The sequence below is a fragment of the Thiomicrospira aerophila AL3 genome (genome assembly GCF_000227665.2).
Classification (GTDB): Bacteria; Pseudomonadota; Gammaproteobacteria; order Thiomicrospirales; family Thiomicrospiraceae; genus Thiomicrospira; species Thiomicrospira aerophila.
Genome location: NZ_CP007030.1, coordinates 1,610,941 through 1,668,611 on the forward strand (window position 1 = coordinate 1,610,941; position 57,671 = coordinate 1,668,611).

Sequence of the window (57,671 nt, forward strand, 5' to 3'; positions counted from 1 at the left end):
TCACAAACCTTTCTTGATAGAGATTAACTTTTCAACGTAAGGTTTGGTAGAATCTGAAACAAAATTTATAAAAATAACAACGATAAAAGGATACCCTATGAAGGTTTGGCACTACTTACGTCATCCCCTAACGCTGTTAACGCTCATTCTAGCCCTGATCATTACCGCGTTGCCGTTAAAGGCAAGTGATGACCTGCTTGACCCGGACGATGCGTTCCGCTTACAACCGGTGCAAGTCATTGATGGTCAACTGGCTATTAGCTGGCAAGTTGCACCAGGATACTATCTGTATCAGGATAGACTGGGGGTTGAATCAGCTGATATCCAACTTCAAGCCATTCAGTTTCCGCCCGCCAAAGATAAAAACGATCCCTTTTTTGGCCAGGTCAAAATTTACGATAAAGATTTTACTTTACGCGTTCCCTATCAAGGACAAGCACAACAAGCCACACTGACCATTCGTTATCAAGGTTGTGCAGAAGAATTTGGAGTCTGCTATCCGCCTCAAACTCAACAAGTCGCAGTAAACCTACCTGCCCAAGCAACCGTTTCTAGCACCAGTGCCGCAACCGCCAGTTTACCCAACGAAATCAGTTCACTGCGTGCGCTCAATGACTTTTTAGCGAGTCAAACGGGGTTAACCGATACAGGTCTGCTTGATGTTGACCAAGCTTTTGCATTTTCTTACCGTCAAAATGGCGAAGGCCAACTGCTTGCTAATTGGAATATGGCCGATGGCTATTATTTGTACCGTGACAAAATCAGTGCCACTATCGTGTCAGGTCAAGCTACCATTCAAGGAGTAGTTACGCCGGCTGGCTTAATGAAAGATGATCCGTTATTTGGTCAGGTTGAGGTTTATTATGGTCAAGCTACCGCAGACATTACCATCACTGACTTGCAAGGTCCGGTTGTGGTGGAAATTGGTTACCAAGGGTGCGCTGATGTGGGTGTATGTTACCCCCCTGAAACCAGACAAATTAATTTAGATCCAGCGACATTTGGTACGGCTTCAGCGGCAAGTATTGCAGCGGCCGGTGCAGCGTCTGCAATGCCAAGCACGGTGTCTAGTTTAACTAGCGCGCCGCCTACTGACCCGTCACAAATGTCGGAAGCAGATCGTATTACCAATACACTAATGAACGCCAATCTTTGGATTGTCGTGCTGACCTTCTTTATTTTCGGATTACTGCTGTCTTTCACCCCCTGTGTATTCCCAATGATACCGATTCTATCGAGTATTATTGTTGGCCAGGGCAATCAAAACATTACCGCTCGCAAAGGCTTTATTATCTCGTTAGTGTTTGTATTATCTATGGCACTGGCTTACACCATTGCCGGGGTATTAGCCGGCATATTTGGTGCAAATTTACAAGCTGCATTACAAAACCCATGGGTACTCGGCACCTTTGCGATTATTTTTGTCCTGCTGGCACTGTCTATGTTTGGATTCTATGAAATCCAACTGCCATCGAGCTTGCAAAGTAAAATTACCCAATTGTCTAACAAGCAAAAAGGTGGCTCACTTACCGGTGTTGCCATTATGGGCTTTTTGTCGGCCTTAATTGTTGGGCCATGCGTAGCGCCACCTCTTGCCGGTGCACTGATCTATATTGGTCAAACAGGTGATGCCGTTCTAGGTGGCTTAGCCCTATTTGCGATGAGTTTAGGTATGGGTGTGCCATTATTGCTCCTAGGGGCCTCGGCAGGCAAATTACTCCCACGCGCTGGCGCTTGGATGAATACTGTCAAAGCCGTGTTTGGTGTGCTATTACTGGCTGTGGCGCTATGGTTAGCAGACCGCGTACTACCCGGCTGGATCAGCATGATTGGTTGGGCACTGCTGCTAATTGTTGCTGCTATCTACATGGGGGCACTCGAACCCATTGGCGACAAATCCAACTGGCATAAACTTTGGAAAGGTCTTGGATTATCACTCCTTGTTACCGGCTTTGTGATTATTATTGGTTTAGCAGGCGGATCACGCGACCTGCTCCAACCGCTCAAAGTCTTCCAGGGTGGTGGCACCGCTGCGCAACAACAAGCGGAGCTTAAGTTCGAATATATCAATAGTATTGAAGAGCTCCAGGCACGCGTGGGTCAAGGTCAACCGGTCATGCTCGATTTTTATGCTGACTGGTGTGTAAGCTGTATCGAAATGGAACGTTTCACCTTTAGTGACCCACAAGTTCAAGCCGCGCTAGACGGGGTGGTGCTCTTAAAAGCGGATGTCACCGCCAATACAGCTGACCATCGCGCACTGATGCGTGAACTGGGTATTGTGGGACCACCTGCCATCCTATTTTACAATCCAGCAGGTGTTGAACAGCGAGGTCAACGTGTCGTCGGCTTTAAAAATGCCACTGAGTTTAAAGCGACTATTGATGCCGCACTCGGTCGCTAGTTTGTAACAACCATACCAGCAGGCCTGCTTATAACTTCATATAAGCAGGCTTTTTTGTTTCACTGCCAAAATAACCAGTATGCAGGTAATTTCGCCGCTTTTTACAACAATTCCATCATCTAGCCCTCATATTTGCTCGCGCTTATCCATAGCAATAGCAAAAGAATTAACTTATAATCATGCTCAGTCTTTGCAAAATTTAAACCGCATTCCCAAATTTTTGGAGCCCTAATCCTTATGGCAAGCATTTTGGTCCTCAATGGTCCTAACCTGAATATGCTCGGACGACGCGAACCCCACATCTACGGTCGTCAAACCCTCGCTGATATTATTGAAGAATTAGAAACCATTGCCGATGATTTTGCAGTTAGACTCTGGCATTTTCAAAGCAATGCTGAACACGCCTTAATCGAGCGTATTCATCAAGCCATGGATGATGGCACCGAATTCATTATTATTAACCCTGCCGCTTTCACTCATACTAGTGTCGCCATTCGCGATGCCCTCGCGGCGGTTAATATCCCTTTTATCGAAATACACCTCTCTAATGTGCATAAACGCGAAAGCTTCCGACAGCACTCCTATTTCTCAGACCTAGCCGTTGGCGTCATTGCTGGCCTGGGTGCGGATGGCTATCGCTTTGCATTAGAAGCGGCCATTAAACATTTAGAATAACGACATTAAATAAATCAAAAATTACAAGGAATTACATCATGGATATTCGCTCAATCCGCAAACTTATTGAAATTGTTGAAGAATCAAATATTGCTGAAATAGAAATTCAAGAAGGCGAGCATTCTGTTCGAATCACCCGCAACAAAGAACCTATTTACATGACCGCACCGACTGCAATGCATTATCAAGCAGCCCCTACAGCGGCATCGAATCCCGCACCTGCAGCGCCAACCAGTGCGCCTGCGCCCGTTGCAGCCGCTGAACCGACTGGTACTAAAATCGCCTCACCGATGGTCGGTACCTTTTATGCCGCCCCGTCACCGACTGCGGCGCCTTTTGTAAGTGTAGGTGATAGCATCACGATTGGTGACACCCTGTGCATTATTGAAGCGATGAAAATCATGAACCCTATCGAAGCGGAAGTTTCAGGTGTCGTCAAACAAATTCTGATTCAGAATGGTGAGCCGGTTGAATACGGTCAAACACTGTTTGTTGTTGAATAAGGGTTAGCCATGGAAAAACTACTTATAGCCAACCGGGGCGAAATTGCCCTTCGCGTGTTACGCGCTTGTAAACAACTAGGCATTAAAACCGTGGCTGTTCACTCCACAGCTGATGCTAACCTAAAACACGTGCTAATGGCCGATGAAACCGTGTGTATTGGCCCTGCAGCCTCAGCACAAAGCTACCTACATATTCCAGCCATTATTTCCGCCGCTGAAGTCACCGATGCGGAAGCTATCCACCCAGGCTACGGCTTTTTGTCTGAAAACGCTGATTTTGCCGATCGTGTCGAAGAAAGCGGTTTTATTTTTATCGGCCCTAAAGGTGACACCATCCGCATGATGGGCGATAAAGTTCAAGCTATTCGCGCAATGAAAGCCGCAGGCGTCCCGACTGTTCCCGGTTCTGGTGGCCCACTAGGTGACGATGCTGAAACGAATTTACGTATTGCCAAAGAAATTGGCTATCCAGTGATTATTAAAGCCTCTGGCGGCGGCGGTGGGCGCGGCATGCGCGTAGTGCATACGGAAGGCAGTTTATTAAAGTCGATTCAGCTAACCAAACAAGAAGCCGGTGCCGCCTTTAACAACCCTGAAGTCTATATGGAAAAGTTTCTAGAAAACCCCCGCCATATTGAAATTCAGGTTCTTGCCGATGGCCAAGGCAATGCGATTCATCTAGGTGAACGCGATTGCTCGATGCAGCGCCGTCATCAGAAGGTCGTCGAAGAAGCACCCGCACCAGGCGTAACCGAAGAACAACGCAACCGCATCGGTGCAATTTGTGCCAAAGCCTGTGTTGACATCAATTATCGCGGCGCAGGTACTTTTGAATTTTTATATGAAAATGGTGAGTTTTATTTCATTGAGATGAACACACGTTTGCAAGTTGAACACCCAGTCACTGAGCAAGTGACGGGAATTGACCTGGTTAAAGCACAAATTGAAATTGCCATGGGCCGTCCATTGACCATCAAGCAATCTGATATCAAGCTCACTGGTCATGCGATTGAGTGCCGTATTAATGCCGAAAATCCAGCAAAAAACTTTATGCCCTCGCCAGGCAAAATTGAGCGTTTGCATTTACCCGGCGGCCCAGGCGTGCGCATTGACACGCATATTTATACCGGTTATACCGTCCCCCCTCACTATGACTCCATGATAGCCAAAGTCATTTGCTCTGGTGCCGATCGCGATACGGCGATTGCTCGGATGCGCACTGCCCTGCAGGAAATGGCGATTAAAGGGATTGACTCTAATATAGAGCTACAACGTGAAATTATGAGTGATCAGGGCTTTACTGAAGGTGGCCGCAACATTCATTATCTCGAACATCGGCTTGAGCATTTAGTTTAATGGCTTGGATTCAAATCACCAGCACGGTTGCTGAAGCGCAGGCTGAACCCCTTTCCGATGCACTCATGGAACTGGGTGCGCTGTCTGTGACTTTTGCTGAAACCGGTGAACAAGAAATATTTGAACCTGAGCTTGGCACGACGCCGATTTGGCAACAAACTCGGGTAATGGGATTATTTGATGCACAGGTTAACTCTGCTGAATGCCTACTTGGACTCACTCAACTGATGCCCGAACTCTCACCGAGTCAATTTAAAGTTGAGCTCATTGAAGATAAAGACTGGGTTCGTGAATGGATGGATCAATTCCAACCCATGCAGTTCGGTACAAACCTGTGGATTGTGCCTAGTTGGTTAGCGGCACCCCACCCAGATGCGACAAATTTACTCCTTGATCCAGGTCTGGCGTTTGGCACCGGCACCCATCCAACCACTGCCATGTGCTTAACCTGGTTGGATGCTAATCCGCCCGTTAACAAATCTGTTATTGACTATGGTTGCGGCTCAGGTATTTTAGCGATTGCCGCGGCTAAACTAGGAGCCAACTCGGTTTATGCCACTGATATTGATCCACAGGCCATTACGGCCACACTTGATAATGCCCAGCGCAATCAGGTGACCGTGCAAGCAGGCCTGGTAAATGACATCAAACTACCCCAATCACAGCTGATTCTCGCGAATATCCTAGCGGGGCCATTAGCTGAACTCGCCCCCATTTTAAGCCAATACCTAGTCACCGATGGGCAACTGGTGTTATCAGGCCTGCTTGTTAGCCAGTCCGAACAACTGATCACCTGTTATCGCGAGGTTGGTATTGATCTTCAACTAGCAAACCAGCACGAAGACTGGGCATTACTGGTGGGCGTCAAAGCCACCCCAACGTCATAGCGCATTATGAGCTGGCAACTCGGCCCCTATCAGCTTCCAAATAAATGGGTGCTCGCGCCAATGGCCGGAGTAAGCGATAGTGCTTTACGAAGCATCTGCTATAAACAGGGTGCCGGTTATGCGATTGGGGAAATGCTAAGCGCGCAAACCCACCTATGGGAAACCAAAAAATCTGCGACTCGACAGGTCAATATGGCAGATCCTGAACCGCGCGCCATTCAGTTGTTAGGTATTGACCCTAAAGCCTTGGCTGATGCCGCACAGCGCCAAGTTGCTCAAGGCGCACAAGTGATTGATCTTAATCTAGGCTGTCCGGCTAAAAAAGTCTGTCAACAAGCAGCCGGTTCGGCCTTATTGGCCTACCCTGAGCAGGTTGCCAGTATTTTTAATGCAGTAGTGGCAGCGGTAGATGTCCCCGTGACTGTCAAAATTCGAACTGGTATTAATGCCGAGCATAAAAATGGGCTTGAGATCGCCAAAATCGCCGAAGGCTGTGGCTTAAGCGCTATTACGGTTCATGGTCGAACTCGCGCAGATAAATTTAACGGCCAAGCTGAATATGACACTATCGCGCTGATCAAACAAACCGTATCTATCCCAGTGATTGCCAATGGCGATATTTGTTCTGCCGAAGACGCGCAATTTGTATTAAACTATACGAATGCCGATGCGATTATGTTAGGCCGCGCTGTACTGGGTCGACCTTGGCTTTTTAATCAAATTGACGCATGGGTGAACAACAAAACCCTGTTGCCAGATCCAAGCTTAATGGCAAGACAACATATTATGCGTGATCATTTAGATGCCATTTACCGATTGTACGGCGAAACCCAAGGTGTAAGAATAGCGCGCAAACACTTGGGATGGTACGCCCAGCATTTACCTGCAGGTGATCGTTTACGCCAGATGTTCAATCGACTGGATGTATCGACCAAACAACAAGCCTGCATCGACAAATATTTTGATGCGTTAGACACAAGACTAGAATTAGAATCATGCTAAAACCCTTGCCCCTCGAACATCACTTAATTGATAGCCTCGACTACTACTTTAATACCCTAGAAGGCGAAAAAGTCAGTAATCTTCATGCCATGGTGATTCAACAAGTTGAAAAACCTTTAATTGAATACGTACTGGCCCAAACGGCAGGCAATCAATCTCAAACGGCGGCAATGCTAGGCATCAATCGCAACACCCTTCGAAAAAAGATGCAGCACTACAACCTAATGCCTTCTAATGACTAATCGTTATTCCCTCTATTTTTACTTCTGGAGATATTTATGAAACCCGTCCGTCGTGCCTTAATTAGCGTATCCGACAAAACCGGCATTATTGATTTTGCCAAATCCTTGAGCCAATTCGGTGTCGAAATTTTATCCACCGGCGGCACCTACAAAGCCTTGCGTGATGCAGGCCTGGTGGTGACAGAAGTATCGGAATACACCGGATTTCCAGAAATGATGGATGGCCGCGTCAAAACCCTGCACCCTAAAGTCCATGGTGGCTTATTAGGACGTCGCGGTACCGATGATGCAATTATGGCCGAACATGGCATTAAACCGATTGATATGGTGGTGGTTAATCTTTATCCATTCGAAGCGACGGTCGCTAAAGCCGATTGCTCACTTGAAGACGCGATTGAAAACATCGACATTGGCGGCCCAACTATGTTGCGTTCTGCCGCCAAAAATCATAAAGATGTCGCTGTGGTTACCGACCCTAAAGATTACGCGCGTATTTTAGAAGAAATGCAAGCCAATGCTGGCCAGCTATCGCACGCCACCCGCTTTGACTTAGCGATCAAAACCTTTGAACAAACCGCGCGTTATGACGGCGCAATTGCCAACTATTTCGGCACCCTATTCACTGAAGACAAAACCGACGCCTTCCCGCGTACCTTCAATACGCAATTTGTTAAAAAACAGTCAATGCGTTATGGCGAAAACCCACATCAAAACGCCGCATTTTATGTGGAGCGCAATGCCTCAGAAGCGTCGGTTTCAACTGCTACCCAACTGCAAGGCAAAGAATTATCTTTTAACAACATTGCCGATACCGATGCGGCCTTGGAATTGGTTAAAACCTTTGAACAAACCGCTTGTGTGATTGTAAAACACGCCAACCCTTGCGGCGTTGCCACCGGTGGCAATCTGTTTGAAGCCTATGACCGCGCTTATAAGACCGACCCGACCTCGGCATTCGGCGGCATTATTGCCTTTAACCGCGAATTAGACGCCCAAACCGCGCAAGCGATTGTGGATCGTCAATTTGTGGAAGTCATTATTGCCCCTAGCATTAGCCAAGCAGCACAAGCTATCGTTGAGGCCAAGAAAAACGTGCGCCTACTTGCCTGTGGCGAATTAAACGGCCAACAAGCCGCTTATGATTACAAACGCGTCACTGGCGGTTTATTGGTACAGGATCGCGATTTAGGCATGATTACCGAAGCCGACTTAAAAGTCGTCAGCAAAATCGCACCGACCCCAGAACAAATGCAAGACTTGCTATTTGCGTGGAAAGTGGCGAAATACGTGAAATCCAACGCTATTGTGTATGTGAAAGACGGCATGACCATTGGCGTCGGTGCAGGCCAAATGAGCCGCGTGTATAGCGCCAAAATCGCTGGGATTAAAGCCGCCGATGAAGGTTTGGAAGTGAAAGGTTCGGTGATGGCATCGGATGCGTTTTTCCCATTCCGTGACGGCATTGATGCGGCAGCAGCAGCGGGTATTAAAGCCGTGATTCATCCGGGTGGTTCAATGCGTGACGAAGAAGTTATCGCCGCCGCCAATGAGCATGGGATTGCGATGGTGTTCACTGGGATGCGCCACTTTAAACACTAAAAGGACTCTTTTATGAAAGTATTAATTATTGGTAACGGTGGTCGCGAACATGCTTTGGCATGGAAAACGGCACAAGCCCCTAACACTCAGGTTTTTGTTGCGCCAGGTAATGCCGGCACAGCGCTTGAGCCAAACTTAACTAATGTCAATATCAGTGCAACGGACATACCAGGCCTGGTGAAGTTTGCGCAAGACAATGCGATTGATTTGGCCATCGTTGGCCCAGAAGCACCGCTGGTATTAGGGGTGGTCGATGCCTTCACTGCGGCTGGTTTAAAATGTTTTGGCCCAACAAAAGGTGCGGCGCAACTAGAAGGCTCTAAAGCCTTTAGTAAAGACTTTTTAGCTAAACACGCTATTCCAACCGCTGAATATCAAGTATTTACCGAAGTTGACCCAGCGTTAGCCTATATTGCTCAAAAAGGCACGCCAATTGTAATTAAAGCCGATGGCCTTGCAGCGGGTAAAGGCGTGATTATTGCGCAAAACAGTGCAGAAGCCGAAGCTGCCATAAAAGACATGCTAGCAGGCAATAAATTTGGTGCCGCCGGCTCGCGCGTGGTGGTGGAAGAGTTTTTAGCGGGTGAAGAAGCAAGCTTTATTGTCATGGCTGATGGAGTCAATGCCCTGGCCATGGCGACCTCACAAGATCACAAAGCACGTGATAATGGCGATCTAGGCCCTAACACTGGTGGCATGGGAGCCTACAGCCCTGCGCCCGTTGTTACCCAAGCCATCCATGATCGCGTTATGACCGAGGTCATTTATCCCACCATCCGTGGCATGGCGGCGGATGGCTTACCCTACACTGGCTTTTTATATGCAGGCCTGATGATTGATGCGGCAGGAAATCCCAAAGTATTAGAGTTTAACTGCCGTTTTGGTGATCCAGAAACCCAGCCCATTATGATGCGCCTACAATCGAATCTTGCCGACCTATGCTTAGCCGCGCTAGAGCAAAAGCTTGATAGCGTCAAAGTCGAATGGGACTCTCGTCCCGCGCTCGGTGTCGTCATTGCTGCCGGCGGCTATCCAAACGACTATGCAACCGGTCATGTGATCAGCGGTCTTGAGGCTGCCGCACAAATACCTAATGCGAAAGTATTTCATGCCGGCACCCAACTCAATGCCAATAATGAAGTGACCACCAACGGTGGGCGGGTACTTTGCGCAACCAGTTTGGGTGAAAACGTCGCCGAGGCACAAGCCCATGCTTATGCGGTAGCGGACAAAATATCCTGGCAAGATCATTTTTATCGCACCGATATTGGCTATCGTGCGGTTGCGCGCGAACAGCAGGCTAAATAAACCTCCCTATCTCTTTTCCCTAACCAGGCACAATGATTGGCCAAGTGCCTGGCCTCTCAATAATCTCAACCGGTGTTTGATACACGGCTTCAATCGTCGACTGAGTTAGGACCTGATGAACCGGCCCTTGTTGAACGATTTTGCCTTCCGACAATAACAACGCGCGGTCGGCATAGTGTGATGCCAAGTTTAGGTCATGCAACACCGCCACGACCGCCATCTTGACATCGCGCGCCAAACGGCGCAGTACCTTAAACACCTGCTGCTGGTGGGCTAAGTCCAAGTTGGAGGTGCATTCATCGAGCAACAATAACGGTGGCAAGCCGCCCGTCTGTTCAGCTTGTTTGGCCGCCGTTAATATTTGCGCCAACACCCGTGCCAACTGCACCCGTTGTTGCTCACCACCGGACAAGGTGAGATAGTTGCGCTGAGCAAGATGACTGACATCAAACAACGCCAACGCCTCGTCTACTCGGCGCTTTACTTCCGCTTTGCCGGCATAAGGAATCGCCATACTGACCACTTCTTCCGCCAAAAACGGGAAATCCAAATGCACCGATTGCGGCATGACCGCACGCAACTGCGCCAACTCACGCGGCGCATAACTGGATAACGGACGTTGATGAAATTGTACGGCGGGCTTATAAGCCTCGAACTCACCCGCCAACACCTTGAGTAAACTGGATTTACCCGCACCGTTTGGACCCAAAATCACCAACACTTCACCCGCTTCAATCTCTACTGAAACCTGTTGCAAAATCGCTTTGCCATTCAACGTTAAATTAAAGTCTGCTACTGAAATCATACTCATCCCAAAAAACCGACTTAAAAACCAACTCGGTTACGACGCTGGAGTAACAAAGCAAGGAAGAACGGCCCACCAATCGCCGCCATCACCAGCCCAATAGGTAACTCCGCCGGGGCAACAATTATTCTGGCAATCGAGTCAGATAAAATCACTAAAATCGCGCCCATTAATGCACTACCCGGCAATACCCAACGATGATCAGGCCCTAACAACAAACGCACCAGATGTGGCGCGACCAAGCCGACAAACCCAATCACCCCACTGACTGCGACCGCCGCACCCACACTCAATGCGGTCAACACAATGATCGCGCGCTTGGCAAGCTTGACATTAAAACCGATATGTTCGCTGACTCTTTCTCCCATTAAAAACGCATTCAGGGTTAAGGCAAAATAGGGTAATAAACCTATAGCCAACAAAATCGGAATACCCGATACCAATACATCTGTCCAGGTTGCACTTGCCAAGGAACCCATCGTCCAGAAGGTCAAGCTGCGCAAGGCTTCATCGGTTGAATAATAGGTCAAGACCCCAGTGGCCGCACCGGCAATGGCATTAATCGCAATCCCCGCCAACAGCATCAGCGCGACATCGGTTCGGCCATCTTTGGTGGCGATTTGATAAATCAGCCAAGTAATCGTTAAGCCGCCCAAAAACGCGGCAATCGGCACCGCATAATAGCCGGTCATAGCTGTCCAACCGGCAAGATAAGTTGATCCCAATACAATCACCGACACCGCCGCCAACGCCGCGCCGGTGGACACGCCAACCAGGCCTGGATCGGCTAAAGGGTTGCGAAACAATCCCTGCATCGCCGCACCAGCCACCGCTAAACCGGCACCGACCAGTATCCCCAGAATGACACGCGGCAAACGGATCTCCTGCACCACCCAATTCCACTGCGCATTATCCGATAACCCAAACAACGCCAGCACCACATCTAGCCAGCCAATCTGAATCGCACCTATCGTCATGGACACCACGGCCATCAGTAAAACCACAATCACCAATACCGATAAGCCGCAAGGCGCACATTTAATTAATCTCACTTATTGATTCCCGTTTTTAGCCATAAGGCGTGTTGCGCTTGATTCTTGCTGCCATTGTTGATATACATGGCTGATCATTTGCCCCAATCTAGGACCAAAGCTCAAGGCATCATTCGGCATGATAATTAAACGCTGCTGGTCAAACGCCTGCGTATGCTTCAACACCGGATTATTTAACACGGCTTGCTTACCTCCTGACATACTGACACCCTGTTCCAGCATAAAAATAAAATCTGGATTAATATTAATAGCCGCTTCTGCTGACAACGGCTGGTAATTATAGATCTGCTGCTCCACTGGATTGGTCACGCCAATCATCTTCAGAAGTTCGTTGGCACGACTGCCTTTTCCGGCTACCGACAAATTACCATTGCGCACGGTTAAAACAAAAATCCCTTGCGGTTGACTCGCTCCGCTAGCCTGTTGCTCAGCAATGATCGCGATAGCTTGATCAAATTCCTGCGCTATAACCTGATTAAGATCACGACCTCGCTCCGGCACACCCAACACCGCCGCAATCTGCTCAACCTTATGCATAATACCGTCTAAACTGGGCGTATTATCTATAATCTCAACCCGAATACCCGATGCCTGAAGCCGATCTAGGGTTTTGCTGGGCTTGGCATCACTGGTCGCAATAATTAAATCCGGACTCAGTGACAAGACCCCCTCAACCGTGAGTTGGCGCATATAACCCACATCCGGCAGGTCGTTCACCGCCTCAGGGTAACGACTGGTAATGTCACGCCCTACCACTTTATCGCCTAATCCGAGCGCAAACACAATTTCTGTAACCGAGCCATCAATCGTAACAATCCGCTCCGCAGCCTGCGCTTTATGCCCCAAACCCATTAGTAAAACAAGACCCAAAAACATCAGTATCCAAAAGTGAACAACGCTTGGTTTAATCATGCCACCCTCCTTGCACTATAAGCTAAGTCATTGATTAAATTCCACCATTCCTGATCATCTGCAGGCCGTTCTGTGGCGCATGGGGCGATCGAAATAATTAACCGCTCTTGATGATCAAAACATTCAATGTGTGCAGCAAAGTCATCATCAAACCCTTTGGTTAACAACCAAATACTGGCCACCTCCGTTTCCATCAAATGCATATTAAACGCGGGATCCAATACATTAAACCAAGGCCCAACTGTAACTAATTTATTAACTAATCCACGATGTGTTTGGATAGCACCGGCATTAGCAACAGTAATTTTAACGGCCAAATGCTTATCCCTGACGTGATTGAAAATTTGACCTAGTGCCGATGTGTCTAGCTGAAAAACCCCCTCACTCAATAACGCATAGCCAGCAGGACGCGTAATTTTATACTGTTTGAAAAGTGAACCTATATTGTCACGGTGAGATAGCAATCGCCAATCGAGCAACAACGCCTCCTTATCAATCAATCGGCAGGATTTCACTGACTCATGTTCTTTTAAGCAGGCCTGCAACTTCATAAACAACCAACGCTCAATACCTGCTTCCCGACTTGATCTTGCTGGATCCCCTTCAACCCCCACTTCTCTAGCCCAATCCTGTGGATTCATCAAAAAAGGAGCTATAGCATTCATAAATCCTTGTCGATCAGTCTGATCAACAACAAACAGCTTATGTAAAGCCTCACCTGATGCATCATAAAACTGCAATGAAGGCCGAGAGTCAGCTCCTAACCAAATAGCATAATGCCAACAAGACAAATCAAACTCTGCCAGCCAATCTTGTTGACTCCAACCTACTAAGCCAGATGCATAACATTCATAACATAACTCACCGGTGTGCTCTAAAACAACCGCATCATTGCGCGTTAACGCCATCGCGAATTGACCAGAAAAGGCTTGTAGCAGCGGCTTAAAATCCTGCTTGCGAATAAAATGAATCTTCTGTAAGTCACCCAATAAAACATACATCAGCTCTGAAATACCCATCAATTGCGCCGCGTTTCTAGCGCGTTTTTTCTCATCGATACAACGCTGCTTTGCAACAAGCAAGCTGGGACGATCAAATTCAATTTCCATAAGCCCACCTTAAATATAGTAAAAAATATATTGATAATGATTATTGATAAATATAGTATTACAAAAAGAAAGCAAATGCTAATTGTTTTTAATTAGATTAACTTAACGAACTGGAGTGAACACGATGGAACGCCTACCTATGCAATCAGTCGCGATGGATTTTCAACAATTTTTAACGTCGCAAAACAGCGCTGTCTTGGCTACGCTGGATACCAATCAGCTACCCAATGCCAGTTATGCGCCCTACCTTTGGCATGATGGAAAACTTTACATTTATGTGTCTGAGTTAGCCAAACATACGGGTAATTTATTTGTGCGCCCCGGCCTGAGTGTCATGGTGATTGAAGATGAAAAAACCTGTCAAAACATTTTTGCACGCAAAAGAGCAACACTGATGGCTACCGCTAAACCTATAGATCGCCAACACCCTAACTGGGCGGACCTAATGCATCACTATGTTAGTCACCATGGTGAAACAGCCTTACATCTTCAAAACCTTAAAGACTTTCATTTGTTTGAATTAGAGGTGTTATCAGCCACTTTTGTTAGAGGTTTTGCCCAAGCATATACCCTAAATGGCGATGCCTTAAACGAGGTTAAACATATGAATGATCGTGGCCACGGCCAATCTTCACGTCATCTCACCGACGCACAAGCATCCTAGGGAGCAACCATGTTAAAACTACAGACCACTCACCCTACGCATGGTTTTTGTTTAACCGACCAGTACACAAACGCAATCAAAAACTTAGCCCCAACAGGCATCTGGAAAGCCGTGTTAGTGAATTCGGGATTGCATCACCAAGTGACTGCTCGCTTTTGTAAACTCCATCATCGTGGGTCACGCTTGATTGGCTCGGCTCCATTTGTGAATGCCAATTTATTTACCCACAAGTGGCAAAACTTAGCGGCGTTTTGGCAGCAAGACCAAGCTTATATCGATATTAAAGATAGCCACGGACAGCTAGCCTACTGCTTAAAATCACTCCATGATCCAAACAGCGTTGAGGCAGAGCATTTAAGCGAATGGTTTGATACCTATGCGGGCCTAAGTGCAATCACACCAAAAACAACTCATATAAAGCGATTCAAAACCCATCGCTTCGCTGTTCAACCCATTGATCAAGGACAATTACAGCAAATTTGGTTGAGTTTTAAACACCCGCAACAAGCCAATAGTCTTTTTAAAGCACAGGCTCACCAACTTCCAACCCTCTTCGAAAGCCTTGGTAACCGCTTTGCACGCAGCATGACCTTTGAACAATTGGTTCACCACCTTGAACGCTTAAGATTGAGCCAGGCTTTTATGAGTATCACCGCGCGTAATGAAGCGCTCACCCAAACACACCTTGGGCGCATACGTAAATTGTTTCAAACCGATGACAAATTGCTGTTAACAGATGCCGGCTTTAAATTACAAATATTAAGCAAACATATTAGCCAGGCCTGGTGCTTAAAGATTCCTACTGACACAGCTAGTGCTATTCAAATCAAATTACTGGATAGCCGTAATCAAGAAGTATTAACCATTACTGATCAACAACCCTGCCACTCTAGCCACCAGTGGCAGCAAATTTTTCAACAACTTAACTAATGGAGCGATATTGTGCGCATATATTCTAGAAAGATTGATCAAGCAGGCTTACCCAAACCAAAAATAAAGCCGTTAACATTATTTATAGCCAGTTTAATGGCTGTTTACGCGGGTACGGCTGCTGCCGATAGCACACTTGAAAAAATCACCGTTACACTTGGTGGCATTGAACAAGAACTCTATGACACCGCCAATACAGTGACCGTCATAGATCAAAAAGCACTTGATAAAACCCAAGCGACCGGGATAAAAGACCTATTCCGTTATCAACCAGGTATTGCGATTAAAGCACAACCCATGCGTGCTGGTGCGGCATTAGGCAACACAGGGCGTGGTGGGAATGAAGGCATTAACATTCGCGGTTTAGAAGGTAATCAAGTCACCCTATTATCGGATGGGGTGCCCATTCCTGCGACCTTTAGTTTCGGACCGATGCTGGTCGGACGCGGGGATTACCTAGAACCAGAGGGCTATAAACGCGTTGAAATCCTGCGCGGCCCCAGTTCAAGTTTATATGGCAGTGATGGTTTGGCTGGTGCCGTCAGCTTTCAAACCAAGGATCCTGAAGATCTGTTAACCCTTGGTAACAATCAACAAATCACCATTAGAACCGGCTATGATTCAGCGAACCGAGGGACCTTTATTACCCCCGCTGTTGCATTTAAAAACAATGATCTGGCCGGCCTACTGTTATTCACCCAAAGACGCTACAGCGAATTGGATAATCAAGGCAACCAAGGTGGAACGGGGGCAGCGCGGACACGTCCCAACCCGCAGAATAATCAATCAGATTATTTACTAGGCAAGTTACGTTGGCAGCTTAATGATCAACATCAGCTGCAACTCACCGGTGAATCACTCCATCGTCAACTCAAAACAAATGTTAAAAGTGGCTTAGGGCGCACCCAAATGGGGCTTATGTCCTGGGATACCACCGCACTTACCGCCAAAGATACCATCGAACGTCAAATGCTTAAGCTGGATTACAGCTTTGAAGATTTTTCACAACCTCTGATCCAATCAGCCAGAATCAGTGCCTACCATCAATCTTCTACTAATCGTCAATTTACCGAAGAAAAACGTACCGGGTCTTCGCCGACCTTTAGTGATAGAACACGTAACAATCGCTATGAAGAAGACATTAAAGGAGTAAGAGCACAATTTGAGTCAAACTTTGGTGAACAGGTTCATCACCGTATAAGTTATGGCGCTGACTATAGTTTAAACCGAATTACCCAAATGCGTGATGGTACACCCCGCGGCACCAGCTTTCCAACGAAAGACTTTCCTGATAGTGATTACGTCCAGCTTGGTTTATTTGTCCAAGATGAGATTACCCTAGGCCGGCTGAGCATCATACCAGGCCTACGCTACGATCAATTTAGCTTAACGCCAGCGCGAAGCAATGACCCAATTTACCCGGGGGTGACGCCAATCTCTCTAAACGATAGTGCGCTATCAAAAAAACTAGGATTGGTGTTCAAGCAATCGCCAATGCTAAATTACTACGTGCAATACTCGGAAGGCTTTCGCGCGCCCACACCAACCAATGTTAATAGTGGTTTTACCAACTTAACCGGTGCAAGTCCCTATAAAACCATCTCAAATCCTGACCTCAAGCCGGAAACTAGCCAACTCTATGAAATAGGCTTGCGAGGTCAGAATGAACAACTCAGCTATCAAATCAGCCTATTCCACACCGATTACAAAGACTTTATTGAATTAACCCAAGTCGGTGGCGCAGGGACGCCTGCTGATCCAACACTTAACCAAAGCATTAATCGTGATAGAGCTGAAGTACAAGGGATAGAGGCAGATGTCAGTTGGCGTATCAATAACATTTGGCGCATTATGGCCGGCTTTAATTACAATGAAGGACGCATGATAGCGGATGGTAAACGATCAGATCTTGCCACGGTTGAACCGAGCAAATTAGTGCTGGGCGCGCGTTATAAGCCCGGTGATTATGCGCTTGAATTGATTGCATCCCACGCAGCCGCACGCAACAACCCGGATGACGAGCTGCTTTCCACTCATGCTTACACCACCCTTGATCTGCTTGCAGAATGGGATATTAATAAACATTGGCAACTACAAGGCGGTGTATTCAACCTAACCAATGAAGCCTACCTTCATTGGTCAGACGTAAGAAACCAACCCAAAACCAGCAGCTCGAATGACGCCTTTACCCAACCAGGGAGAAGTCTAAAAGTCAGCCTAACAACACGTTTCTGAGTGCAGCTTACCCTGTAGGTTAGGCTTGATTTTGATTATTATCCATCAAGTCGATGTGTCTCTGGTTAAGTCATCATGAGTGCACCGACTCTTTTTTTGTTATTATCTATGATATGTTTTTTGTCTTTTAATATGGAGTTTAGTTATGAAAAAATCATTGTTTATAGCAGGTGTTTTAAGCTTAAGTATGTGGAGTCTAGGAGCGCAGGCGTCCGATCATAGTGCGCAACATTTTAAAGGCGTGCCTTCTGAAACCTACGAACAGGCGGTGGCGAATTTAGCTGAATATAACCCCAAGCTCGCCGCAATCGTTGCCAAGGAGTCCTTAACCCCAAAAGACATGGCGGACATTCATCAGTTGACCTATACGCTGGAAAATGCCATTGAACGGATTAAAGAACATTTGGAAATGACTGCCGAAACGCTTGAAGATGTGCATCAAGCCAGTGAAAAAGCGCAATACGATATTGCCCGCGATCAAGGCCGCATCTATTTAGACGCCTCTAATTTACTAATAAAATAAGCACATACTTATTTTTAACCGTAAAATATGGAGAACTATCAATAAAAAGCGTAATCTTTGAAGACAATTATTAACAAACAGATTCATTGGATCCTTGTTGCCGGTGTATTTGCGCCGTTACTACTAGCAATAGCGGTAAGTTTATTGTTACCAAGTATCCTTTGGCCCAATCCGGTCTTACATGCTCTAATTGAGGGCGCAGGTGTAATTTTATACCTGAGCCTTGGAGTGTATATCACCACACTGGTCAAAACAGATTCTTTACCTATCCGCTTTTATTGGCCCGTAGCGAGCTTTCTCGCCATGGGAGTTATTGCTATTTTTCATGGTAGCAGTGAACCAGGCAATACGTTTGTCGGTCTTCACAGTATTGGCGTGCTTGTCGGTGGTTTGCTGATGGCCATGATTGCATTACCATCGCGCCTGCAACACAAAACCTTGTTAACATACCTGCCATGGTTTGGTTTAGGCATAGGTTTTTCAATCAGCCTAGCCATGGTGATGATGGATCAACGCTTTCCAAGCATGCTGATTGAAGAAGGCGTGTTTAGTGAAACTGCGATCATCCTAAATACACTTGGCGCTGTTGGCTTTCTTATAGCAACCCTTCATCTCCTTTTCTACAAACATAGCAAGTTTTCCCATTGGGCGCTCGCACTATTAACGCTGCTTTTCTCTGTGTCTGCTGTTTTATTTGAATATTCAAGCCTATGGGATGCCACCTGGTGGCTGTGGCACTTTTTAAGATTTTTGGCATTGAGTTTGTTGTTAGCCTATTTTTTTTATTGGTTTTACAAACAAGCTGAAGAGGCCAAAGACCAAGCCGAAAAACTCGAAACCCTAGCATTCCGTGACAGCCTGACAAAACTGCCAAATCGCGCCTTGTTTTATCAACAGTTTGATTTGGAGCTTAAAAAAGCGGCACGCAACAAACAAACCCTGGCCTTGTTATTTATTGATTTAGATAGATTTAAGCAGGTCAATGACTCGCTCGGTCACGATGTTGGCGATCAACTTTTAGTTCAAGTCGCTCAACGTCTGAATGATTGTTTGCGCCAGGCCGATTTGCTAGCGCGCATGGGCGGTGACGAGTTCACCGTGATTTTGAATGGTGATCAGGATCAACAGCGCGCAGGCAAAGTGGCTGAGCATATTTTGCAAGCCATTACCCCGCCCTACCTGATTCACGAGCACAGGCTGGAAATTGGTGCCAGTATCGGCATCGCCTTTTATCCACAAGACCACACCGACCTGCATGATTTAATGAGACTGGCAGACAGCGCCATGTATCAAGCCAAAGCCGCTGGACGCAATACCTATCGCTTTTATCAAGCTGATTAATTTTTATAAAAAACTATTATATTTCAACAGATTATCATGAGAAAAATTAATAAAAACCCTTGATAACATACGTTTGTACTGATAAAAAATTCCATATTTTTTTGAAGACAACACCTCCAATTAACGAGATTTGACAGCCATGCAAACTTTGTTGATGCGCCATATTTAACCGCTTAAAGTCGAGATGGATGTGATTATTGAAAACGGTCATGGCCAGTTAGTAGGGATTAGTTAGCTTGCATCCCTCAGTGCATCGACTCTTTTTTGTTGTAAGCTATAAAATGTTTTCTTGTCATTTAATGTGGAGTCTTGTTATGAAAAGATCATTGTTAGCAGCGGGGGTTTTAAGCTTAGGTTTGTGGAACCTCGAAGCGCAGGCTTCCGATCACGGTCCGCAACATTTTAAAGGTGTGCCTTCTGAAACCTATGAACAGGCGGTGGCGAATTTAGCTGAATATAACCCCAAATTGGCCGCAATCGTCGCCAAGGAATCCTTAACTCCAAAAGACATGGCGGATATTCATCAGTTGACCTATACGCTGGAAAATGCCATAGAACGGATTAAAGAACATTTGGAAATGACCGCCGAAACGCTTGAAGATGTGCATCAAGCCAGTGAAAAAGCGCAATACGATATTGCCCGCGATCAAGGCCGCATCTATCTTGAGCAATCTAGGGTTTTTGTAAAATAAAAATCTACCAGGCCTGCTGCTGACCTGATAGGTTCTATTAAACAAAGGATTTACGGATTAAGACGTAATTAAGCCGTTTTTTGTTTGTCGACAAATTGCGCTCGAAGCTGTTGTGCGGCTTTGACCATATTCGCCAGTGCCGGTTCGGTTTCCGCCCAGCCGCGGGTTTTTAAACCGCAATCCGGGTTGACCCATAGCCGTTCAGCCGGAATCAATTGGGCGGCTTTTTCAGTCAAACGCACCATCTGCTCGACCGTCGGAATATTCGGCGAATGGATGTCATACACCCCCGGGCCGATTTCATTCGGATAGGCAAAATCGACAAACGCATCCAGCAGTTTCATATTGGATTTCGAGGTTTCAATCGTAATCACATCGGCATCCATCGCTGCCACCGCTTCGATAATGTCATTAAACTCCGAATAACACATGTGGGTATGAATCTGCGTATCATTCTGCACACCAGACGTGGTAACGCGGAAACTGTTGACCGCCCAGCGTAAATAGTCCGCCCAATCCGACTTTTTCAACGGCAAACCTTCGCGTAAGGCCGCTTCATCAATCTGAATCATATGAATACCGGCGACTTCCAAATCCAGCACCTCATCACGCAAAGCCAAAGCAATTTGGTTACAGGTGGTTTCACGCGGCTGATCATTGCGCACAAACGACCATTGCAACATGGTCACCGCGCCGGTCAACATGCCTTTCATAATCTGATCAGTTTGGCTTTGCGCATACTGCGACCAGCTCACCGTCATCGCTTGCGGACGCGACACATCGCCAAAAATAATCGGTGGTTTCACACAACGCGAACCGTAAGACTGCACCCAACCGAACTGAGTAAAGGCATAGCCATCCAACTGCTCACCAAAGTATTCCACCATGTCATTGCGTTCAGGTTCGCCATGCACCAAGACATCAATGCCAATGCGTTCTTGACGTTCACAGACATCACGAATCTCCGCTTGCATCGCCGCGATATACTGCGCTTCGGTCAGCGTGCCGTTTTTAAACTGACGACGTGCTTGACGGATTTCAGCCGTTTGTGGAAACGAGCCAATGGTGGTGGTCGGGAACAGCGGCAAATTAAACTTAGCTTTTTGCAGTCGCGCGCGCTCGCTGTAAGGCGCAGCACGATCAAGCGGTAAGTTAGCCAACTGCGCCAAACGCGCTTGCACCTGCGCATTATGAATCAGCTCAGATTGCTGTTTGTCTGCCATCAGCTTGGCGTTCGCTTGCAACGCAGCTTGATCAGCTTGACCGTTTAGCGCATCGGCAATCAGCTTTACCTCGGCGAGTTTTTGTTTGGCAAACGCCAGATAGCTTTTCAGTTCAGGATTGAGTTTATCCTCCACCTCCAGATTCAGCGGCACATGCAATAACGAACAGCTCGGCGCAATCCACAAATGATCAGCAAACTTATCTTTGGCGGCTTGCAGGCTGGCAAGCGCCGCATTCAAATCGGTTTTCCAAATATTACGACCATCAACCAAACCAAGCGACAACACCTTATCCGCCGGATACTGCGCAATCAGCGCATTTAACTGCTTTTCGCCGCGCAAGCCATCATAATGCAGGCCTGCTACCGGTAGATTGCACACTAAATCCAAGTGCGCGCCCAAGGTTTCAAAATAGCTCGCCAACAGAATTTTCACCGGCGTTTGGCTCAATTCAGCATAAGCGAAATCAAACGCCTGCTGCCATTCTGCGCTCAGTTCCAAGCCCAAAATCGGCTCATCAATTTGCACCCAGTGAATCCCCTGCTCGGCCAGTTTTTGCAGAATTTGTTGATAGATTTTTAGTAACGCTGGCAAACGACTCAGCTTAGGAATCGCATGGCCGACATTTTCCGCCAAATACAAATAAGTCACCGGCCCGACCAACACCGGTTTAAAGTCAATATTCTGCCCATCGCCCTTGAGTGCTAAAGCTTCCGCCACTTCCGCAAACAAGCGCGTATCGGTAATCGCAAATTCAGTGTCGTCATACAGCTCCGGCACAATGTAATGGTAATTGGTATCAAACCATTTTTTCATCGCCCCCGCATAACCCGCTTTAGATGGATTGGCTTGATGCCCGTGCCCGGCACAGCAGGCCTGGTCGTCGGACGGCGCACGCCCCCGCGCCATCCGAAACGCCACATCCAACTCATAATTTTCCTGACGGAAACGCTTGGGAATCACGCCCAGCAAAGTGCTCATATTTAATACTTGGTCGTAATAGGCAAAGTCATTCAGTGGAATCAGCTCAATGCCCGCGGCGATTTGCGTTTGAATGTTTTGATAGCGAATCTCCGCCGCCACCGCATCGAGTTCGGCTTGGGTTTTATCGCCCTTCCAATAGGCCTCCAGCGCAAATTTCAATTCACGAAAATCGCCAATGCGCGGATAACCGAGGTTATGCGTTTTAATCGTCATGTTTGTTTCCTTGTCTTATTTAAACCAACGAAAGTGTAATCGCCGATTATGGTAAGACGCCACCAACATGAAAACAAACGAATAAAATTCAAATTAACTTGAATTAAATTGATAGTGATAGAAAGGGGCTAGCTAATCGAGAATTTAGCGCGGCTTAAAATTCTACTTTTAACTTCGGTTATAAATGGGGGGATTACACTTCTAGTTCTTTTTCGTCCATGACTATTCCTCGTGTGCTCTAACGCCCTGCTCAGCGGGCAATTGAAGCGCAGCGTAAATTGTCCACTGCAGCAGTTTGTTATGCATTGAACAGTCCCCGCCTGAACACTCCAAGTTCTTCCGCCCACTGTTTTGAAACTTTATGAAGAATATGAGCAAGCTCTCTACAACACTCAGGAGTAAAAAAAGCATTATCCTCGCCCAAATCGGCATTTATGTATTCAAGAATATTGCCATGGCAAAGGTTGTGGCGAATACGCACCACCTCAGTATTGACCAGGTTAGGTTTCTTACTTTTTAGCTTTTCTAGAAAATCACTCTCTTCTGGAAAAGCCAAATATTCTACTGGCAATCCTGCATCTTGAGCAGATTTTAGAAGCCTGTTGCTCAACGTCTTAATAGGATCAAGCTCTTCCACTCGAGCTGGATTCTCTACTTGAGATATTGTAACTCTTAGGGAGGCTTCGATACCGTTAAGGAAACTTGTACATGCTGGTAGATAGAGTTCGCTTTTCAGCGCTTGAACTGCCTGCGTAAAGAACCAATGGACTTCAGCGCCAAGACCTCGCTCAGCGAAGAAGACTTTCTCTTGATACTCCCTTTGTCCGACCTCTATGAACTTTTGAATTTCTTCATTCATGCACTACCCTCAAGATGCATAACGCCCTAATTAATCGCCGCTTTAGCGGTCGATTGCATTAAATTGTTAGGCTCTTCATTGCCAATAGCAACAAGCCAATCGAACATGTTTTCATAGTTTGGATATGGAGAAAATATATCTGCTTTAAGAACCGAAATTATTGTGCGAGCCATCAAAACCATATCTTGTCTTGAAAAAGTCCAAAAATCATTGTCTCTATCATGCTGAACTGAGTGTATATGGACACGATTGCGGAGCTTTCTAAGATGGTTAAGTTTTGAATAGACTTCAGACTCAAAGCCTAATATTTTTGTTTTTTCTGCACGCTTACACATATCGATGAATTTCATCTCCACATCGACGGGGTTCTCTAGTTTTCGATAATGTGTCACTTCAAACTTATAATCTGAACCACTATCTGTGAATTTATTCGTTTCTCGTTTTTGAATCTCTTCCCACTCTAACTGCTTGTTTAGATTATTGCCTTTTAATAGCATCCATAGAATGGACTCAATCACACTGCTTCCAGTGATTACAAATGTTTTTATCAGCTGGCTTTCTATCACTGCATGAGTAGGTAGGCTTGTCATGATATAACTGATATATTCCATGTACTGCAACGAGTATGAAATGTTTCGAATATACGCTCGCCGGTACTTTACAAAAACTTTTCCCGGCAACGCTCGTTGCAGGTAGTCATGATAGTGCTGAACACGTTTTGGCATAAATTCTTCGTTTTTTTCTAATGCCATGATCTATCCTGTGTAGCCTAACGCCCGCCATCACCGGTGACAAAACCGGCGCGAAGCAGAGGTTTTGACGTCCGGTGCATGGCTTGGTTAGGCGCTGTATACATGTGGCACCTATAGTCGATTCTTTGCGACGAGTCGCCTGTAATGCTCTCCTAAAGCTGTAAGCCTACAGCCTTTACTTTCCATTGCCGCATTCCACATATGAGGAGCGTCATCGGGAACGAGGAGGTTTAGGCGATTGTATCTCTGCAAAATAGCAAACTTCCGATTGTTCTCTGGATCTGGCGGGGGCATACCATCGTCTCGACCCTTCATTTCTGGCTCAAATGTTGGATCAAGCTTGAAAATCGCTCCTGGAGACGGGAAGAACTCGGTTATCCTGCGCAAGTCCTCGATGGCGATGGCAGGCGTGGATTTTCTAAGCGACACAAACTGCCTGACATTTGTTTTGAATACGGGCCTTTGCTCCCAAGCCCCTAGCGATTGATCAATGTGCGCATACACGCTACCAGGAGTGATATCTCCTGTTAGGTTTGCCGCACTACCGTTTAATGCATCCACAAAAAGAGTGGTAAAAACTCCTCTGCCATTCTCTTCTGTAGCATATTGGTCCTTGGTGGATGCTGTGAGCACAGTTAAACCTTCAGAAAGAGTTGCGAGCTGCCCAGCCTCTGGGGGAGTACCTGCGATTCCAGAATGACAACTATCAAGAACGATCACTTTGTTTTTAGCTGGTGAAGCGTTGGCCAATGTTAGTATCTCGGAAAGTGATACTCCTTCGTCACCTCTGCTTGAGTCAGAAGCCAAAAGATATCCGCCGGCAGTTTCGATATGCCCATGCCCAGCGAAGTAGAACAATGCAATGTCCGCATCAGTTCTGAAAAGCTGCTCGATTTGATCTTTAAGATCTCCGCGCTTAACTTTGTTATCGGGTCCGGTTCCGGTCAGCAAGCGGCAATCAAAGTTTACAGCTCCGCCATCATGACGCTCCAAAACAGCTTTGACTGAGTGGGCATCATTGACGCATCCATGCAGCGATCCACCATGATCGTAATGATTGATGCCCACAACTAAGGCAATTCGCATCTTCTTCTCCTTCCATCACAGGCTATCGATGAAATCTTCGATAGCTTTCCACGTCCATACCACGGTTAGGACGCCTTGGACATTTGTCCTGTCATCTGTATAGGCCCAAATTCCAAGGACTTTCTTGCCTTCTTCCTTGGCACATGCGATTTCCCACTTTTGCCCGCTGGAGGTCAGAGAGTTCTTACTTATCAAAGCTATGACGCCATCCGACCTTTTTATTCTTGTTCGGACCCTATCTTTCCAATTCGTGTCATATGGTTCTTTGACTGACATGTCTATGTATTCAAACGGTGACTTGGTATTTAGAGACTGACCTTTAAGAAAGTCGCGTTGCCTCTCGTCCTCAATAGCAAAAGCTACAAATATGGTTTTTTTACTAGCCATTTTTCTTCTCCTAAGTGTGTAGAGCCACCGGCTCGCCTAACGCCAAAGCTCACCGGCGGCGATGGAGCGCAGCGGAATTGCCGTCCGAGTGCAGCGCCTTGTTAGCTGCTTTTTTCATGCGGCCCCAGAAAACGGTCACCATTGAAATGAATCATGTGGTCTGGATTGTCTGCTATCCAGACTTCAGTTTCCCAGGCAATATCAGCCGCATTTTTTCGGAATTCTGCTCGGTCTGGAAAGGCGGTGACGTAAACCAAACCAACTTTGCAATCTTTGAAAGCTTGTTCAAGCTCAATCCAGCGTTTAGGTGATACCGGCCCATGACTGGTAACTGCTTCGATTAAGAACAACCATTCCCGCTTTTCATCGTACACAACAACGTCCGGTAGTTTGTCGTGTGACATAGGTGGAACACCCAAGCCTTCCAAATAGTCAGATTCCAAATACATGAGTTTTCCGCCTTCCTTGCGACTACTGGCGGTGTCTCCAATATACAGAAGGCGCCCACCCTCTCCAATAAAACGCGAACAAAAGTCATGCACAATGTCTGCATGAAGCTGATTGTGTTTTCCGGGTGACAGCTTGATTACATCGCCATTAGGTAACGTGATTGGGATTTGGTGTTTTTGCAGACTGCGCTCATACAATGCTTGAAGCTCAGGAACGGCTTTTTTGAATACTTTAATTTTTTGCCTCCAATCACCGTTAGGGTAAGCCTTCAATATGTCGATGATTGGCTGATTCAAAGAGTAATTATTGTCTTTGCTATTGGTGGGGCGTGTTGGATCGTCGCGGTTGCGGTCAATGATTCGCGCCTGTTCAAACTGGTGAAGGGTTTGCCTTCTAATCGTTTCGCGGCTATTGGGTTTGTAGTCTTTGCCGTAATGGTTACGGATGAAGTCCATAATCACATACGTTGGCAGCAATGGAGCGGTAGCCACCGCCCACCTTTCATTAGGCTTTACATTCGCAAGTGCCAAAAACACCCATGCTGAGCGGTCGTTGTATTGTGCGGGTGGTAGCCCCAGTTGTTGAAGTATCTCTTTTGCCTGTTCAAGCTTGATTTGTTGTTCTTCTGTGAATTCCAAGGCTCTATTCCTTACACGGTTTCTTTGATCTTTAAAACTCTGTTTACAATAATATTGTTCTGGTCTGCATCAAAGACATTGAGCTTCAATACCTCTTCGCCAATATCTTTAACTTGGTCACGTGTTGGAAACCTCATAACCCTTATTTCAGTTGCGTTTACTTGGGTGTTGCCAGATATACATCTAAAGTAACGGTCAAAGAATGAACCATTGAAAATAGCGCACAAACCATAAGCTTCTTTTTTAGTCAGTTCGCCGGATCTCACACCGATGTAATTGACCTTGTTTCCAAACCCAATGAATTCAAGGTCATCAAAATACTTTGATAGATACACACCGGACACTAGGCGGCGCTTTTCATCTTTGGAGGAAAACCGCTTTAGAAGCACATAGTTTTTATTGTTTAATGTGTGCTTTTCGTGTTGTGCCTGTAGTTCAAAGCGAACATCTTTTTTATTCTCACCAGTCCACAGCGCGGCATAGGGCGTAACATTGTGCGGTCTATACAGTGGTATGGTGTTGTTTTGACTGTCTGCTGAAACTATGAAGTTCCGTGTTCTATGCTCAACTACTGGACCGGTTGAAATGAAGTAGCCTGAATCTGTGAATGTTGATTCTAGTTGTTCAGCCTGTTTTAAAAGGTTGGCTTCTGTGAGTGATTCAGGAATTCTTATCAATCTTTGATCGTTGGATGGGTCAACGATCAAATCAACTGGATAGTTTTGAATTGTTGCACTTGTCAGATTTGAATCACAGTCACTAGCTCGAACTTCAACAGCTTCATAATTCGCGGCTTTCACGAATTTGCAAATAATATTTTCTTGTAAAACCTTATCAGCATCATTTTTAAAAACGCGGTCACGATGTTTGAAAATATGGATTGATTCAATTGCAGTGACATTTAACAGGTAATCTCTGAAGCTTTTGAAGTAAAGACCATTGGTAAAGCTACGGGGTGTAATTGCTACCATTTGACCGCCTTCATTTAGGCTGGAAGCAACAATAGCCATGAATGAAGCGTATATATTCGGATCACCACTATACAAGTCACTAACGGCTTTTGCATAAGGTGAGGTTTTAACGTTGTATTTGAAGTAAGGCGGATTGATTACCGATACATCAAAGGATTCTTTCTTGTCCGGCCGATCAAGCACAAAATCACTATTTCTTATCTCGAAAGTGAATTTAACACTCTTGGACTGGTAAAAGTGTTCAATGTCCTTCATTGTCTGGTTTAGATGCGCGATAACTAAAGAATCGAGTTCATACAAAACCGCATGAACAGCTTTGCAACCTAGTCCTAAGAGTTGCACGGAAGTAGCAGCAGTCAAAACACCGGTTCCTGCACCAGCATCAAGAATACTTATTATCTTTCCTTTGGGCTTGTGTAGCATTGAAGCCATATAGTCGGCGACAACTGGACTAGTGAAAAATTGCCCTAATGTTTTTCGATCTTGCGCAGATTTGCTGCGTAAAAACGCACTCTGAAGACTAATCATGTCATCTTTGGGCTCAATTAATGACTGTTGATACAAATTTATTACCTCCAGACCAGATATATCCTCTATTTTACAGTGTTCATGCCAGACACTGAACAGCGCTTCCTTTTGCAGCTAACTATTATTAGACATCCTAAACCAAACACATTAAGCATGCCAATAAATTATAAAACTACTATTTTATATCGGTAATTTCGTAGATTGAATTAACATAACACCATGTTATTATTAATTTTGATTTCAATCCTTAGCGTTTTATGAGTCATAACTTATGGCGACTAAACCACGCTTTTTAGACATGGTGTGAACGCATCCAAACTAAGCATTATTCTATACGCACTGAGCAGTCTTAGGTTAAAAATGTGACACGGGCGAAAACACAGTTTTTGCCTGTATTTTAACAAGAACTGAAGCCAGTCAATTACTTGAAAATATTCCACTTTTTTATCAGCTTCACACCAGGCCTGGTTTCACTAAGCACTGCTGTTATTGGGTTAAAACCTATATCCCCGATATTAAAAAATCGATTACCGCCATGTCTTGCGTCATCAGGGTATAAGACTCGCCTTCAATCAATACGACCGGGTTCAGCTTGGATAACCGAAAAGCTTGCCGTATAATCAAACTAAACCAAACTTAGCTAAGGATAAAATTATGCACGCGGTCAATATGTTTGAAGCCAAATCTCAGCTTTCTAGACTGATTGAAGCGATTGAAAGCCATCAAGAAAAAGAGATTATTATTGCGCGCCACGGCCGTCCGGTTGCCAAGCTGGTGCCACTTGATACCACGCCTGATACCACGCTCAGAATTGGCGTTGCAAAACATCTAATCATTCCCGATGATATTGATGCTCATAACGACCAGGTCGCCAAGCTGTTTTTAGGACAAGACGCATGAATATTTTGCTCGACACCCATATCGCGCTTTGGGCGATTGCCGACAGCCCCCGCCTCAATGCTCAAGCTAAACAGGCCATTTTAAACCCCAAAAATACCCTTTGGGTTAGCACCGTCAGTTTGTGGGAAATTGCAATCAAACACAGCCTTGGCAAGGGCGACATGCCTGTCGATGCCAAACAAGCACTGAACTATTTTCAAGCCGCAGGCTATCAAATATTGCCCATCTATGCCGAACACACCCTTGCGATTGCCGAATTACCCTACCACCATCAAGATCCATTTGATCGACTGCTGATTGCACAGGCGATGACCGAGCCGATGCGACTCATGACTCATGACACGCAAATTGAAAAATACGGCAGTATGGTCTTAATGGTTTAGTTAGGGATTTAAAAGAAACCGCAAACCCAGACCATCACAACCAGGCCTGGTTATTTTTAATATAGGCTAACGAACAGGTAAATCAATTGGGTTTGCCCCTATCGAGGCTAATAAACTTCGTCATGAGAGCCAATATCAATTGGAATAATTTCATTGTCTTTAAGCAGAAAATCTATAACAACACGGTATTTCATATTAATGGAAACACTGTAGTATTCACCTAACTGGCCTTGAAGCTTGTGTAATCTCAATGAAGGATGAAACGGGTCAACTTCAAGTATTTCGATTGTTTTTATGTATCGCGGTAAGATGTCAGGGTGTTTTTTGATAAATTTTTTCAGCTTTCTAAAGTACTCGTCGGTTCGAATAATTTTATAAAGCATTCGTTAACTCTTCGATATGCTCTTTTGCCGTTTGGGATTGATAGCGTCCCTCTTTAATATCGCGCATGGCCAGTAAGTGCGCAAGATCTAACTCTTGTTGCCGAAAGGCCTGAAAACGCTCAATGTCCAACACCACATATTTGTTTTTTCCACGAACATTGATAATAAGCTCATCTGTCTTTTCGAGCATACTACCTAAAAAAGACACACCTTTGGTTTTTACATCATTTGCGGTAACAATCATTAGCATACTCCCAATCGTACTTTTAATCGCATTTTAGCATAAAGGGCGCTTCAGTTGCACTACTCGTAACAAACAAATATGAAACCACCGACACCCGAAACATAAACGACAACCTGATTTAATTAAAGTAAACTTGCTACAAAAAGCAATTTGCTATAAATTATGTTTTATACAAAAACTAAAAAGGCATAAAACATGATTCATAGCGTTGTTCGCCAGACTTCGCAGTTTATCCTGCAGCGTAGTCAGCCCAGTTATCAGCGGTTCTTGCTCAGCAAGATTGATTTCAATGACCGTTTGATTGGCATTAAAGGCGCCCGCGGCAGTGGTAAAACCACCCTGCTGTTGCAATATGCCAAACAATGCGGGTTGCCTTTGAGCAAAGTGCTGTATGTATCGTGCGATCACCCGGCGATGGTGGATGCCGACCTGTTTGAACTGGCGATGACGTTTTATCAAGAAGGTGGCAAGCTTTTGTTGCTCGATGAAAGTCACAAAGCCAAACAACTCGGTGCGTCACTCAAGGCCATTTACGACACCTTTGATTTAAAAGTCATTTTTTCCGGCTCTTCGGCGATTCAAATGACGCATCAATCGGCAGACTTATCCCGCCGTGCGGTGATTTTTCATTTACCCGCCTTGTCATTCCGTGAGTTTTTAGAAATTGAAACCGGCATTCAAATTAAGGCGTTCAGCCTTGCCGAATTGTTGAAAAACCATCAAGACATTGCGCTGGATTTGACCGCACAATTTAGACCGATTGAGCATTTTCGCGCTTACACGCAACACGGTGCCTATCCGTTCTATCAAGAATCCCTTAACAATTACCCATTAAAACTGCTCGAAGTCATTAACCACACCATTGACTCCGACCTCACCAGTATTTTCCATATCGACTCCAGCAAACTCGATAAATTGAAAAAGATGCTCTATTTGCTCTGCGCGACACCGCCACTGGAACTGAATAAAGCCAAAATAAGCGCCGCGCTTGAAGCCTCGTGGCCGACGATCGATAAATACATTCAACTCATGGCTTCGGCTGATTTAATTCATCACCTGCGCGGTGGCAGCGGCATGCGCGCAGTCAATAAACCGAATAAATTGCTGCTGGCTAATCCGAATCTGTTTTATGTGTTATGTGCTGAACCCAACAGCGGCAGTGTGCGCGAAAGCTTTTTTGTATCGCAACTGAGCCATCAGCATCAGGTGCATTATCACCACCAAGCCGACTTTATTATTGATGAACAGGCTATCTTTGAAATAGGCGGCGCAGGCAAAACCAAAAAACAGCTTCAATCGCTCGACAATAGCTACCTAGCGCTTGACGATATCGAAGTCGGTGATCACAACACCATCCCGCTATGGATGTTCGGATTGTTGTATTAAACGATGCTGACTGAGCGGCCTTTAGCTTGCGCTAACAGCTCGCTTTATTACAGGGAAGTTGAAGCGCTCCGCCCCCATTAGGTTTATTTTATGATACTTATTTTGCCATTTTTAGTATAATGGATTAAACCAATAGGATTTCAAAATGAAAGACATCATCGCCAATGCCAAGCGCTTATACCGGTTAAAACTGAATCAAACCCTACCTGAGTATAAGCGTTATCTTTTCAATCCATTACAAACTTCGCCCGCTAAACTGACCGCCATTTATGGCAGTCGTGGGATCGGCAAAACCACACTGCTAATGCAATTGTTGCAGGCTTCGCCCTTGCCTAAAGAATCGACACTCTATATTTCGTGTGACCACCCGATGTTTCAAGACGTTTCCTTGTTTGATTTTGTTGAGGCTTTTAGCCAGCTCGGCGGTGCGCTGATCTGTATAGACGAAGTCCACGAAGCGAAAGATTTTGAACAGGCGCTCAAATCGATTTACGATTTTTTAGATATTAAGGTGTACTTTACCGGATCATCGGCGATTCAATTGGTGAATCCGGATTTATCGCGCCGCTATTCCATGCACCACCTCGCCCCGCTAAGTTTTCGTGAAATGTTAGAAATCACCCAGCAGGTTGCTTTACCGGTTTACCCATTAGACGCGCTATTTGAGCAACATGAACAGATTGCGCATGAGGTAATTGACCGCTTAACAGACAAGAAAATTTTGAAACATTTTCAGCAGTTTTTAAGTGTCGGCGCTTATCCGTTTTATTTCGAAGATCCGAGTAAGTACGTTGATCGCATTAACGAAACGATTAACCTCGTGCTGCATCAAGACTTGGCGAAAATCTTTCAGATTCAACCGGATAAAATCGACAATCTGAAAAAGCTATTGCTGACCCTGTGCGTCACCAAACCGCTTGAGTTGAGCATGGACAAATTGGCCTCCACCGTCGGCATTACCAAAGCGACCCTTTATAAATACATCCGCTATCTTGATGATGCCGAGTTGATTCGGCACATCACCCACGAAGGCAAACGATTTGCAGCAATGCGTAAATCCGACAAGCTGTACCTTGCGCACCCCAACCTGTTTGAAGCCCTATGCCTGAATCAGAATGTTGGCACCTTGCGCGAAACGTTTTTTGTCAGTGCGTTACTCCCCAGCTATCGTTTGCATTATGTTGATCAGGGTGATTTTTTAGTCAACGAAACCTATCAGGTTGAAATCGGCGGCAAAAACAAAGGATTTGAACAACTTAATAGCATTGAAAACAGTTACGTCGTTTCTGATGACATTGAGGTGGGATTTGACCGCCGCATTCCCTTGTGGCTATTCGGTTTTTTGCGCTAACAAAGCTGATTAAAAGAAAACGAATTAAAATCACGTAAACTTGAAGATAATTAATAATTAAGCCTGAAAAACCCATGCTCGAAATCAAACACCTTAAAACTCTTGATGCGCTGGCGAAACATGGCAATCTGGTGAAAACTGCCGATGCCTTGTTTATGACGCAATCGGCGCTGTCGCACCAGATTAAACAGCTTGAAGACAGTGTTGAACTCAAATTGTTTGAGCGCAAAAGCCAACCCTTGCAATTCACGCCTGCGGGCAAACTGCTGTTGCAACTGGCGCAACAGGTTTTGCCGCAAATCCACCACACCGAAAACCAACTCAAACGCCTCGCCGCCGGTGAACAAGGTCGGTTGAAAATTGGCGTGGAATGCCATACCTGTTTTGAATGGTTATTGCCGCTGCTGCGCCCTTATCAAGCGCAATGGCCGAATGTTGATGTCGATATTGCCGGACGCTTGAGCAATCTCGCGCTGCCCAGCTTGCTGAAACATGAATTGGATTTGGTGATTACGTCCGACCCGCTTGAAAGCGAAGACTTGAAGTTTGAACCGTTATTTAGCTATGAGATTCAATTGGTATTGCCACCGAATCATCCGCTCAACACCGCGACCCATAACCAGGCCTGGTTGCAACCGCAAGACTTGCAACACGAAACCCTGATTTGCTATCCGGTGAATGAAGACAAACTCGATATTTTCCGCCAGTTTCTGACCCCGCATAACCTGCGGCCCAAAGCCACCGAACACACCGACATGACGCTGATGATGCTGCATCGTGTTGAAAGCGGACGCGGTGTGTGCGCCCTGCCAAAATGGTTGCTCGATACCCAAGACGACTTTAAACACCTGCCGCGCAAACGCCTCGGCCAACACGGCCTCTGGTCTACCCTCTACGCCGCCACCCACAGTGCAGACAATGCCCAACACGCCCCCTATATCCATGATTTTATCGACCGCATCAAACAAACCATGGGGAATTAAGCCGCGCACCAGGCCTGGTGGTTACAAATTTAGGTGTTATTTTCAAACCGCCAAAAATACGTTTATAATCAAACTTAAATCTACAAACTACTTGGAGGCTACCATGCAATCAGAAGTGTTATTTAAAGAAGCGCTTCAGCTTTCACCACTTGATAAAGCAAAACTCATGGAGTTACTTTTTGATAGCTTTAACGCGAAAACAGATCACATCGTGCATGAGCAACAATGGGCAACCCATGCTGAAGAAGTGTGCGACCTAATTGATCAAAATAAAATGCCGCTACACTCTGTAGAAAGCGTTTTAGAAGCGCTTAATCAGTGAACATTGTTATAGCCGACAGTGCTCGTCTAACACTGCTTGAAACGAAAGCTTATTACAATCAAGAACAACCTGGCCTTGGCTATGATTTTGTTCAAGAATTCATTAATGCGCTGGGACGAATTCAAACGCAACCAGAAGCGTGGACACCGCTATCAAAACGTACACGCCGGTGTTTAATGAAACGCTTCCCATATTCAATTATTTTCCGCATTCAAAAGACACACAACCAAATTCAGATCATCGACCTGATGCACCAAAAACGCCAACCAAAAACATACTAAAAACCGACTACTAGGCCTAGTGGTTTCATCAATCACAGAGATAAAAAGTTAAATAAGACTAAGACAGAAAATACTTGACCGAACGGCCTTTGCCTTGGGTTTGCAAAACGTCCAACTCAACCAATTCGGTTAAATCACGCGCGGCGGTGGCGTCGGATGTGACGACCAGATTTTTATATTTTCGCCGTGCAATGCCGTCATCAAAATCATCGGTTTCCAACAAACGCACCAATAATTTCCGTTGACGTTCGTTAAAGGCTTTCGAACGATATTGATCCCAAAACTGCGTGACATAACGCACTTTCTCCAATCGCTGCAAGCTGGTTTGCGCCGCCGCTCGCACACAATTTAAGAACCAAACCATCCATTCAGTTAAATCGCCATCACCTTTTTGCGTTTTTTCCAGCACTTGATAATAATCGGATTTTTGACGCGCCATTTCGCTGGAAATCGAATACAAGCGAATATCGGTATGATCGGCGCGCGCCAAACAGCGTTCGGCCAAAATACGTGACAAGCGTCCGTTGCCGTCGTCAAAAGGGTGAATGGTTACAAACCAAAACTTCGCAATCGCCGCCTTCAAATAATCGTACACCGGATAATCCACCATCGACTCATCTTGATTGAACCAGTCAATAAATTCATCCATATAAGTTTCAACGCAGGCGCGTTGCTCACAGGGTGCTTGAAAATGCACCACTTCCTTGCGCCCAAAATGCCCGGACACCACCGCCATCGATTCATCTCGATAATCGCCCAGTGTGATCTCTTTGAGCCTTGGCGTTTCAATAAACAATTGCGCTTGCCAATGTTTTAGTTGCGCATGATCAAGTGGCTGATCGGCATGACGAACGGCCTCCAAGAAAACTTGCGTAAAGGCTTCATAGCGTTTGTCTGTCGGTTTCGCATCAGGCAAACCTAAATGACGAGCAATACTCGAACGCACCGATTCGCGGTCAAGTACCTGCTGTTCAATAAGGGAGGTGGACAAGGTTTCATCCAACAACACCTGACTCTCAAACGCCAAACGTTTTTCTGGTGAAAGTTGATTGGCTAGGGTAATTAAAGGCGCAACCGCTCTGACCGCGCTCAATAAACACAGCATGACCTGCGCCTGATCAAAAGACCAGTTCGGCCAGTTTGCCTGCTGCCATACCCATTGTTGCGCCATATTTAGACCCGCGTGAGACGATTAGTTGACTTAATTGTATCAGTTTATGAGTCGATTAGAACGGGAAATCATCTCAAACGGCTATTGATGGTTGCTGTGACTTTAAAGCTTGGCTCTTCTAGGCTAAGAAAAGCTATAGATGTATAATCACCTTTAGAGTTAGCCTCCCAAAAAGAGTATGCGATGCAACCAGAGTATGCGCAACGTGAGCTACATGACTTCTTTTTATTTTTGAAGCAAAAGTACGCCAATAACCAAGACGCAATAGAAACTCGCGCCTTCTCAAACCACAGTGCAGAATGTGTAGAAGATTGGCTTGATGCTGAGGAAAATAAGGTATGGACGTAAAACAAGGCGATGTTGTTTTGTGTGAATTTTATTTTAGTAACGCACAAAAAGCCAAAAATCGTCCGATTTTAGTTTTAAAAGACACTTTTTAACAAATTGTCACCCATGAATAAGAAAACGCTCATTAAACAGCTTATTGCTTATTTTCATTCCGCCCCAATTCGTTCACTGGTGACGCAGGATATTGCGTTGCCGTAAGGCATCGAAAAAATTGTGGTGGTCATGGGAATACTCCGTGCAGGCAAAGCATCTTTACTGTTAAATGCAATTCAAGCCCTTCGCTAGTAACTGTCGGTAAAAAAATGGATTTATCTAGCTTTGCAGATGAATGAATTTGGCGATTATTTGCTAATCCGATTTTTGTCGCGTTAATTCACGGCGCACACTCAGCCACAACAACACGGCGATGCTAAATAACGCCGATGGCCTCAAGTATGCCGATGAGCGCCACGACCACAATTAACAACAACGGATGTACCGGTTTTTTCATCATGGGATTGGTAACTGACGATCATTATATCCAAACCCTCCCTCTAAAAACCGTCTCAATCGCACTTTAGCCACAGCTTAGCCTTACGTCAATAAACCTGTGCTTTACACGCTCAACTAGAATCCTATTTTTTCAATAGCTTATGTTATAATTCGCGCACTTGTTTACTCGTTAACAACCTTGCCAAGGGGTGGCTTCGGCCTGAGATTGCGTATGCAAAACCCTTTGAACCTGATCTGGATCATACCAGCGTAGGGACAGGCGCCAAACTGCAAAATTTGCACTGCACTCCTGTCCTTTTTACAACCCATTAATAATTAAATTGGCTTGAAAAAGGAAACACCATGTCTTACCCATCATCACGCTTTAGAATTAAACCGCTGCACCTGGCGCTACTTGGCAGTCTACCAGGCCTGCTGCTTACCCCTATAGCTAACGCAGCAGACACGCCATCTACCCTCGCGCCGATTACGGTTAATGCCGACCTTCGCCAAGTCGATCAGCAACAGCTAACCGCCAGTGCGACCATTGTTGATGACATGGAACTCCAAGACCGCGGTGCCACCCATTTTGGCGATCTACTCTTACAAACACCAAACGTCAATTTTTCGGGGCAGTCATCGCGTCCGCGCCATCTACAAATTCGCGGCATGGGTGAGCGAGATGAATATACGGGCGCACCCAATCCCAGTGTTGGCTTTGCCATTGATAGCATTGATTTAAGCGGTATTGGCATGGCGGGCAGTTTGTTTGATGTGAAACAGGTTGAAATTTTGCGTGGCCCACAAAGCACCCGCTACGGGGCGAGCGCCATAGCAGGCCTGGTGAACATCCAGTCCAACGAACCGACGGCGGAAGGTGAAACCTTATTAGAAACCACCTTCGGCAGCGATCAGCTAAGAGAAATCGGTTTGGCCAATAGTGGTGCTTTAAGCGCGATTGACCGAGGTGAGTTGACCCCGCTTTATCGCTTTAGTCTGTTTAAACATGACAGCGATGGCTTTCGGACCAATAAAACCCTGAATCGAACCGACACCAATGGCCGTGATGAAACCCAAGCGCGTGGTGCTTTGCGCTGGTGGGCAAATAGCGATACCCAATTTGATTTAAACTTGCTCTATGCCAATTTAAACAATGGCTATGATGCCTTCTCACGCGACAATAGTTTCACCACGCGCTCTGACGAACCAGGTCGCGACACGCAAAAAACCCTGGCCGGTGCGTTTAAAGTGACTTGGACAGGCAACCCGAATTATCAGTTGACCAGCATTACTAGCTATGCCGATAGTAATGCTAATTATGATTATGACGTTGACTGGCAAGCGTTTGATATTGAAAAAACCAACGGCACTTATCAGAGCAACCAGCAACGGCAAAATTTTAATCAAGATTTTCGCTGGCAATCGACGGAGGCCAGTCAATTATTCAACAACTCCACTGCGTGGTTAGTTGGACTCAATCTGGCTTATTTAGAAGAGGATAATAAACGTCAAGAACGCTCCAAAACCTGCTACGGTTTTCAATGCCCAACCGAGGGGCCTGACATTTTCAATGCCGATACCACAAGTCAATTTACCAACCAAAAACTAGGGCTTTATGGACAACTAGACCAATCGATCACGGCAAATAAAACCCTAACCTATGCGCTGCGAGTTGAACAAAATCGTAAAAATTTCCGCCAGACTAAACGTGAATTTGGTGCTGCATTTGAATACGATAATAATGGCGATCCCGTTTCTTATGAGCCTTATGACTTTGACGTCAATGACAGATTCTCCCCTACTGAAACTCTTTGGGGTGGTTCGATCACCTATACCCATCGCTACAGTGAGCGTCATACCGCATTTGCCGGCGTAACACGTGGCTTTAAAGCGGGCGGCTTCAATACTGGCCTGGATGACAATGAAAACACGCAATTTGATGCCGAAACCCTTTATAACTATGAGATCGGCTTGCGCTCAAACTACGGTAGCCTTCAAACGGCCACGACCTTGTTTTATATGGATCGCCAAAACCCCCAGTTTGATGGCTATACTTTTAACGCATTCGATCGAAACGAATATATTTTCTTTACCGAAAACTTTGATTCAGCACAACACTACGGCTTAGAAACCCAGCTCGATTGGCAAGCCCACCCCAAGCTAGATTTATTTGCGCACCTAGGCCTGCTAAAAACCGAAATTAAAGGCACGCCAATTAATACTGATTTAATCGTTGCTGGCCGCGAAGCGGCGCACGCCCCCAACTATCAATATCTCGTGGGCGGACAATATCGTCATGGTAATGGTTGGTTTGCGCGCCTAGAAGTGCAAGGCATGGATGCGTTTTATTTTGATAACGTCCATAACGAACGTTCAGGCGCCTATACCCTAGTAAATAGCCGCGTTGGTTATGAAACAGGTGACTTCGAAGTCTATGTTTGGGCCAAAAACCTGACCGATGAACGCTATGCTACCCGTGGTTATTTTTTTGACCACTTTGATGGCGACGGTGAGCGCCAATATGTTCGCCTCGGTGACCCGAGACAACTGGGCATCACCACGCGACTGCGTTTTTAATGACAACGTGTGTCAAAGTTTAAAAAGATATTGCAGGTTTAACCCTATGCCCTGACTCCTTCGGCTTTTTTCTCCCAAAAAAGAGGCGTCACTGCGGCATAGGGCCACCCCTGCTAGCTAAACATTCACCCAAATCCAAGCCGACCAAAAGGATCATTATGCAAGTTTCACTCGATATCAGCCTTTACCCCCTTAACGCTGACTATGCTCAAGCTATCCTGAGCTTTATCAGCCAAATCGAATCCGAACCCGGCATTGAAGTTGTGCGCAACACTCTCAGTACCCAAGTCTTTGGTGACTTCCACCAGATTATGCAACTGATGACTAAGGAAATTGCCCAGGTATTTAGTGAACAACCTGAATCGGTATTTGTATTAAAATTAGTTGGACAAAATCGTGCACCGGTATAAATCTTGTTTAAACTGATACCGATCATTCACCGACTCAACGCAAAGGATACCCTCCATGGACGGACAATTGGCCGAACTGTTTAACCTACAACTACAGCATTTTTCAATCTGGGAAGCTATCGCAGTGGCACTGGGTTTAGCCTATGTACTGATGGCCGCTAAGGAAATTGTTTGGGCTTGGCCAGCGGCATTTGTCAGTACCGCTATCTATATGATTATATTTTGGGAAGGCAACTTGCCGATGCAATCGGCGCTTAATCTCTTCTATATGGGCATGGCCGCCTATGGTTGGTGGTTGTGGCAAGTACAGCCCAGTCGCGAAGCCGCTGCAAATAATACCGATGTGCAGCCGCTGGCTATTCATACCTGGGGCATAGGGCGCCATGCCTTATGGATTGGCCTGGGCATCCTACTCACCTTCAGCTTTGGCGGCCTCCTCACGCTGTTTGAAGCCAGCCAAATGCCTTATTTGGATGCGGGCGTCATGGTCTTTTCGATGATGACCACCTTTTTAATGGCTCGCAAAGTTTTAGAAAGCTGGTTTTACTGGATTGTCATTAACACCTTCGCAGTCGCACTCTATTGGCAAACCGGTTATCCACTTACCGCAATGATGTTTGTCGCCTATATGGGCTTAGCTTGGTATGGCATGATTAAATGGCAATTGCGCTTTCGAGCACAAACGCGCACAGCAACAGCCGCTTAAGTGAGTATTGTTAGCGCTGAAATAACGGGGGCGCGTTTAACCAGGCCTGCAGGTCTGACGCGCCCTGCCAGTTCATCGCATACAACAATAGTCTGTAAGCATCACGCCAAGCATTAAGCTGAGCTTGATCCACATTTAAATCCCGCACCCAGCCGGCCATGTCAGCAGTAGATTGTCCTGCTAATAGGTATTCCAACATCACCCAATTAAGCGTATCGGGCGCCCAAACCCAGGCATCTAAATCAATAATGGTGTCCGGCAGGCCCTGTTGCCAAGTTAACTGATCCCAACGCCAATCCAACATAAGTGGCACGCAGGCTGCTTCCGGATAATCAACTGCTTTGACTAACGCAGCGCTGACTAAATGAATCGGCAAGTTGGTGGCCTCTAAACAGTTTCTCAAACGCCCATACCACTGATCGATGGCAAAAACAGGATCCACCAAACTGCCAAACTGGCTTCGTGTTAACCCTTGCATACCTTGGTAATGCGCGCGTAGTTTGGCTAATGCCTGCTCAGATAAATTTTCAGGTGCCCCTTCATTGGCTAGCGCAGGCGTGAGCAGATAACGCCTTGCGGTTGATGAAGCGATTGAACGAGTGACTGGACTGGCATCTAGCGGCTCTATCCAATGCAATGGCGTCACACTGGCAAGCTGTGACCAAATAGCTTGGGACGAGGCCGTTGTTTGATAATTCGTGTGCAAATCCAGTGCTAACCAGGCCTGGCTCATCCGCCAAAAAACCTGATGCTTAACCTGTTTTTTTGGCCATTTTAAATAGTACGCGGCATGAGCAGTTTGTAAATAGAGCAATTGGTGACTGGCATCGGGGTAGGCAGACATAAGCCAAGATACCTGCTCAATGGGTTCAGTAATAGCAGGATGAGGAAGGGGAAACGCCAACGCCTTAGCCAATTTTGACCAACGCGCTGACGATACCGGGATTAATGTCCTTTGCGCGACGGGTCCCAATCTTTTAACACATATTCCGTGCCGCAGTAAGGGCACTTGGCAAAACCGGTTTCTTCAATCGGCAAAAATACTTTTGGATGTGCATCCCAAGCCGTTTCACCCGGCATAGGACAATAAAGCGGCAAATCATCATAGGTAACTTCTACTTGTCGCTGTGCACAAGACTGTTGCTGACTCATAACATTTCCTTCAACTGATTAATGGGCAACGCGACTTAACCAGGCCTGGTGTGCCGCTGAACGACCATGCACCACATCAAAGTAAAGCGCTTGAATTTTTTCGGTTATCGGCCCACGTGTACCACTACCAATTGGACGGTTATCGAGTTCACGAATCGGCGTGACTTCCGCAGCCGTACCGGTAAAGAAGGCTTCATCAGCGATATAAACTTCATCGCGAGTGATGCGTTTTTCGATCACTTGGTAACCTAATTCCTTAGCTAGTTGGAACACGGTTTTGCGGGTAATGCCGTCTAACGCAGCCGATAAATCGGGCGTATAAATCACGCCATCCTTGATCATGAAGAAGTTTTCGCCACTGCCTTCAGCCACAAAACCATGGCTATCTAACAATAACGCTTCATGACAACCATGCGCAATTGCTTCCTGTAAAGCTAACATGGAGTTCATGTAGGCGCCGTTGGCCTTCGCTTTGGTCATAGTGATATTTGGATGATGACGAGTGTAAGACGAAGTCGCAACCTTAATACCTTTGGTCAAGTTTTCTTCACCCATGTAGGCGCCCCACTCCCAGGCCGCAATAATCACATGGGTTTTAAGGTTATCGGCACGTAACCCCATACCCTCTGAACCGTAATACACCATAGGACGAATGTAGGCCGACTTTAACCCGTTTTCACGCACCGCTGCACGCTGCGCTGCATTCAAGGTTTCTTTATCGAATGGCATCGGCATATTCATAATTTTGGCCGAATTGAATAAACGATCAGTATGAGCTTCTAGCCGAAAAATCGCCGTGCCACCCTCGGCGTCATAGGCGCGCACCCCTTCAAATACGCCCATACCGTAGTGCAACGTATGGGTTAGTACATGGGTATTGGCTTCACGCCAAGGGACCATTTCGCCATCTTTCCAGATTAGGCCATCGCGATCAGACATGGTTCGCATGCAACTAGGCTCCTACTTATCAATCAGTTCATTAGTAAAAAAAGAAATTTATTCTAGCGCAAGCCGTGGGCAAATCCTAGCTTCGCTCGGCAACTTATTTTATACTAAAGAGCTCAATTACTTGAATTTTCGCGCAATTCAGCTAGAATTATTTTCGGATTTTGGTAAAAGAGCAATCCCTCGTGGTTGCTCTTTTTTGTTTCAGCCGTGTGCTAGGCTTATCCAAGTTTGGTGTGCGCCTTGGCGTTTCGATAGATCGTAACCTGTGAGGGGTTTTACATGAGCAGCTTAATGAATACTTATGGGCGTTTGCCAGTGACATTCCATTATGGTGAAGGCGCGCTGCTGTTTGATGAACATGATCAAGCCTATCTGGATGCAGTCAGTGGTATTGCGGTATGCAGCTTAGGCCACGCTCATCCGGCCATTGCGCAAGCCCTATGCGAACAAAGTAAAACGCTGATCCACACCTCAAATTTATATCATGTTGCTAAACAGCAGCAACTGGGCGACAAGCTGGTGGCGATTAGTGGCATGGACAAGGTCTTTTTTGGCAATTCAGGCGCTGAAGCCAATGAAGCCGCTATCAAAATGGCGCGTAAATTTGGCCATAGTAAAGGCATCACCCACGCGCAAATTATTGTCATGGAAAACAGTTTCCATGGCCGTACTATGGCCACTTTAAGCGCCACCGGTAACCCCAAGGTACATGATGGCTTTTATCCATTAGTGGAAGGCTTCGTTCGTGTGCCATTCGATAATGTCGAAGCGGTTGAACAAGCGATTGCGGCCCACCCTAATGTCGTCGCCATTTTGGTTGAACCTGTACAGGGTGAAGGCGGCGTCCATGTACCCAAGCCTGGCTATTTAAAAGCCTTGCGCGCCTTGTGTGACCAGCACGACCTGCTGTTGATGATCGATGAAATTCAAGCAGGTATGGGGCGCACCGGCAAATGGTTTGCTTTCCAGCATGAAGACATTTTGCCGGATGTGCTTAGCCTTGCAAAAGCGCTAGGCAACGGCGTACCTATTGGTGCTAGCTTAGCACGTGGCAAAGCGGCTGAACTATTTGCCCCTGGTAACCATGGCACCACTTTTGGCGGTAACCCACTGGCCTGTGCAGCAGGCCTGGCCGTCATTGAAACACTTGAATACCATAACTATATAAACTTGGTGGCTAAACAAGGCGCTGAATTATTAGCGGCGTTTAAAACCGCCCTGGCTGATACAACCGGCGTCGTCGATATTCGCGGCAAAGGCTATATGATTGGCATTCAACTAGATCGCCCTTGTGGTGATTTGGTGAAAATGGCACTCGCTGAAAAATTGCTTATTAATGTCACACGGGGTGACACCGTACGCTTGCTACCCACTTTTGTGATGACGCATGCGCAATCCGAACAACTTGTAAACGGCCTGAGCAAACTGATCAAGGCTTTTTTAACTCAATAAACTTTTATGACCATTCAACATTTCTTAACGCTAAAAAGCTTCAATGCCGAACAACTTCATGCTTTGTTATTGCGCGGCATTGAGCTTAAAGCCATGCAACAAGCGGGCGAAATCCACGAGCCGCTGAAAAACAAAACCCTCGCGATGATTTTTGAGAAAGCGTCCACTCGGACGCGTATCTCATTTGAAGTCGGTATGACTCAATTAGGCGGCCACGCCTTGTTTTTATCGCCACGCGATACGCAACTGGGTCGTGGTGAACCTATCGAAGACAGCGCACGGGTGATTTCAAGTATGGTCGATGGCATTATGGTCAGAACCTTTGAACACAGCATTGTCGAAACCATGGCTGAATACTCTACAGTGCCCGTGATTAATGCACTCACCGATGACTTTCACCCTTGTCAGTTACTTGCCGACATGCAAACTTTTTATGAAGCGCGCGGCTCCATTCAGGGCAAAACCGTGGTATGGATTGGTGATGGTAATAATATGTGCCAGTCTTATATCAATGCCGCACAACTCTATGATTTTAAATTGCGCGTCTCCTGTCCAAAAGGCTTTGAGCCCCGTGCTGATTTATTAGACATGGCCAAGGATCGCGTTGAAATTATTCGCGATCCGATGGATGCAGCCGAAAATGCTGACTTAATTGTGACAGACGTGTGGGCCAGCATGGGGCAAGAAGATGAGCAGCGCTTGCGCAAACAGGCACTATCGCGCTATCGCGTGACACAAGCGATTATGGAGCGTGCTGATAGCTACGCTTTGTTTATGCATTGTTTGCCAGCGCATCGTGGCGAAGAAGTGACCGCAGAAGTCATTGATGGGCCACAAAGCATCGTTTGGCAGGAAGCTGAAAACCGCCTGCATGCTCAAAAAGCCTTGCTTGAAACCTTAATGTCACACAAAGCCTAAACTCAATTAGCTGTCTACAGGTTTGCGGCCACTAAATGCAAATGATAGGGTCGCACTATCCACATATTCTAACTCGCCCCCCATTGGCAAGCCTTGCGCTAATCGACTCACCGCAACACCTTGCTGCGCAGCCAATTGGGCGATGTAATCAGCAGTCGTGCGCCCCTCTAGAGTAGGATTAGTGGCCAAAATTAGCTCAGTGACCTCCCCTTGTGCTAAACGCGCAGAAAGCTGCTCCAAGCCTAATTCTTTAGGACCAATGCCATCAATGGGCGAAAGATGTCCCATCAATACAAAATAAAGACCTTGATAGACCCCCGTTTGTTCAATCGACAATAAATCACTAGGTGATTCCACCACACATAATTGATGACGCAAACGACGCTCTGAACGGCACAACTGACAAATCGGCTCTTCGGTCAAAGTACGACAGGATTGACAGCGCCCTACTTTTTCACGCGCCTGCTGCAAACTCAACTCTAAACTCTGTGCCGCGTCAGGATTACGCTCTAACAAATACAGCGCCATCCGCTGGGCCGACTTCGGCCCCACACCCGGCAAACCGCGCAGACTGTCAATTAGGTTTTGGATTAGCGGTGAATAATGCACACTAAACCAGCTTAGAAAGGTAGCTTCATGCCGCCGGGCAGATTAAGACCCTGGGTTAGCCCGCCCATTTTTTCTTGCGTAGTTTCTTCGACCCGACGTACTGCAGAGTTTACCGCCGCGGCCACTAAGTCCTCTAGCATTTCACGGTCATCCATCAGCGACTCATCAATATTCACCGCGACTAGTTCATGCTTGCCGGTCATCGTCACCTTCACTAGACCACCACCGGCCTCACCGACGACTTCCATTTGGGCAATTTCAGCCTGCGCTTTTTCCATGTTTTTTTGCATCTCTTGCGCTTGCTTCATCAAGTTTCCTAAACCGGCTTTACCACCAAACATAGTCTTTTCCTTTTTTACGTTGATAAATAATTGACTTTAATACTACTGGGCAATCGTGTCATGCCCAGTGTTGTTTCAAATGCTTGCACCACCGAGGACGTTGCGAGCGCCTCGGTCCATTGTGACTCTTGTTGTTGTTTGTGATCTTGTAACACTTGTGCAGGCGTTAAGCCTTGCCAAGGTTCATTGACCTTATGCAAGCTAATGTCTGGACTAATTTTTTCATGCACCCGTTTTTGTAGGTTCTGCCAAGCCACTTCGTTATTAGCCTGCAACTGCACCTGGGCTAAGGCTATCCACCAGGCCTGGTCAGTACGTTGCGTCCAGCAGGCCTGCTGCGCCAACGCCAGCGTCATACCGGTAAGTTGCAACTGCTCAATCATCGCGACCCAACTCGCTAAGTCAGCGGTGTGTTCCATCGCCGGCGCAACAGGCTCACTAACCGGCATCATCGGTTTTGTATCAACTGGCGCGAGTGTTGGCGCAGGTGCTGGCACTGAAGCGACCAAATTAATCGTCTCTCGTTGCTCAGCTGGAACGGGAGCCGCTAGAGGTTCTTCAGCCATGACTTGACGCTGTTGCGCCCGCGCAACCCGCGCTTTCAGCGCTGGAAACGCATCTAGGTCTGTCGATGGTCTGGACGGCATAGACGGTCTGGACTGTTCTAACCCCACAACTTGCATTGCAGTTGGCGGTGAAGCTGGCTTAGAGGCTTGATCTTGAGGCGAATGCGTCAACGCTTTACTTGCCCGATGATGCCCCCTCCCGCTCTGCGCAACCGATTCAGATACCGGCGCACTGGTCGGCGTGACAGTAACGTCACTAGGTTTAAACGCAAACATCCGCAACAGCATCATTTCAAAGCCCATGCGTAGATCCGGCGCTAAACGAATATCCTGTTGCGCACGCAGTCCAATTTGATACCAAACTTGTAGCTTGGCCGGATCAATTTGTGCCGCCCAGTCCTGCAACTGCGTAGTGGTTAAATCGCCACTATCCAAAGCTTCACCTAAAAACTGGGTTTGCGCCAACTGATGAAAACTGGCTAACAATTGATTTAACAAAGCTAAATAGTCCACACCCATCGCGGCTAAGTTAACCAACAGCGTTTTCAGGGCACCAGCCTCACCGGTTTGAAGTACATTAAGCACCTCCTGCACCTGCTGTGGACTGACCAACCCCAACATCGCCTGCACGGCTTGCTGAGATAACTGACCCGCACAATAGGCAATCGCCTGATCTAACAAACTCAGCGCATCACGCGCGGACCCATCGGCGGCTTTGGCAATCAGGGCTAGAGCGCCTGACTCAAACTCGATTTGCTCTGCGCCTAAAATCATGGCCAAATGCTGTTCAAGCTGTACCGTTGTAAGACGCAATAAATTAAATTGTAAACAGCGGGATAACACGGTGATCGGCAGCTTATGCGGTTCGGTTGTCGCTAATAAAAATTTAACGTGAGGTGGCGGTTCTTCGAGCGTTTTTAGCAAGGCGTTAAAACTGCTCTTTGAGAGCATGTGTACTTCGTCAATCAAATATACCTTAAACCGGCCTTGAGTCGGCGCATATTGGACATTATCCAAAATCTCACGGGTATCTTCAACCTTGGTACGCGAGGCGGCATCCACTTCAATTAAATCCACAAAGCGGCCTTGATCAATCGCCACACACGCCGAGCATTGACCACAAGGATGCGCGGTTGGACCCTGCTCGCAATTGAGTGCCTTGGCAAAAATACGGGCAATGGTGGTCTTGCCGACGCCGCGCGTACCGGTAAAAAGATAAGCATGATGCACCCGTTGCTGTTCAAGCGCATTGCTTAAGGCTTGCATTACATGCGTTTGTCCAACGAGTTCGCTAAAGTTTTTAGGCCGCCACTTTCGGGCGAGGACTTGATATGACATGCCAGACTCTGAGTTTTAAACGTGAATAGAATTTTAGCACGCTAGACTGAGCACAAAGCAGAAGAAGACAAGAAATTAATGCAGAATATCATATAGAAAATTAAAGGTGGCAGCACTACCCGCCTGACCTCGGCACCCGCAGCCACTGGTACCGTTGCTTCCTTCCGGACCTGGCGGGGTTCCCAGCTTAGCGTCGCGAGGGGACGAATAGCACTACCATATTGAAATACGCCAAGGCGCAAAGCTAGTTGCCTAACTTGGGCGTCATTGTAGCAGAAGTTAACACCTTGTCCAAGGCTATCGCATCCAGCACTAATCCACTTTAACCGGCGTTAAATGCCAAATATCGTCGTTATACTGCTGCATGGTGCGGTCAGTAGAGAACATGCCACTGCGCGCAGAATTGACGATACTCATTTTCACCCAAGCCTGCTGATCTTGATACGCCTGTGCCACGCGCGCTTGCGCATCGACATAGCTACGGAAATCCGCCAACGTCATCCAAGGATCATGCGCTGCCATGAAACTGCCTATTAGCCCATCAAACAAACCTGGCTCGAGTGGATTAAAATGACCTGACCGCAAGAGTTCAACCACGCCAGCTAAATCGGCATCTGTATCGATGTAATGTTGTGGATAATACTCGCCCAACTTGGTCTGGACTTCATGCGCACGTAAACCGAACAAGAAGAAATTATCATCCCCCACAGCTTCACGGATTTCAACGTTCGCACCATCTAAGGTACCAATGGTAATCGCGCCATTCATCATAAACTTCATGTTACCAGTACCTGACGCTTCTTTACCGGCCGTTGAAATCTGCTCCGACAAATCCGCTGCCGGACAAATCACTTCCATCGTCGATACGCGGTAGTTGGGAATAAACACCACTTTTAATTTATCGCCAATATCAGGATCGTTATTGACCATCATGGCAATATTGTTGATTAATTTAATGATTGTTTTCGCCATCGCATAACCGGGGGCAGCCTTACCACCAAAGATAATTACCCGGTTGGTCCAGTTTTGAGTAGCGCCCATTTTTAACTGGCGATATAAATGAATCGCATGCAGCGCATTTAGCAACTGACGCTTGTATTCATGGATACGTTTTACTTGGACATCAAATAACGCGTTAGTACTCACATTAACGCCGACTTCTTTGGCAATCAAGTCCGCTAAACGCTGTTTATTGGCCTGTTTGGTCTCAAACCAGGCCTGCTGAAATGCGGGATTATCAACCTGTTGTTCAAGTGCGGACAACTGATTTAAATCCGTAATCCAGTCTTCATTACCCAAGGTTTCAGTAATTAAACCACGTAAGCCAGGATTACAGGCTGCCAACCAACGACGCTGCGTTACCCCATTAGTTTTGTTATTAAACTTGTGCGGCCAGAGCTGATAAAAATCATTAAACAGACCTTCTTTGAGCAATTCAGAATGCAAGGCGGCCACGCCATTGACTGAGAAACTACCGACTATGGCTAGATAAGCCATACGCACCATGCCATGCTCATCGAATAGGGACAACTCACGAATTTTGTCAGCACACCCTGGCCATTTACTCGCCACTTCGATTAAAAAGCGACGATTGATTTCTTCAATGATTTGTAGCGGACGTGGCAATAACCGCGCCATTAAATGTCGCGACCATTTTTCCAGCGCTTCTGGTAATAGGGTATGGTTGGTGTACGCCATGGTTTGCGTGGTAATGGACCAGGCCTGCTCCCAAGACAAATGATGCTCATCTACCAATAACCGCATTAACTCGGCCACCGCCAAACTTGGATGGGTATCATTAAGCTGAAATACATTAAATTTGGCGAAATCAGTAAAATCATCGCCATGTGAATAAGTCCATTGAGCAACCACATCTTGCAACGAGGCTGAAACTAAGAAATATTGCTGGCGTAAACGCAACTCCTTACCATTCTCGCTCGAATCATTTGGATAAAGCACCATCGTCAGGTTTTCGGCAGCCTGCTTTTCGGCCACGGCCTCAAAATACGAACCGGCATTAAATGCACTAAGCTTAAACGCATCCGGGGCTTCGGCATGCCACAAACGCAAAGAGTTCACAACATGGTTTTTGTAGCCTGGTACCGGCACATCAAAAGGAACCGCTAAAATCTCTTCGGCATGTTCCCAATGAACTCTCAGCTCACCCGATTCAAGCTCATGGATATGACAATAACCTCCAAATTTAATCGTTCGAGCATATTCACGACGTTGCGATTCCCACGGATAATCACCATGCCCCAACCAATGATCAGGCGCTTCAATTTGGAAACCCTGCTCAATCAATTGACGGAACATGCCATATTCGTAACGCAGACCATAGCCCATTACTGGCAGGCCTAAGGTCGCACAACTATCGACAAAACAAGCGGCTAATCGCCCCAAGCCGCCATTACCTAAGCCAGCATCAATTTCCTGCTGTTCAATGTTTTCATAGGCAAGGCTCAGCTCTGTTAATGCTTCTTTTACCGACCCTTCCAAACCAAGATTGAGCAGGTTATTTCTTAGCGACCGGCCCATCAAAAACTCCATCGACAAGTAATAGGCGCGCTTGGTTGGGTTTTCGTTATAGGTTTGCCAGGTTTTTTTCCAGTTTTGCATCAATCTGTCACGCACAACATAAGATAAAGCAGCTAACTGGTATTCTGGACTGGATGGTAGATCACGACCTAAGTTATTTTCTAAATAGTGTAAAAATGCGTGTTCTAAACCCACCTTATCATTAGGCAAAGCGGGTTGTTTAACAGCCGACTTTTTTGCTTTGGACGGGGCTTTTGTTGTCTTAATGACCATGGTCTAACTCCTGAAGATATAAGTTTAAATAAGCCTGCGCACTGGTTTGCCAACCAGACGCACGATTCATCCCCGTTTTTTGAATTTGCTGCCAAGTTTTTGGCTTATTATAAAGTTCAATCGCATGCTCAACCGCAGCCGTTAATGCATAAGGGTTGGGATCATAAAACACAAAACCATTTGCTGTTTTATCAGCAATATGGGCTGCGGTTGCATTCACCACGGTATCGGCCAAGCCACCGGTATGATGCACTATCGGCGGCGTACCATAAGCCAAGCTATACATTTGGTTTAGACCACAGGGCTCAAAGCGCGAGGGCATTAAAAACATATCCGCGCCCGCTTCGACCTGATGAGCCAAGGTTTCTGAATAACCCAGATGTACAAACAAACGATCAGGAAAGCGATAGGACAAGTTCAACAATGCTTGCTCATAATGCGTCATGCCAGTGCCCACCACTACCATATTGAGATTGTGCTTCTCAAGCCAATAAGGCAGTTGGTCAAGCACTAAATCAATCCCCTTCTGATCAACCAACCGGCCTACTAAACCGATAAGTGGTACCTGCGCCATAGCTTCAGGAGCAGGATGACCCAAAAGTGTGAGTAACAAGGTCTTATTTTTTGTCTTCTCGCTCACTCGACCCTTTTCTGCCGAATAGTTATAGGAGATATATTTATCGGTAGCCGGATTCCACTCATGATCATCAATGCCATTTAAAATACCCACTAATCGACCCTGAGCGCTACGCTGTTGGAGCACCCCTTCTAACCCATAGGCAAACTCGGGATAACACATTTCTTTCGCATAGGTTGGGCTGACAGTCGTCACCCAATCGGCATAACGAATCCCGGCTTTAAGCATTGACATATAGCCATAGAATTCAATGCCATCGGGTTGCCACCAATCCCAGGGTAACCACATCGCATCAAAAAAACTTTTCGGAAACAGCCCAGCATAAGCCATATTGTGAACCGTAAAGACTGAACGAGGCGCCGCCGTTTCAAGGGTTAGCAACGCTGGCACCAGGCCAGTTTGCCAATCGTTGGCATGCACCACATCCGCCTGCCAATTCAAGCCAGCGCGATTCATGGCTACTTCAATCACGGCTTTAGAAAACACGCCGAACCGCTCACCGTTATCCCACCAATCGCGACCATCTGCCGCTAAATAAGGATTACCAGGACGGTTAAATAATTCGGGAATATCAATCAACCAAACAGGGGCCTCTAAGCCACTAACCTTGGCTTGTAACACCCTAACTCGTAATGTTCGACCACAACCACCTACATCAAATTGACTTAATACACTGACCTTATTAAGGTTATTCATGACCTGCTGATAGGCAGGCATAATAACTTTAACATCATGGCCTAATGCAACTAATGCAGAGGGCAACCCACCTGACACATCTGCTAAACCACCCGTTTTAATGAGAGGATAAACCTCAGAACTTGCAAATAAAATACGTTGTTTCTTGGCCAACTTCACTATTCCTGTTGTAAGACAATAAACCCTAAAGGAGGGAGTAAAATTTCTGCAGAGGCTGAACGCCCCATCCAAGGCTGGTTATCACTGACCACTTGACCCAAATTACCCTGATTACTGCCACCAAATAAGCTTGAATCCGAATTAAGGATTTCTCGATAGACACCCTGGTGCGCCAAGCCAATACGATAATGCTCCCGCACCACGGGCGTAAAATTAAAAATAATCACCAGCGACCCCTGGTCACTATGACGCTCAAAACTGATCACCGATTGTTGGTAATCATGGCAATCAAGCCAGGCAAAGCCCTGTTGTTCAAAATCGCGTTGATGCAACGCGCCACTCTGTTGGTAGAGTTCATTCAAGGACTTAAGTAACAGCTGCACACCACGGTGTGCGGGTTGATGCTCCAAATGCCAGGGTAAGCTGGTTGTTTCGGTCCACTCAGTCCATGGCGCGAACTCACACCCCATAAATAATAGTTTTTTACCCGGCTGCAACCACTGATAACCTAATAATAAACGTAAATTCGCGAACTTTTGCCAGCTGTCGCCAGGCATTTTGGTTAACAAGGAGCCTTTTAAATGCACGACTTCATCATGTGAAATGGGCAAAATAAAATTTTCAGTATAGGCATAGACTTGACTAAAGGTCAGTTGATTATGGTGATAAGGACGATAAATAGGATCCTTGGCAAAATAATCGAGGGTATCGTTCATCCAGCCCATATTCCATTTCATCGAAAAACCCAAGCCACCCATCCAAGTTGGACGTGACACCATCGGCCAAGACGTTGATTCTTCTGCCATCACCACGGTACCAGGATGCTGAGCATGAACTTCAGCATTAAGCTGTTGCATAAAGGCAATCGCCGCTAAATTCTCTCGGCCGCCATGTTCATTAGGAATCCACTCGCCTTCATTGCGCGAGTAATCCAAATACAACATCGACGCAACAGCATCGACCCGTAATCCATCTAAATGAAACTCATCCAACCAGTAGAGAGCGTTAGCTATCAAAAAATTACGCACTTCGTTGCGGCTGTAATTAAAAATATAGGTGCCCCAATCACGATGCTCACCTAAACGCGGGTCTTCATGCTCATAGAGTGCCGTGCCATCAAAGCGCGCCAAGGCAAAACTGTCTTTTGGAAAATGCGCAGGGACCCAATCTAAATACACACCAATATTATGTTGATGACAATAATCAACAAAATAACGGAAATCGTCCGGGCTACCAAAACGACTAGTTGGCGCATAATAACCTGATGTTTGATAGCCCCAAGATCCATCAAATGGATGTTCGGTAATTGGCAAGAGTTCGATATGACTAAAGCCTAACCACTGCAAATAGGGCACTAAGCGGTGTGCAAGCTCTCGATAATTTAAAAACTGTCCCTGCTCATCCTGCTGCCAGGATCCCAAATGCACTTCATAAATACTAATCGGCTTAGACGCCCATTGATCCTGTTGACGTTCAGTTAGCCAGGCCTGGTCGTGCCATTGATAATCACTCTGATAAACCAGGGATGCAGTAGCCGGACGTAACTCCATCGCCCGTGCATAGGGATCGGTTTTGGTAAACACCGCGCCAGTTTGAGTATTGCGAATTTCATACTTGTAGCAGTCTTGAGCTGCCAGACCAGGGATAAATAACTCCCACAAACCACTCGAACCACGACAGCGCATCGGGTGACGCAAACCATGCCAGCCGTTAAAATCGCCGACCACCGATACCCGCTCGGCCGCTGGCGCCCACACCGCAAAGCGCACGCCCTGAATGCCATCGACCTCTGTTAGATGCGCACCGAGATGATCGTAAATTCGCCAATGCTGTCCCTGCGCAAATAAATGCAAATCCAGCTCGCCAAGAAGTGGGGCAAAGGTATAGGGCAAAACAGCCTGATGCACTCGCCCATCCGCTTCTTGCCATTCCACCATCGGATGCGCGGCTTGTTTAAGTTGCTGCTGGTATTGCTGCTTTGAATAGGTTAACGCGAACAAGCCAGAGTGCTGACCACCTAAAGGCTCACATAGCTGCTTACCTATCCGAACCTCAAGCGCGGTAGGCAGCCAGATCCGCAGCTGCCAACTATCACCCATTTCATTCAAAGGATGCCAACCTAGCAACTCGAAAGGATCATGTAAACGACCTTCATGCAGCTTCACCAGGCCTGCGTGTATCGCGGGATTCAACTCTGTCACATTCATATCCTTATCTAAATTCGACCCTGCGCAGCCACTAAACCACGAATTCGGCTCGCTAAATCAGCAGGCAAATCGGCCCAATCAAAACGCCATCGCCAATTATGTTCGGTCGTGCCCGGTGTATTCATGCGGGCATCACTGTTAAGGCCTAAAAAATCCTGCATCGGTATCATGACCCGCTCAGCCGGTGATGCCATAGCGCCGGCAATCAATGGCCAGGGCATAGCCCCATCCGCCGGCAACTGGCTCAACACCCAGTGTTGGGTGTCAGGTGCCAAATTATTAAACCACCCCAAACTGGTATCATTATCGTGGGTGCCAGTATAAACGACCGATTTGGCGATTAGGCTTGATGGTGAATGAGGGTTATCCGGCAGACCACTAAATCCAAACTGCAGTACTGCCATACCGGGCAAATTAAACGCGTTTTTAAGGGCCACCACTTCTGGCGTGATAATCCCTAAATCCTCCGCCACCAATAAAGCCTCAGGAAAGGCTTGGGTAATTTGCATTAATAGTGCCTCACCTGGAACGGTACGCCACTCACCATTAATAGCTGTAGGTTCAGTGGCCGGAATATACCAGCTTGCCTCCAAACCGCGAAAATGATCAATACGCACCAGATCAAATAGCTTAAAGCTTTCGCCCATTCGCTCTAACCACCACTTAAACCCTTGCTGCTGCATAGCGGACCAGTTGTAATGCGGATTTCCCCAGCGTTGACCCGTTTCTGAAAAGTAATCTGGTGGCACCCCAGTTACATAAGTAGGCTGCAACTGCTCATCGAGCAAAAACTCCTGCGGATTCGCCCATACATCGGCGCTGTCATAGGCTACAAATATTGGCATGTCACCAAATAATTGAATATGCCGCGCTTGCGCATAAGACTTAATGACTTGCCAACGCTGTTGCAAAGCAAACTGCTGGCGTTTAATGCTAATGATTGCTTGATGATGTCGCTGCGAAAAGCCTTCAAGTGCCGCTGCATCTCGGTACTTAAAAGGATCTGGCCAATCCGACCAGCAGGCCTGCTGGTGCTGAGCTTTTAACACGCAAAATAATGCAAAATCATGTAGCCAACTAGGGGGCGACTCAAGGTAAGCCGTAAAGTCTTGCTCATCGACTTGCTCTGCCCAGTTGCAAGGTAGCAAAGCCGGACTCAATGCAAAAGCAGATAAACTTTGATAGGGCGATAAATCGCCATGTGGCGGGGTTAGAGGCAACATCTGCCAGACCTTTAAACCTGCTTGCGCCATCCAATCTAACAATCGCTCTACATCTGCATCTAGCACACCGCTAGGTAGCGATGTTGGATGCAACAATAATCCTGCAGTTGATATCATTCACGGCCTCACTTTAGGCTTTAGCCAAGTTAACGAATCTTGCGCTACTAAATATTGCGTCGCATCGTTCCAGAATTTTCAGCATTACCCCCACCCTTGGATAAAGGAATCTCTAATTCTTCAGGCGGCACCAGATGCAATAACTGATACAAACGGGTCAAATGACGACGATAAAGCTGATCAAAATCACTCACGCTATCTGCTGGATTATAGTCGCCAAACCACCAGAACCAATCCGATCCCTCACATACGGCTAATTGCTGAGTAGCCAAATAAACCTGCTCGGTGGTTAAAACATTATTCGCAATCTGCTGGTCGTAGGCTCGCTTAGCGGCTACCAATAAATCCCAACCCCGGTTTTTATCAGGGTCGCCCATCCAGGTAGAAAACGAACCATATACCCAACTGCCCGCTTTTAATCTTGTTAGATGTCTGGCTTTAGCGCCATTTTCAATGGCATCACCAAAGGTAGTCATTTCAACTTGAGGATGCTCGGCCAATTCCTTGTAAAGCGCTGTTAAAAACGCCTGTGCATTATTTGGATAGTATTCCCAGGCATTTTCACCATCTAAAATAATACTCACCACACTTTCTTCGGCGCGCTCACCGAGAAAATTGGCGATATTACCCATATGCTGTGCAAAATCTTTCGCAGCATGATCAGCCTGCCAATCCTTATACTGAAAGCCGATAAAGTCAGATAAGCCATCATCGCGAAAAAAGACTTTGCAGTTTTTTGAACCCTGTTGCATCGGCTGATAGAGCGCTTTTTTACAAGCCAAGTCATGCGGATTAATCTGTGAGCGCTCACAAGAATGTCGCCAAACCCCTTCACCGGAAGCCGTCCAAGCAAAGTCCATTTCATCTAACAAACCGACCGCGGCCTCACTGACAGCCCCTTCCGACAACCAAACACCTTTAGGTTGATGACCAAAATGCGATTCAAACACTTTTAAACCATATTCAAGATGCCATTGAGCCCGTGCATATCCGTCTGGATAATGACTAGCTTGTGGTTTAGGCGCATCAGGCATCGCTTCCTCAAGACTTTTAAAATCAATCAACAAAGGCACAATAGGATGACCATAAGGAGTCATGGATAACTCAATTTGACCACGTTGCCATAGCGCTTTATAACGTGGAATAATATCTGCAATTGCATCATAGATAATATCAACAAGACAGTCTTGATCAGCGTGGTCGTAGCCCCGTTCCTTGGCTAACAGCGCTTTTACTCTTGAATCATTGTCTCGAAGACTCGCGCCCATCCAGGCCAAGTGATACCAAACTAACAAATCACGAAAATAACCATCATTAAGATACGCCATCTTCTCACGGTAAATCGGTGAATGTTCATTAAAACCATCAAGCAGATCAAGTAGGCGACTGAAGGCTGGAAAAGGTTTAATCATAGTCGGCGCATAGGCACGGCGACAGGCTCTAACCAGCTCCATACGACCTTGCACACTTGATGGGATGGATTTTGCACCCGCCAATAAATTAAGGAGATTATCTTGCATCAGATGCTTTTCTTCGCGCCAGAGTTTTAGCTGCTGAGAATAATCATCAAGTTGCTCTAATAATACCGGCGCAAAATTAACGACCACGCGCGCCGCTGGATTCTGTTCCAACAACGCCGCCATATCCGTGTAGTCTTTAATGGCATGTAAATAGACCCAAGGCAAACGATATTGTCCATTAAGACCATCACGATAATGTGGTTGATGCATGTGCCAACACAACACAACCTTTACTTTTGGCAGTGCACTCACCTTTTAACCCCTTTATTCCTGCACTAACGGGTGAAATGCAGGGTTTGTCCTAACATTTTTGGTGTCACCAACACCAAACCTTTTTCATCTACATAAAAGCGTTTTGCATCTTCAATTGGATCTTCACCGATTACCGTACCTTCAGGTATATGACAACCCTTATCGATAATGGCATTTTGAATGCGACAATTACGACCTACTTCAACGCGTGGCAATAACACCGAATCTTTGATCATCGTAAAACTATGCAAAAAACAACCACTTGAAATGATAGAACGCTTTACCTTGGCACCGGATAAAATACAGCCCGCCGAAATCATCGAATCAATCGCTTGTCCCCTACGACCTTCATCATCGAACGCAAACTTAGCCGGCGGCATTTGCGCTTGATAGGTCCAAATTGGCCAATCACGATTGTACAGGTTTAATTCCGGCGTAATCGAACATAAGTCTAAACTCGCTTGCCAATACGACTCCAA

General features: G+C 46.4%; 53 protein-coding genes, 1 other RNA gene and 1 riboswitch (1 of these 55 running past the window's edge). Of the genes, 28 read left to right on the forward strand and 26 right to left on the reverse strand.

What is annotated here, in order from left to right; genetic code table 11:
• The first annotated feature begins 97 nt into the window (after positions 1–97).
• The 9 genes from dsbD (at position 98) to purD (ending at position 9,976) form a co-directional block, all read left to right on the forward strand.
• The gene (dsbD, locus tag THIAE_RS07925) at positions 98–2,404 is read left to right on the forward strand and encodes a protein-disulfide reductase DsbD (protein ID WP_006460704.1); all 2,307 of its coding nucleotides are present in this window, start codon (positions 98–100) and stop codon (positions 2,402–2,404) included.
• 237 nt (positions 2,405–2,641) lie between these two features.
• The gene (gene aroQ, locus THIAE_RS07930; RefSeq protein WP_006460705.1) at positions 2,642–3,079 is read left to right on the forward strand and encodes a type II 3-dehydroquinate dehydratase; all 438 of its coding nucleotides are present in this window, start codon (positions 2,642–2,644) and stop codon (positions 3,077–3,079) included.
• Positions 3,080–3,117: 38 nt separating this feature from the next.
• Complete coding sequence (accB, locus tag THIAE_RS07935; protein WP_006460706.1) at positions 3,118–3,582, forward strand: acetyl-CoA carboxylase biotin carboxyl carrier protein; 465 nt, start codon at positions 3,118–3,120, stop codon at positions 3,580–3,582.
• A 9-nt stretch (positions 3,583–3,591) separates the two neighbouring features.
• Entirely contained in the window at positions 3,592–4,938 is a 1,347-nt protein-coding gene (gene accC, locus THIAE_RS07940) for an acetyl-CoA carboxylase biotin carboxylase subunit (protein WP_006460707.1), read from the forward strand.
• Positions 4,938–5,825, forward strand: coding sequence for a 50S ribosomal protein L11 methyltransferase (gene prmA, locus THIAE_RS07945; protein WP_006460708.1), 888 nt, complete (start codon positions 4,938–4,940; stop codon positions 5,823–5,825). Before accC ends, prmA begins: the two co-directional genes overlap by 1 nt.
• A 6-nt stretch (positions 5,826–5,831) precedes the next feature.
• Positions 5,832–6,827 carry a tRNA dihydrouridine synthase DusB gene (dusB, locus tag THIAE_RS07950; RefSeq protein WP_006460709.1) on the forward strand — a complete coding sequence of 332 codons (996 nt, stop codon included), beginning with the start codon at positions 5,832–5,834 and terminating at the stop codon, positions 6,825–6,827.
• Positions 6,821–7,069, forward strand: a complete 249-nt coding sequence (locus THIAE_RS07955) for a helix-turn-helix domain-containing protein (RefSeq protein ID WP_006460710.1) — start codon at positions 6,821–6,823, stop codon at positions 7,067–7,069. The genes dusB and THIAE_RS07955 overlap by 7 nt, the downstream gene beginning before the upstream one ends.
• A 36-nt stretch (positions 7,070–7,105) precedes the next feature.
• Positions 7,106–8,668, forward strand: a complete 1,563-nt coding sequence (purH, locus tag THIAE_RS07960; protein ID WP_006460711.1) for a bifunctional phosphoribosylaminoimidazolecarboxamide formyltransferase/IMP cyclohydrolase — start codon at positions 7,106–7,108, stop codon at positions 8,666–8,668.
• 12 nt (positions 8,669–8,680) lie between these two features.
• A complete protein-coding gene (gene purD / locus THIAE_RS07965) occupies positions 8,681–9,976 on the forward strand; it encodes a phosphoribosylamine--glycine ligase (protein ID WP_006460712.1) in 1,296 nt (431 codons plus the stop codon).
• Positions 9,977–9,995: 19 nt separating this feature from the next.
• Here purD and THIAE_RS07970 read toward each other — a convergent pair whose 3' ends face one another.
• The 4 genes from THIAE_RS07970 to THIAE_RS07985 are packed head-to-tail and all read right to left on the reverse strand — an operon-like array spanning position 9,996 to position 13,854.
• Positions 9,996–10,787 (reverse strand): heme ABC transporter ATP-binding protein, encoded by a 792-nt coding sequence (locus THIAE_RS07970; protein ID WP_041483059.1) that lies wholly within the window; start codon positions 10,785–10,787, stop codon positions 9,996–9,998.
• Positions 10,788–10,801: 14 nt separating this feature from the next.
• The gene (locus THIAE_RS07975; protein ID WP_006460714.1) at positions 10,802–11,833 is read right to left on the reverse strand and encodes a FecCD family ABC transporter permease; all 1,032 of its coding nucleotides are present in this window, start codon (positions 11,831–11,833) and stop codon (positions 10,802–10,804) included.
• On the reverse strand, positions 11,834–12,745 hold the full coding sequence (locus THIAE_RS07980; protein ID WP_006460715.1) for a heme/hemin ABC transporter substrate-binding protein: 912 nt from the start codon (positions 12,743–12,745) through the stop codon (positions 11,834–11,836).
• Positions 12,742–13,854 (reverse strand): ChuX/HutX family heme-like substrate-binding protein, encoded by a 1,113-nt coding sequence (locus tag THIAE_RS07985; protein ID WP_006460716.1) that lies wholly within the window; start codon positions 13,852–13,854, stop codon positions 12,742–12,744. Before THIAE_RS07985 ends, THIAE_RS07980 begins: the two co-directional genes overlap by 4 nt.
• Positions 13,855–13,978: 124 nt before the next feature.
• Between THIAE_RS07985 and THIAE_RS07990 the strand changes: the two genes are divergently transcribed.
• The 6 genes from THIAE_RS07990 (at position 13,979) to THIAE_RS08015 (ending at position 20,239) form a co-directional block, all read left to right on the forward strand.
• Entirely contained in the window at positions 13,979–14,518 is a 540-nt protein-coding gene (locus THIAE_RS07990; protein WP_006460717.1) for a HugZ family pyridoxamine 5'-phosphate oxidase, read from the forward strand.
• 9 nt (positions 14,519–14,527) lie between these two features.
• The gene (locus tag THIAE_RS07995; RefSeq protein WP_006460718.1) at positions 14,528–15,448 is read left to right on the forward strand and encodes a hypothetical protein; all 921 of its coding nucleotides are present in this window, start codon (positions 14,528–14,530) and stop codon (positions 15,446–15,448) included.
• Between the two features lie 12 nt (positions 15,449–15,460).
• Positions 15,461–17,683 (forward strand): TonB-dependent hemoglobin/transferrin/lactoferrin family receptor, encoded by a 2,223-nt coding sequence (locus THIAE_RS08000; protein ID WP_006460719.1) that lies wholly within the window; start codon positions 15,461–15,463, stop codon positions 17,681–17,683.
• A 145-nt stretch (positions 17,684–17,828) separates the two neighbouring features.
• A complete protein-coding gene (locus THIAE_RS08005) occupies positions 17,829–18,206 on the forward strand; it encodes a DUF6746 family protein (RefSeq protein WP_006460720.1) in 378 nt (125 codons plus the stop codon).
• Positions 18,207–18,263: 57 nt separating this feature from the next.
• The gene (locus THIAE_RS08010; RefSeq protein WP_006460721.1) at positions 18,264–19,547 is read left to right on the forward strand and encodes a GGDEF domain-containing protein; all 1,284 of its coding nucleotides are present in this window, start codon (positions 18,264–18,266) and stop codon (positions 19,545–19,547) included.
• 314 nt (positions 19,548–19,861) lie between these two features.
• Positions 19,862–20,239, forward strand: a complete 378-nt coding sequence (locus THIAE_RS08015; protein WP_006460722.1) for a DUF6746 family protein — start codon at positions 19,862–19,864, stop codon at positions 20,237–20,239.
• 68 nt (positions 20,240–20,307) lie between these two features.
• Here THIAE_RS08015 and metE read toward each other — a convergent pair whose 3' ends face one another.
• The 7 genes from metE to THIAE_RS08050 all read right to left on the reverse strand — a co-directional run bounded on the left by metE (position 20,308) and on the right by THIAE_RS08050 (position 28,366).
• Positions 20,308–22,659, reverse strand: coding sequence for a 5-methyltetrahydropteroyltriglutamate--homocysteine S-methyltransferase (gene metE / locus THIAE_RS08020; RefSeq protein WP_006460723.1), 2,352 nt, complete (start codon positions 22,657–22,659; stop codon positions 20,308–20,310).
• A 298-nt stretch (positions 22,660–22,957) separates the two neighbouring features.
• Positions 22,958–23,518 carry a hypothetical protein gene (locus THIAE_RS08025; RefSeq protein WP_006460724.1) on the reverse strand — a complete coding sequence of 187 codons (561 nt, stop codon included), beginning with the start codon at positions 23,516–23,518 and terminating at the stop codon, positions 22,958–22,960.
• Positions 23,519–23,544: 26 nt separating this feature from the next.
• On the reverse strand, positions 23,545–24,270 hold the full coding sequence (locus tag THIAE_RS08030) for a hypothetical protein (RefSeq protein ID WP_006460725.1): 726 nt from the start codon (positions 24,268–24,270) through the stop codon (positions 23,545–23,547).
• Between the two features lie 111 nt (positions 24,271–24,381).
• Entirely contained in the window at positions 24,382–25,356 is a 975-nt protein-coding gene (locus THIAE_RS08035; protein WP_006460726.1) for a caspase family protein, read from the reverse strand.
• Positions 25,357–25,371: 15 nt separating this feature from the next.
• Positions 25,372–25,743 carry a TIR domain-containing protein gene (locus tag THIAE_RS08040; RefSeq protein WP_006460727.1) on the reverse strand — a complete coding sequence of 124 codons (372 nt, stop codon included), beginning with the start codon at positions 25,741–25,743 and terminating at the stop codon, positions 25,372–25,374.
• Positions 25,744–25,844: 101 nt separating this feature from the next.
• Complete coding sequence (locus THIAE_RS08045; protein WP_006460728.1) at positions 25,845–26,831, reverse strand: BsuBI/PstI family type II restriction endonuclease; 987 nt, start codon at positions 26,829–26,831, stop codon at positions 25,845–25,847.
• A gap of 11 nt (positions 26,832–26,842) precedes the next feature.
• On the reverse strand, positions 26,843–28,366 hold the full coding sequence (locus THIAE_RS08050) for an Eco57I restriction-modification methylase domain-containing protein (RefSeq protein ID WP_006460729.1): 1,524 nt from the start codon (positions 28,364–28,366) through the stop codon (positions 26,843–26,845).
• A 618-nt stretch (positions 28,367–28,984) separates the two neighbouring features.
• Here THIAE_RS08050 and THIAE_RS08055 point away from each other — a divergent pair.
• Both THIAE_RS08055 and THIAE_RS08060 read left to right on the forward strand, forming a co-directional pair.
• Positions 28,985–29,230 carry a type II toxin-antitoxin system Phd/YefM family antitoxin gene (locus THIAE_RS08055; RefSeq protein ID WP_006460730.1) on the forward strand — a complete coding sequence of 82 codons (246 nt, stop codon included), beginning with the start codon at positions 28,985–28,987 and terminating at the stop codon, positions 29,228–29,230.
• Positions 29,227–29,613, forward strand: coding sequence for a type II toxin-antitoxin system VapC family toxin (locus tag THIAE_RS08060; RefSeq protein WP_006460731.1), 387 nt, complete (start codon positions 29,227–29,229; stop codon positions 29,611–29,613). Before THIAE_RS08055 ends, THIAE_RS08060 begins: the two co-directional genes overlap by 4 nt.
• A gap of 372 nt (positions 29,614–29,985) precedes the next feature.
• Here THIAE_RS08060 and THIAE_RS08070 read toward each other — a convergent pair whose 3' ends face one another.
• Positions 29,986–30,240, reverse strand: a complete 255-nt coding sequence (locus THIAE_RS08070; protein ID WP_006460733.1) for a hypothetical protein — start codon at positions 30,238–30,240, stop codon at positions 29,986–29,988.
• A 195-nt stretch (positions 30,241–30,435) separates the two neighbouring features.
• Between THIAE_RS08070 and THIAE_RS08075 the strand changes: the two genes are divergently transcribed.
• From THIAE_RS08075 to THIAE_RS08095, 5 genes are all read left to right on the forward strand, one after another.
• Positions 30,436–31,626, forward strand: a complete 1,191-nt coding sequence (locus tag THIAE_RS08075; protein ID WP_006460734.1) for an ATP-binding protein — start codon at positions 30,436–30,438, stop codon at positions 31,624–31,626.
• Between the two features lie 145 nt (positions 31,627–31,771).
• Entirely contained in the window at positions 31,772–32,977 is a 1,206-nt protein-coding gene (locus THIAE_RS08080) for an ATP-binding protein (protein ID WP_006460735.1), read from the forward strand.
• A gap of 74 nt (positions 32,978–33,051) precedes the next feature.
• The gene (locus tag THIAE_RS08085) at positions 33,052–33,960 is read left to right on the forward strand and encodes a LysR family transcriptional regulator (RefSeq protein WP_006460736.1); all 909 of its coding nucleotides are present in this window, start codon (positions 33,052–33,054) and stop codon (positions 33,958–33,960) included.
• A gap of 103 nt (positions 33,961–34,063) precedes the next feature.
• Positions 34,064–34,282: an addiction module protein gene (locus tag THIAE_RS08090; protein WP_006460737.1), complete on the forward strand. Its 219-nt coding sequence runs from the start codon at positions 34,064–34,066 to the stop codon at positions 34,280–34,282.
• Positions 34,279–34,563 (forward strand): type II toxin-antitoxin system RelE/ParE family toxin, encoded by a 285-nt coding sequence (locus THIAE_RS08095; RefSeq protein ID WP_006460738.1) that lies wholly within the window; start codon positions 34,279–34,281, stop codon positions 34,561–34,563. The genes THIAE_RS08090 and THIAE_RS08095 overlap by 4 nt, the downstream gene beginning before the upstream one ends.
• 58 nt (positions 34,564–34,621) lie before the next feature.
• Here the strand turns inward: THIAE_RS08095 and THIAE_RS08100 are convergent, their stop codons facing one another.
• Positions 34,622–35,734: a Fic family protein gene (locus tag THIAE_RS08100; protein WP_006460739.1), complete on the reverse strand. Its 1,113-nt coding sequence runs from the start codon at positions 35,732–35,734 to the stop codon at positions 34,622–34,624.
• 183 nt (positions 35,735–35,917) lie between these two features.
• Here THIAE_RS08100 and THIAE_RS10825 point away from each other — a divergent pair, with 183 nt between their 5' ends.
• From THIAE_RS10825 to pnuC, 4 genes are all read left to right on the forward strand, one after another.
• The gene (locus tag THIAE_RS10825; RefSeq protein WP_006460740.1) at positions 35,918–36,082 is read left to right on the forward strand and encodes a hypothetical protein; all 165 of its coding nucleotides are present in this window, start codon (positions 35,918–35,920) and stop codon (positions 36,080–36,082) included.
• Positions 36,083–36,748: 666 nt separating this feature from the next.
• A riboswitch (TPP riboswitch) is annotated at positions 36,749–36,848 on the forward strand.
• A gap of 68 nt (positions 36,849–36,916) precedes the next feature.
• A complete protein-coding gene (locus THIAE_RS08105) occupies positions 36,917–39,130 on the forward strand; it encodes a TonB-dependent receptor (RefSeq protein ID WP_006460742.1) in 2,214 nt (737 codons plus the stop codon).
• Positions 39,131–39,288: 158 nt separating this feature from the next.
• Positions 39,289–39,540, forward strand: coding sequence for a YkoF family thiamine/hydroxymethylpyrimidine-binding protein (locus tag THIAE_RS08110; protein ID WP_006460743.1), 252 nt, complete (start codon positions 39,289–39,291; stop codon positions 39,538–39,540).
• Between the two features lie 55 nt (positions 39,541–39,595).
• The gene (gene pnuC / locus THIAE_RS08115) at positions 39,596–40,246 is read left to right on the forward strand and encodes a nicotinamide riboside transporter PnuC (protein WP_006460744.1); all 651 of its coding nucleotides are present in this window, start codon (positions 39,596–39,598) and stop codon (positions 40,244–40,246) included.
• 10 nt (positions 40,247–40,256) lie between these two features.
• Here pnuC and THIAE_RS08120 read toward each other — a convergent pair whose 3' ends face one another.
• From THIAE_RS08120 to THIAE_RS08130, 3 genes are read right to left on the reverse strand one after another with little or no spacing between them, the layout of a single operon-like run.
• Positions 40,257–41,150: a hypothetical protein gene (locus THIAE_RS08120; protein WP_239232368.1), complete on the reverse strand. Its 894-nt coding sequence runs from the start codon at positions 41,148–41,150 to the stop codon at positions 40,257–40,259.
• 41 nt (positions 41,151–41,191) lie between these two features.
• Positions 41,192–41,398 (reverse strand): zinc-finger domain-containing protein, encoded by a 207-nt coding sequence (locus THIAE_RS08125; protein ID WP_006460746.1) that lies wholly within the window; start codon positions 41,396–41,398, stop codon positions 41,192–41,194.
• 18 nt (positions 41,399–41,416) lie between these two features.
• The gene (locus THIAE_RS08130) at positions 41,417–42,346 is read right to left on the reverse strand and encodes a branched-chain amino acid transaminase (RefSeq protein ID WP_006460747.1); all 930 of its coding nucleotides are present in this window, start codon (positions 42,344–42,346) and stop codon (positions 41,417–41,419) included.
• A gap of 279 nt (positions 42,347–42,625) precedes the next feature.
• Between THIAE_RS08130 and THIAE_RS08135 the strand changes: the two genes are divergently transcribed.
• Both THIAE_RS08135 and argF read left to right on the forward strand, forming a co-directional pair.
• The gene (locus THIAE_RS08135; RefSeq protein WP_006460748.1) at positions 42,626–43,798 is read left to right on the forward strand and encodes an aspartate aminotransferase family protein; all 1,173 of its coding nucleotides are present in this window, start codon (positions 42,626–42,628) and stop codon (positions 43,796–43,798) included.
• 6 nt (positions 43,799–43,804) lie between these two features.
• Positions 43,805–44,716: an ornithine carbamoyltransferase gene (gene argF, locus THIAE_RS08140; RefSeq protein ID WP_006460749.1), complete on the forward strand. Its 912-nt coding sequence runs from the start codon at positions 43,805–43,807 to the stop codon at positions 44,714–44,716.
• Between the two features lie 6 nt (positions 44,717–44,722).
• On the opposite strand, the gene recR is transcribed toward argF, so the two are convergent.
• The 10 genes from recR to glgC form a co-directional block, all read right to left on the reverse strand.
• Positions 44,723–45,325: a recombination mediator RecR gene (recR, locus tag THIAE_RS08145; RefSeq protein ID WP_006460750.1), complete on the reverse strand. Its 603-nt coding sequence runs from the start codon at positions 45,323–45,325 to the stop codon at positions 44,723–44,725.
• Positions 45,326–45,336: 11 nt separating this feature from the next.
• Entirely contained in the window at positions 45,337–45,666 is a 330-nt protein-coding gene (locus THIAE_RS08150) for a YbaB/EbfC family nucleoid-associated protein (RefSeq protein WP_006460751.1), read from the reverse strand.
• Positions 45,667–45,680: 14 nt separating this feature from the next.
• Positions 45,681–47,570, reverse strand: coding sequence for a DNA polymerase III subunit gamma/tau (gene dnaX / locus THIAE_RS08155; protein WP_006460752.1), 1,890 nt, complete (start codon positions 47,568–47,570; stop codon positions 45,681–45,683).
• 113 nt (positions 47,571–47,683) lie between these two features.
• Positions 47,684–47,780, reverse strand: an RNA gene (gene ffs / locus THIAE_RS10765) — signal recognition particle sRNA small type.
• Between the two features lie 102 nt (positions 47,781–47,882).
• Complete coding sequence (locus THIAE_RS08160) at positions 47,883–50,381, reverse strand: glycogen/starch/alpha-glucan phosphorylase (RefSeq protein ID WP_006460753.1); 2,499 nt, start codon at positions 50,379–50,381, stop codon at positions 47,883–47,885.
• Complete coding sequence (gene glgA, locus THIAE_RS08165) at positions 50,371–51,867, reverse strand: glycogen synthase GlgA (protein ID WP_006460754.1); 1,497 nt, start codon at positions 51,865–51,867, stop codon at positions 50,371–50,373. The genes THIAE_RS08160 and glgA overlap by 11 nt, the downstream gene beginning before the upstream one ends.
• Before the next feature lie 5 nt (positions 51,868–51,872).
• Positions 51,873–54,074 carry a 1,4-alpha-glucan branching protein GlgB gene (gene glgB, locus THIAE_RS08170; RefSeq protein ID WP_006460755.1) on the reverse strand — a complete coding sequence of 734 codons (2,202 nt, stop codon included), beginning with the start codon at positions 54,072–54,074 and terminating at the stop codon, positions 51,873–51,875.
• 14 nt (positions 54,075–54,088) lie between these two features.
• Positions 54,089–55,420 carry a 4-alpha-glucanotransferase gene (gene malQ / locus THIAE_RS08175; protein ID WP_025299380.1) on the reverse strand — a complete coding sequence of 444 codons (1,332 nt, stop codon included), beginning with the start codon at positions 55,418–55,420 and terminating at the stop codon, positions 54,089–54,091.
• Positions 55,421–55,467: 47 nt separating this feature from the next.
• Positions 55,468–57,192: a glycoside hydrolase family 57 protein gene (locus THIAE_RS08180; RefSeq protein WP_006460757.1), complete on the reverse strand. Its 1,725-nt coding sequence runs from the start codon at positions 57,190–57,192 to the stop codon at positions 55,468–55,470.
• 23 nt (positions 57,193–57,215) lie between these two features.
• On the reverse strand, positions 57,216–57,671 hold the 3' portion of the coding sequence (glgC, locus tag THIAE_RS08185; protein ID WP_006460758.1) for a glucose-1-phosphate adenylyltransferase. 810 nt of this gene lie beyond the right edge of the window; 456 of the gene's 1,266 nt are visible here — the last part of the coding sequence; its start codon lies beyond the right edge, outside the window; it ends in the stop codon at positions 57,216–57,218.

What these genes read in the sequence shown, in the direction of transcription:
- dsbD (WP_006460704.1), top strand. Translation starts at nt 98, where the DNA reads ATGAAGGTTTGGCACTACTTACGTCATCCCCTAACGCTGTTAACGCTC.
- aroQ (WP_006460705.1), top strand. Translation starts at nt 2,642, where the DNA reads ATGGCAAGCATTTTGGTCCTCAATGGTCCTAACCTGAATATGCTCGGA.
- accB (WP_006460706.1), top strand. Translation starts at nt 3,118, where the DNA reads ATGGATATTCGCTCAATCCGCAAACTTATTGAAATTGTTGAAGAATCA.
- accC (WP_006460707.1), top strand. Translation starts at nt 3,592, where the DNA reads ATGGAAAAACTACTTATAGCCAACCGGGGCGAAATTGCCCTTCGCGTG.
- prmA (WP_006460708.1), top strand. Translation starts at nt 4,938, where the DNA reads ATGGCTTGGATTCAAATCACCAGCACGGTTGCTGAAGCGCAGGCTGAA.
- dusB (WP_006460709.1), top strand. Translation starts at nt 5,832, where the DNA reads ATGAGCTGGCAACTCGGCCCCTATCAGCTTCCAAATAAATGGGTGCTC.
- THIAE_RS07955 (WP_006460710.1), top strand. Translation starts at nt 6,821, where the DNA reads ATGCTAAAACCCTTGCCCCTCGAACATCACTTAATTGATAGCCTCGAC.
- purH (WP_006460711.1), top strand. Translation starts at nt 7,106, where the DNA reads ATGAAACCCGTCCGTCGTGCCTTAATTAGCGTATCCGACAAAACCGGC.
- purD (WP_006460712.1), top strand. Translation starts at nt 8,681, where the DNA reads ATGAAAGTATTAATTATTGGTAACGGTGGTCGCGAACATGCTTTGGCA.
- THIAE_RS07970 (WP_041483059.1), bottom strand. Translation starts at nt 10,787, where the DNA reads ATGAGTATGATTTCAGTAGCAGACTTTAATTTAACGTTGAATGGCAAA.
- THIAE_RS07980 (WP_006460715.1), bottom strand. Translation starts at nt 12,745, where the DNA reads ATGATTAAACCAAGCGTTGTTCACTTTTGGATACTGATGTTTTTGGGT.
- THIAE_RS07985 (WP_006460716.1), bottom strand. Translation starts at nt 13,854, where the DNA reads ATGGAAATTGAATTTGATCGTCCCAGCTTGCTTGTTGCAAAGCAGCGT.
- THIAE_RS07990 (WP_006460717.1), top strand. Translation starts at nt 13,979, where the DNA reads ATGGAACGCCTACCTATGCAATCAGTCGCGATGGATTTTCAACAATTT.
- THIAE_RS07995 (WP_006460718.1), top strand. Translation starts at nt 14,528, where the DNA reads ATGTTAAAACTACAGACCACTCACCCTACGCATGGTTTTTGTTTAACC.
- THIAE_RS08005 (WP_006460720.1), top strand. Translation starts at nt 17,829, where the DNA reads ATGAAAAAATCATTGTTTATAGCAGGTGTTTTAAGCTTAAGTATGTGG.
- THIAE_RS08015 (WP_006460722.1), top strand. Translation starts at nt 19,862, where the DNA reads ATGAAAAGATCATTGTTAGCAGCGGGGGTTTTAAGCTTAGGTTTGTGG.
- metE (WP_006460723.1), bottom strand. Translation starts at nt 22,659, where the DNA reads ATGACGATTAAAACGCATAACCTCGGTTATCCGCGCATTGGCGATTTT.
- THIAE_RS08025 (WP_006460724.1), bottom strand. Translation starts at nt 23,518, where the DNA reads ATGAATGAAGAAATTCAAAAGTTCATAGAGGTCGGACAAAGGGAGTAT.
- THIAE_RS08030 (WP_006460725.1), bottom strand. Translation starts at nt 24,270, where the DNA reads ATGGCATTAGAAAAAAACGAAGAATTTATGCCAAAACGTGTTCAGCAC.
- THIAE_RS08035 (WP_006460726.1), bottom strand. Translation starts at nt 25,356, where the DNA reads ATGCGAATTGCCTTAGTTGTGGGCATCAATCATTACGATCATGGTGGA.
- THIAE_RS08040 (WP_006460727.1), bottom strand. Translation starts at nt 25,743, where the DNA reads ATGGCTAGTAAAAAAACCATATTTGTAGCTTTTGCTATTGAGGACGAG.
- THIAE_RS08055 (WP_006460730.1), top strand. Translation starts at nt 28,985, where the DNA reads ATGCACGCGGTCAATATGTTTGAAGCCAAATCTCAGCTTTCTAGACTG.
- THIAE_RS08060 (WP_006460731.1), top strand. Translation starts at nt 29,227, where the DNA reads ATGAATATTTTGCTCGACACCCATATCGCGCTTTGGGCGATTGCCGAC.
- THIAE_RS08070 (WP_006460733.1), bottom strand. Translation starts at nt 30,240, where the DNA reads ATGATTGTTACCGCAAATGATGTAAAAACCAAAGGTGTGTCTTTTTTA.
- THIAE_RS08075 (WP_006460734.1), top strand. Translation starts at nt 30,436, where the DNA reads ATGATTCATAGCGTTGTTCGCCAGACTTCGCAGTTTATCCTGCAGCGT.
- THIAE_RS08080 (WP_006460735.1), top strand. Translation starts at nt 31,772, where the DNA reads ATGAAAGACATCATCGCCAATGCCAAGCGCTTATACCGGTTAAAACTG.
- THIAE_RS08085 (WP_006460736.1), top strand. Translation starts at nt 33,052, where the DNA reads ATGCTCGAAATCAAACACCTTAAAACTCTTGATGCGCTGGCGAAACAT.
- THIAE_RS08090 (WP_006460737.1), top strand. Translation starts at nt 34,064, where the DNA reads ATGCAATCAGAAGTGTTATTTAAAGAAGCGCTTCAGCTTTCACCACTT.
- THIAE_RS08100 (WP_006460739.1), bottom strand. Translation starts at nt 35,734, where the DNA reads ATGGCGCAACAATGGGTATGGCAGCAGGCAAACTGGCCGAACTGGTCT.
- THIAE_RS10825 (WP_006460740.1), top strand. Translation starts at nt 35,918, where the DNA reads ATGCAACCAGAGTATGCGCAACGTGAGCTACATGACTTCTTTTTATTT.
- THIAE_RS08105 (WP_006460742.1), top strand. Translation starts at nt 36,917, where the DNA reads ATGTCTTACCCATCATCACGCTTTAGAATTAAACCGCTGCACCTGGCG.
- THIAE_RS08110 (WP_006460743.1), top strand. Translation starts at nt 39,289, where the DNA reads ATGCAAGTTTCACTCGATATCAGCCTTTACCCCCTTAACGCTGACTAT.
- pnuC (WP_006460744.1), top strand. Translation starts at nt 39,596, where the DNA reads ATGGACGGACAATTGGCCGAACTGTTTAACCTACAACTACAGCATTTT.
- THIAE_RS08125 (WP_006460746.1), bottom strand. Translation starts at nt 41,398, where the DNA reads ATGAGTCAGCAACAGTCTTGTGCACAGCGACAAGTAGAAGTTACCTAT.
- THIAE_RS08130 (WP_006460747.1), bottom strand. Translation starts at nt 42,346, where the DNA reads ATGCGAACCATGTCTGATCGCGATGGCCTAATCTGGAAAGATGGCGAA.
- THIAE_RS08135 (WP_006460748.1), top strand. Translation starts at nt 42,626, where the DNA reads ATGAGCAGCTTAATGAATACTTATGGGCGTTTGCCAGTGACATTCCAT.
- argF (WP_006460749.1), top strand. Translation starts at nt 43,805, where the DNA reads ATGACCATTCAACATTTCTTAACGCTAAAAAGCTTCAATGCCGAACAA.
- THIAE_RS08150 (WP_006460751.1), bottom strand. Translation starts at nt 45,666, where the DNA reads ATGTTTGGTGGTAAAGCCGGTTTAGGAAACTTGATGAAGCAAGCGCAA.
- dnaX (WP_006460752.1), bottom strand. Translation starts at nt 47,570, where the DNA reads ATGTCATATCAAGTCCTCGCCCGAAAGTGGCGGCCTAAAAACTTTAGC.
- THIAE_RS08160 (WP_006460753.1), bottom strand. Translation starts at nt 50,381, where the DNA reads ATGGTCATTAAGACAACAAAAGCCCCGTCCAAAGCAAAAAAGTCGGCT.
- malQ (WP_025299380.1), bottom strand. Translation starts at nt 55,420, where the DNA reads ATGATATCAACTGCAGGATTATTGTTGCATCCAACATCGCTACCTAGC.